This is a genomic window from Acetobacter senegalensis (assembly GCF_001580995.1).
In the GTDB taxonomy this organism is placed as follows: Bacteria; Pseudomonadota; Alphaproteobacteria; order Acetobacterales; family Acetobacteraceae; genus Acetobacter; species Acetobacter senegalensis.
Genome location: NZ_LHZU01000147.1, coordinates 1 through 57671, shown reverse-complemented (window position 1 = coordinate 57671; position 57671 = coordinate 1). Strand labels below are relative to the sequence as shown.

47 protein-coding genes (1 of these 47 running past the window's edge) are annotated in these 57671 nt (G+C 50.8%); 26 read left to right on the top strand and 21 right to left on the bottom strand.

The window, feature by feature from the left end; all coding sequences use genetic code 11:
* The 5 genes from AD948_RS16030 to pxpB all read right to left on the bottom strand — a co-directional run.
* Positions 1-914: the 5' portion of an MFS transporter gene (locus tag AD948_RS16030; RefSeq protein ID WP_061472669.1), read on the bottom strand. 307 nt of this gene lie to the left of the window's left edge; 914 of the gene's 1221 nt are visible here — the first part of the coding sequence; its start codon is at positions 912-914; the stop codon falls past the left edge of the window.
* A 124-nt stretch (positions 915-1038) separates the two neighbouring features.
* Positions 1039-1959, bottom strand: a complete 921-nt coding sequence (locus AD948_RS16025; protein ID WP_408736074.1) for a DMT family transporter — start codon at positions 1957-1959, stop codon at positions 1039-1041.
* Positions 1960-2021: 62 nt separating this feature from the next.
* A complete protein-coding gene (locus tag AD948_RS16020; protein ID WP_061472668.1) occupies positions 2022-2783 on the bottom strand; it encodes a LamB/YcsF family protein in 762 nt (253 codons plus the stop codon).
* A complete protein-coding gene (locus AD948_RS16015; RefSeq protein WP_061472667.1) occupies positions 2780-3787 on the bottom strand; it encodes a 5-oxoprolinase subunit C family protein in 1008 nt (335 codons plus the stop codon). Before AD948_RS16015 ends, AD948_RS16020 begins: the two co-directional genes overlap by 4 nt.
* Positions 3784-4485 carry a 5-oxoprolinase subunit PxpB gene (pxpB, locus tag AD948_RS16010; protein WP_061472666.1) on the bottom strand — a complete coding sequence of 234 codons (702 nt, stop codon included), beginning with the start codon at positions 4483-4485 and terminating at the stop codon, positions 3784-3786. Before pxpB ends, AD948_RS16015 begins: the two co-directional genes overlap by 4 nt.
* A 295-nt stretch (positions 4486-4780) precedes the next feature.
* Between pxpB and AD948_RS16005 the strand changes: the two genes are divergently transcribed.
* The 4 genes from AD948_RS16005 to AD948_RS15990 are packed head-to-tail and all read left to right on the top strand — an operon-like array spanning position 4781 to position 7840.
* Positions 4781-5533, top strand: a complete 753-nt coding sequence (locus AD948_RS16005; RefSeq protein ID WP_006557295.1) for an SDR family oxidoreductase — start codon at positions 4781-4783, stop codon at positions 5531-5533.
* A 5-nt stretch (positions 5534-5538) separates the two neighbouring features.
* Positions 5539-6006: an acetyl-CoA carboxylase biotin carboxyl carrier protein gene (locus AD948_RS16000; protein ID WP_061472665.1), complete on the top strand. Its 468-nt coding sequence runs from the start codon at positions 5539-5541 to the stop codon at positions 6004-6006.
* Positions 6003-7370 carry an acetyl-CoA carboxylase biotin carboxylase subunit gene (accC, locus tag AD948_RS15995; RefSeq protein WP_061472664.1) on the top strand — a complete coding sequence of 456 codons (1368 nt, stop codon included), beginning with the start codon at positions 6003-6005 and terminating at the stop codon, positions 7368-7370. Before AD948_RS16000 ends, accC begins: the two co-directional genes overlap by 4 nt.
* Positions 7370-7840 carry an acetyl-CoA carboxylase biotin carboxyl carrier protein gene (locus AD948_RS15990; RefSeq protein WP_006557292.1) on the top strand — a complete coding sequence of 157 codons (471 nt, stop codon included), beginning with the start codon at positions 7370-7372 and terminating at the stop codon, positions 7838-7840. Before accC ends, AD948_RS15990 begins: the two co-directional genes overlap by 1 nt.
* A 111-nt stretch (positions 7841-7951) precedes the next feature.
* On the opposite strand, the gene AD948_RS15985 is transcribed toward AD948_RS15990, so the two are convergent.
* Positions 7952-9154, bottom strand: coding sequence for a pyridoxal phosphate-dependent aminotransferase (locus AD948_RS15985; RefSeq protein WP_061472663.1), 1203 nt, complete (start codon positions 9152-9154; stop codon positions 7952-7954).
* Between the two features lie 371 nt (positions 9155-9525).
* On the opposite strand from AD948_RS15985, the gene nac reads away from it, so the two are divergent.
* On the top strand, positions 9526-10467 hold the full coding sequence (nac, locus tag AD948_RS15980) for a nitrogen assimilation transcriptional regulator NAC (RefSeq protein ID WP_006557290.1): 942 nt from the start codon (positions 9526-9528) through the stop codon (positions 10465-10467).
* Positions 10468-10496: 29 nt separating this feature from the next.
* Here the strand turns inward: nac and AD948_RS18890 are convergent, their stop codons facing one another.
* Positions 10497-10622 (bottom strand): hypothetical protein, encoded by a 126-nt coding sequence (locus AD948_RS18890; RefSeq protein WP_276325362.1) that lies wholly within the window; start codon positions 10620-10622, stop codon positions 10497-10499.
* Positions 10623-11165: 543 nt separating this feature from the next.
* Here AD948_RS18890 and AD948_RS15975 point away from each other — a divergent pair.
* The 3 genes from AD948_RS15975 to AD948_RS15965 all read left to right on the top strand — a co-directional run bounded on the left by AD948_RS15975 (position 11166) and on the right by AD948_RS15965 (position 15231).
* On the top strand, positions 11166-12725 hold the full coding sequence (locus AD948_RS15975) for a carbohydrate porin (protein WP_082782486.1): 1560 nt from the start codon (positions 11166-11168) through the stop codon (positions 12723-12725).
* Between the two features lie 87 nt (positions 12726-12812).
* Complete coding sequence (locus tag AD948_RS15970; RefSeq protein WP_248846069.1) at positions 12813-14225, top strand: MFS transporter; 1413 nt, start codon at positions 12813-12815, stop codon at positions 14223-14225.
* A gap of 223 nt (positions 14226-14448) precedes the next feature.
* A complete protein-coding gene (locus tag AD948_RS15965) occupies positions 14449-15231 on the top strand; it encodes an enoyl-CoA hydratase/isomerase family protein (protein ID WP_061472660.1) in 783 nt (260 codons plus the stop codon).
* A 206-nt stretch (positions 15232-15437) separates the two neighbouring features.
* On the opposite strand, the gene AD948_RS15960 is transcribed toward AD948_RS15965, so the two are convergent.
* The 5 genes from AD948_RS15960 to AD948_RS15940 form a co-directional block, all read right to left on the bottom strand.
* Complete coding sequence (locus AD948_RS15960) at positions 15438-17876, bottom strand: TonB-dependent siderophore receptor (protein ID WP_248846068.1); 2439 nt, start codon at positions 17874-17876, stop codon at positions 15438-15440.
* A gap of 103 nt (positions 17877-17979) precedes the next feature.
* Positions 17980-18957, bottom strand: coding sequence for a FecR family protein (locus AD948_RS15955; RefSeq protein WP_061472659.1), 978 nt, complete (start codon positions 18955-18957; stop codon positions 17980-17982).
* 69 nt (positions 18958-19026) lie between these two features.
* Positions 19027-19548, bottom strand: coding sequence for an RNA polymerase sigma factor (locus tag AD948_RS15950; protein WP_039905333.1), 522 nt, complete (start codon positions 19546-19548; stop codon positions 19027-19029).
* Between the two features lie 257 nt (positions 19549-19805).
* Positions 19806-20921 carry a metallophosphoesterase gene (locus tag AD948_RS15945; RefSeq protein WP_006559799.1) on the bottom strand — a complete coding sequence of 372 codons (1116 nt, stop codon included), beginning with the start codon at positions 20919-20921 and terminating at the stop codon, positions 19806-19808.
* A gap of 159 nt (positions 20922-21080) precedes the next feature.
* On the bottom strand, positions 21081-22061 hold the full coding sequence (locus AD948_RS15940; RefSeq protein ID WP_061472657.1) for an SDR family NAD(P)-dependent oxidoreductase: 981 nt from the start codon (positions 22059-22061) through the stop codon (positions 21081-21083).
* A 122-nt stretch (positions 22062-22183) separates the two neighbouring features.
* Here AD948_RS15940 and AD948_RS15935 point away from each other — a divergent pair, with 122 nt between their 5' ends.
* The 5 genes from AD948_RS15935 (at position 22184) to AD948_RS15910 (ending at position 28209) form a co-directional block, all read left to right on the top strand.
* Positions 22184-22765: a TetR/AcrR family transcriptional regulator gene (locus tag AD948_RS15935; protein WP_039905334.1), complete on the top strand. Its 582-nt coding sequence runs from the start codon at positions 22184-22186 to the stop codon at positions 22763-22765.
* An 821-nt stretch (positions 22766-23586) separates the two neighbouring features.
* On the top strand, positions 23587-24759 hold the full coding sequence (locus tag AD948_RS15930; RefSeq protein ID WP_061472656.1) for a low temperature requirement protein A: 1173 nt from the start codon (positions 23587-23589) through the stop codon (positions 24757-24759).
* Positions 24760-26412: 1653 nt separating this feature from the next.
* Positions 26413-26697: a hypothetical protein gene (locus tag AD948_RS15920; RefSeq protein ID WP_156479071.1), complete on the top strand. Its 285-nt coding sequence runs from the start codon at positions 26413-26415 to the stop codon at positions 26695-26697.
* Positions 26698-26853: 156 nt separating this feature from the next.
* Positions 26854-27573 (top strand): hypothetical protein, encoded by a 720-nt coding sequence (locus tag AD948_RS15915; RefSeq protein WP_061472653.1) that lies wholly within the window; start codon positions 26854-26856, stop codon positions 27571-27573.
* A 42-nt stretch (positions 27574-27615) separates the two neighbouring features.
* Entirely contained in the window at positions 27616-28209 is a 594-nt protein-coding gene (locus tag AD948_RS15910; protein ID WP_086897132.1) for a hypothetical protein, read from the top strand.
* Positions 28210-28832: 623 nt separating this feature from the next.
* On the opposite strand, the gene AD948_RS15905 is transcribed toward AD948_RS15910, so the two are convergent.
* From AD948_RS15905 to betC, 4 genes are all read right to left on the bottom strand, one after another.
* On the bottom strand, positions 28833-31622 hold the full coding sequence (locus AD948_RS15905) for a bifunctional aconitate hydratase 2/2-methylisocitrate dehydratase (RefSeq protein WP_061472652.1): 2790 nt from the start codon (positions 31620-31622) through the stop codon (positions 28833-28835).
* 756 nt (positions 31623-32378) lie between these two features.
* Complete coding sequence (locus AD948_RS15900; protein ID WP_156479070.1) at positions 32379-33236, bottom strand: MFS transporter; 858 nt, start codon at positions 33234-33236, stop codon at positions 32379-32381.
* A 287-nt stretch (positions 33237-33523) separates the two neighbouring features.
* The gene (locus AD948_RS15895; protein ID WP_169797422.1) at positions 33524-35917 is read right to left on the bottom strand and encodes a TonB-dependent receptor; all 2394 of its coding nucleotides are present in this window, start codon (positions 35915-35917) and stop codon (positions 33524-33526) included.
* A gap of 7 nt (positions 35918-35924) precedes the next feature.
* Entirely contained in the window at positions 35925-37454 is a 1530-nt protein-coding gene (gene betC, locus AD948_RS15890) for a choline-sulfatase (RefSeq protein ID WP_061472725.1), read from the bottom strand.
* Positions 37455-37573: 119 nt separating this feature from the next.
* On the opposite strand from betC, the gene AD948_RS15885 reads away from it, so the two are divergent.
* Positions 37574-38503 carry a LysR substrate-binding domain-containing protein gene (locus tag AD948_RS15885; RefSeq protein ID WP_061472650.1) on the top strand — a complete coding sequence of 310 codons (930 nt, stop codon included), beginning with the start codon at positions 37574-37576 and terminating at the stop codon, positions 38501-38503.
* On the opposite strand, the gene AD948_RS15880 is transcribed toward AD948_RS15885, so the two are convergent.
* Complete coding sequence (locus tag AD948_RS15880) at positions 38460-39104, bottom strand: TetR/AcrR family transcriptional regulator (RefSeq protein WP_061472649.1); 645 nt, start codon at positions 39102-39104, stop codon at positions 38460-38462. The two genes, AD948_RS15885 and AD948_RS15880, sit on opposite strands and share 44 nt — an antisense overlap.
* 113 nt (positions 39105-39217) lie before the next feature.
* Here AD948_RS15880 and AD948_RS15875 point away from each other — a divergent pair, with 113 nt between their 5' ends.
* The 6 genes from AD948_RS15875 (at position 39218) to AD948_RS15850 (ending at position 45196) form a co-directional block, all read left to right on the top strand.
* Positions 39218-39760 (top strand): OsmC family protein, encoded by a 543-nt coding sequence (locus AD948_RS15875; protein ID WP_061472724.1) that lies wholly within the window; start codon positions 39218-39220, stop codon positions 39758-39760.
* A gap of 9 nt (positions 39761-39769) precedes the next feature.
* On the top strand, positions 39770-40924 hold the full coding sequence (locus AD948_RS15870; protein WP_082782484.1) for an acyl-CoA dehydrogenase family protein: 1155 nt from the start codon (positions 39770-39772) through the stop codon (positions 40922-40924).
* Positions 40921-42264 (top strand): rubredoxin, encoded by a 1344-nt coding sequence (rd, locus tag AD948_RS15865; RefSeq protein WP_061472647.1) that lies wholly within the window; start codon positions 40921-40923, stop codon positions 42262-42264. Before AD948_RS15870 ends, rd begins: the two co-directional genes overlap by 4 nt.
* Positions 42265-42373: 109 nt before the next feature.
* Entirely contained in the window at positions 42374-43537 is a 1164-nt protein-coding gene (locus tag AD948_RS15860) for a CmpA/NrtA family ABC transporter substrate-binding protein (protein WP_061472646.1), read from the top strand.
* Positions 43534-44394 (top strand): nitrate ABC transporter permease, encoded by an 861-nt coding sequence (ntrB, locus tag AD948_RS15855; RefSeq protein WP_156479069.1) that lies wholly within the window; start codon positions 43534-43536, stop codon positions 44392-44394. Before AD948_RS15860 ends, ntrB begins: the two co-directional genes overlap by 4 nt.
* Positions 44384-45196, top strand: a complete 813-nt coding sequence (locus AD948_RS15850; protein WP_061472645.1) for an ABC transporter ATP-binding protein — start codon at positions 44384-44386, stop codon at positions 45194-45196. Before ntrB ends, AD948_RS15850 begins: the two co-directional genes overlap by 11 nt.
* A 314-nt stretch (positions 45197-45510) precedes the next feature.
* Here AD948_RS15850 and AD948_RS15845 read toward each other — a convergent pair whose 3' ends face one another.
* Both AD948_RS15845 and AD948_RS15840 read right to left on the bottom strand, forming a co-directional pair.
* Entirely contained in the window at positions 45511-46518 is a 1008-nt protein-coding gene (locus AD948_RS15845) for a FecR family protein (protein ID WP_156479068.1), read from the bottom strand.
* A gap of 107 nt (positions 46519-46625) precedes the next feature.
* Positions 46626-47141 carry an RNA polymerase sigma factor gene (locus AD948_RS15840; RefSeq protein ID WP_058988649.1) on the bottom strand — a complete coding sequence of 172 codons (516 nt, stop codon included), beginning with the start codon at positions 47139-47141 and terminating at the stop codon, positions 46626-46628.
* Positions 47142-47440: 299 nt separating this feature from the next.
* Here AD948_RS15840 and AD948_RS15835 point away from each other — a divergent pair, with 299 nt between their 5' ends.
* From AD948_RS15835 to AD948_RS15810, 6 genes are read left to right on the top strand one after another with little or no spacing between them, the layout of a single operon-like run.
* A complete protein-coding gene (locus AD948_RS15835) occupies positions 47441-49960 on the top strand; it encodes a TonB-dependent siderophore receptor (RefSeq protein WP_082782483.1) in 2520 nt (839 codons plus the stop codon).
* Positions 49961-49965: 5 nt separating this feature from the next.
* Positions 49966-50772: an ABC transporter ATP-binding protein gene (locus AD948_RS15830; RefSeq protein WP_061472722.1), complete on the top strand. Its 807-nt coding sequence runs from the start codon at positions 49966-49968 to the stop codon at positions 50770-50772.
* Positions 50769-51704 carry an ABC transporter substrate-binding protein gene (locus tag AD948_RS15825; protein ID WP_050942407.1) on the top strand — a complete coding sequence of 312 codons (936 nt, stop codon included), beginning with the start codon at positions 50769-50771 and terminating at the stop codon, positions 51702-51704. Before AD948_RS15830 ends, AD948_RS15825 begins: the two co-directional genes overlap by 4 nt.
* On the top strand, positions 51701-53737 hold the full coding sequence (locus AD948_RS15820) for an iron ABC transporter permease (protein ID WP_061472642.1): 2037 nt from the start codon (positions 51701-51703) through the stop codon (positions 53735-53737). Before AD948_RS15825 ends, AD948_RS15820 begins: the two co-directional genes overlap by 4 nt.
* Before the next feature lie 3 nt (positions 53738-53740).
* A complete protein-coding gene (locus AD948_RS15815) occupies positions 53741-54958 on the top strand; it encodes an NtaA/DmoA family FMN-dependent monooxygenase (RefSeq protein WP_061472641.1) in 1218 nt (405 codons plus the stop codon).
* A 20-nt stretch (positions 54959-54978) separates the two neighbouring features.
* The gene (locus AD948_RS15810) at positions 54979-55998 is read left to right on the top strand and encodes an LLM class flavin-dependent oxidoreductase (protein WP_061472640.1); all 1020 of its coding nucleotides are present in this window, start codon (positions 54979-54981) and stop codon (positions 55996-55998) included.
* A 341-nt stretch (positions 55999-56339) separates the two neighbouring features.
* Here the strand turns inward: AD948_RS15810 and AD948_RS15805 are convergent, their stop codons facing one another.
* On the bottom strand, positions 56340-56933 hold the full coding sequence (locus tag AD948_RS15805; protein ID WP_156479067.1) for a hypothetical protein: 594 nt from the start codon (positions 56931-56933) through the stop codon (positions 56340-56342).
* Positions 56930-57379 (bottom strand): GNAT family N-acetyltransferase, encoded by a 450-nt coding sequence (locus tag AD948_RS15800; protein ID WP_061472721.1) that lies wholly within the window; start codon positions 57377-57379, stop codon positions 56930-56932. The genes AD948_RS15805 and AD948_RS15800 overlap by 4 nt, the downstream gene beginning before the upstream one ends.
* Positions 57380-57671 lie beyond the last annotated feature (292 nt).

Sequence of the window (57671 nt, the reverse complement as noted above, 5' to 3'; positions counted from 1 at the left end):
GGAAGAAACCCGATCATGGCACTGCCGATAATACAAAAGGCCACAATAAATCGGCGGCGGCTCGCATCCGGGTTGTTTCGGAACACAATATGCTCAGCTATACGCCCCAGAATAACCGCCCCAACAGCCCCCAGAACGTAACACCCAGCTGTACCACTGCCAGACCCAAGAACATTCAAGTGCAATTCATGAATGAGATAGAAAGGAACCCAGGACATAAGCAGAAAGTTCAGAAAATTCTGTGTACACTGGACAACGAGAATCCCACAAAATGTCGAAGACCGAAACAAAGACAGCACTTCTGACACGCGAATGGAGCGAACCCGCGTTGAAGCATCAGATTTATTCGGATTTCTATAAAGTAGCCACCATGCAAGCGCCCAAATCAGCCCCACAACACCGAGCGCCATGAACTCAAATCGCCAGCCAACTTTTGCAATCAGGTAGGCTCCTGCAATTGTACCGCCAGCAAGGCCTATCTGCATGCCAGTCAGCAGGACTGTCATAACGGTACCGCGTTCCTGTGGTCTTGCCCAGTTGCGAACAATCGTCGCGCCCACCCCAAAAGTTGGCGCTTCCCCTACGCCCAGAAGCATGCGTGTTAAGATAAACTGCGTCACATTCCGTGTCATGCCTCCAAGGATCATGGCGCAGGACCATACGGAAACAGCCAGCGTTCCCACCAGACGAGCGCCAACACTATCCAGAAGAATGGTTGAGGGAAGATTCAGGACAAAATAAGACCAGAGAAAACTGGAGGAAACCCACCCCATCTGGACAGAAGAAAGTGAAAATTCGCGGCCAAGATCAGGTAGTGATATGGAAAGGGCTGCACGATCCCCATAACTGATGACGTACATCAGAAAAATCATGCCAAAAAAGACATATCTTGATGAGCCTGCGTTCTTGTTCATCGCTTTTTCACCTTTAAACTCTCGGCCTTAAAAGGCAGCCTTGCATCACACAGATCATCAATATTTTTACGATAACGGAACATTATGAATACAACACACCTGTGCGCATGTATGGAAAGGCTTTTTATTGTGCTCCGGAGGAAGATTCTGATTCTAAAACCACTTTTTGTCGGGACGGCCTTTCATGCCGCAACATCCACAGGCCAGAGCCGATAATCAGAAGACCACCCACAAACATGGTGACGCCTGGAATTTCGCCAAATCCCAACCAGCCGATCAAGGCAGCCCAGACCAGACCACAATAGGCAAAGGGACCAATGGCTGAAACCTGAGCCGAGGCAAATGCTTCTGTCTGCAGAACCTGTGCTATTCCGGCAAAAGCCCCAACAGCAACAAGACATAATAAATCCGCGCGTGTGGGCATATTCCACACGAACGGAAGCGCTGCGGCCGTCGCCGCAGTCATCAAAATGGCCTGCCACATTGCAATAGTCGTGCTTTTTTCCGTAGCCGAAAGCTGACGGATCTGCATGGTTGTCAAAGCCCCTACTGCCCCTTGACCAAGAGCGACAGCGTAAGCCCATGCTGGAACGGTTCCGTGACCATCTCCCAAAAGCCCCTTCCCGCTCGCAACCACAACAACGCCGACAAAACCGATGACTACGGCCACCCAACGCTGAATGGACGGACGCTCATGCATCAGCGGAATAGACAGAAGAATAAGAAACAGTGGTTGCGTGTAAGATAAAACCTGCTGCTCTGCCAAAGGAAGATGTGTTACGGCAATAACCGTCATGATCATACTGATCAGCCCCACAACAGAGCGGATGACATGGCCGCTGAAATGGTGCGTCTTCAGCACAAGGCCACCGCGTAACGCGATAACAACCACAAACGGCAAAGAAAACAGATTCCTGAAAAAAACGATTTCAACAACAGATAATGTTGAACCCGTAATTTTCTGCAATGCGTTGAGAAGTGCCGTAAACAATGTGGCCAATGCAAGCAGATACGCCCCGCGCGCGAGGTTATGTTGCATAGCCATTACCGTTCTGCTCCGGACAGAAACAGAGCACGCCTCTTCTGCCCTTTTCTTTTCAAGACCTGTTATCCTTCAGCACACGCCGAGACTTCTCCGCCCATTGCGTCTATCTGGGATGCGATGGCCTGGGCCAGCTTGTCGGAACCTGGTGTGTCGCTGTGCACAAGGATCGAGCGGGATCTGATAGCCAGATCCTTGCCTTCAATAGTTATCACTTTTCCTGTTTCAAGGAAGGTTTTTACACGCTCTTTCACTTTATCCAGATCATGGATAACGGCACCTTCCAGCCCCCGAGGCACCAGCGCGCCATTTACCTGATAAGCTCTGTCTGCCAGAAACAGGGACCGCACACGCAAACCGGCCTTTCTGGCGGCAAGATCAATAGGCTGCCCCTCCATTGCCAGCATTACGAGAGAAGGATCAATCTGCGCAATCACGCGCGCAAGACGATCAGCCAACTCCTGATCGGCATTCGCCATAGTCCCAAATGCGGCATGATAACTGACATGGCCTACCCTTAACCCATGGCGGGCCGCGATGCCCCTGAGAGCCCCAATCTGGTACGCCAACATGGCTTCCATTTCTTCCGCGCTGACAACCATGGTTCTACGCCCAAACCCCATCCGGTCTGGCAAACCAGGATGCGCCCCAATAGCAACGCCACGCTCTTTTGCAGCCCGAACCACACGGTCCATAATCAGATGATCACCCGCGTGGAAGCCACAGGCGATATTTGCCGACGAAATCACATTCATCAGAGCGGCATCATCCGCTATCGTCCAACGACCAAAGCCCTCGCCAATATCGGCATTCAAATCAATCTTCATGATTTTTTACCGGTCTGGCCGGCATCCCTCCGAATGAATGATTTTCTGTAGAGCGCAGAATTTTCCTGAATACTCTTCAGATACTTTTCTACATCTGCCATGGCCTCAAGGCCCGCGGCGTGGTCACACCGCTGTAACCGCACGAAACTACCGATACGCGCCTGAGCAAGACGCCACAAATCAGCTTCGATCACAGTCGCAATCCGAGGATAGCCGCCCGCGGTGTTTGCATCCGCCATTTGCACAATAGGCTCTCCTGCCGGAGGCACCTGAATAAGGCCGGGAATAACCCCGTAAGATCGCAACTCTATGGGGTGTTTCAGCATCAAAGCCCCCCCTTTAAGCCGGTAGCCCAGCCGGTTGCTTTGCGCTGTAATCTGCCAGGATGTAGACCAGAAACGGGCTTGTGCTTCTTCCGTAAACAAGGCGTAGTCTGTTGCGGGAATAGCGCGCAATGTCACTGTTTTTTCTTTTCCTTCAGCGCATGCGCCAACCAGCCCCTCCGACGGCGGAATAGCGCCGAAACCATCTGGCAAGCATCCACCGGTTCCGACAATCTCATCGTCAACCTCTAGCGGACGCCCCAGATACCCCCCAAAGCCACCACGCAATTGCGTACTCCGAGAACCGAGGACGACTGGAACATTAATACCCCCGCAGACGCACAGATACATCCGCGCGCCTATGACAGGCCGCTCAAGCGTTAGAACATCTCCCATGCGCGCAGTGACAACAGTCCAAGGCAGAATTTTTCTGCCCCCCAGCGTTAAAACGCCTTGGCCGCCCGTCACAACCAGACTGACATCTTTGTCGAAGCGAACTTTGAAAGGAAATGTCTGCACTTCAATGCAGGCAGCATCCGCTACATTCCCAAGAAGGGCATTACCGCATCGCAGTGCCACAGGGTCCATCACGCCAGATGTGCTTACGCCCAAATGGCGATACCCAAACCGACCAGCGTCCTGCACGCTATTCAGCACGCCGGTTTCAAGAACTGTAATCACAACTCAATACTTTCGGCGTAAAAACGGATCTGGTCACCTACGTCAAACAACGCTGGCGGATCACGTTCCGGATCAAACATCACCAAATCCGTAAAGCCGATGGAATTCCAGCCATTCGGGCCCGTCAATGCGGATATTCCAGCCTGCGGGCCACCAATTGTAACCGTTCCCGCCAGCATTTTCAGAGAAGGCACAGATTTGCGCGGTGTTTCCAAACGGGGGTCTAGCCCGTGCAGATACCCAAAGCCCGGCACGCTTCCGAGTGCGCACACTGTATAAAGGGGAGCCTGATGAAGCGCGATAACTTCATGCGGAGACATACCACAATGTTCTGCAACACGCTGCAGGTCAGATCCCAGTTCACCGCCATACCGAACCCCCACTTCAAACAGCCGTCCTTTGATGTGTTTCTCTGGCAAGGCATTCCATGCCTTACGCAGCCAAGCCGCCATATCCTCGGGATTTTCCGGTGGCGTAGAAAAAATCAGCATCAGGTTGGTGACACCCGGCATGACTTCAGCAATATCCGGCCGATCGGCGCAGGCGTCCATTAGGGCCCAGATACGCCGCTGGCAACCAAGCGTGAACTCTCCGGGCGCTTCAAACAGCATGGCCCGTGTTCCGATCATACTGATGGTAGGAACCGCTGCTGAACCAGCAGACTGCTCTGCCCTGAGAGCGGGGATGGTTTCAGTCATGAGCGTCCAGGCAAAGATCTAAGAAGGCTGCCACCAAAAACATTCCGTACGGTGTTACATATTGCGTCCGTAACGATACGGTGAGAGAGCGAATGCTCGCCAACATTATCTTGCTGTGGTGACATACAATAATCTTATGACCAGCACCGGGCCGGAAACATTGGATAATCTTATGACGCAAGACTGAACTGATCTTGGTCAACACAAAATTCCGTCTCTAAGGTGGAATGACTTGTTAAATTCTGGCCTTTTACATAGGGCAGAGCGGCCCACATACATCAGGATATTTTATATCATGACAATACAGCCCTACAGCACAGCACTTGTTACCGGCGCATCATCCGGCATTGGAGCCGCAACTGTCCGCCGCCTGCGGGAACTGGGGCTGGAAGTGCATGCCGTTGCCCGGGACAAAGAACGCCTGACCAAGCTGGCTGAAGAAACCGGCTGTATTGTGCAGGCTGCCAGTGTCGCGGACCTTGATGCCATGGGGGCGATTTTCAAGAACCATGAGATTGATATTCTCATCAATAACGCCGGTCAGTCTCGCACCGGGAACATCACCAACACGACAGAGGAAGACATTGACGGCCTGGTGGACATCAACCTGCGTGCCGTTCTGCAACTGACACGTCTGGCCCTGCCGGGGATGATTGCGCGGGACCGCGGGCACATTGTCAACATTACCTCCATTGCCGGTCATTATGCTTTTGCCGGTGGCAACACGGTCTATCACGCCACTAAGGCCGGCGTGCATTCTCTCTCCCAGCAGCTACGGTGTGACCTGTTCGGCAAGAATATCCGGGTCACTGAAGTTTCTCCCGCCCGTGTTCAGACTGAGGTTTTTGGCCGCCTGATTGGCAACATGGAAGAGGCTCAGCGTCGCTTCTTTGATGAATATGACTCTCTGCTTCCTGAAGACCTGGCAAACTCCATTGCTTTCGCCATTTCTGCGCCGCAGCGCATGAATGTCAGCTTCATGGAAGTTCTGCCCACCATGCAGGTTGTTGGTGGCCTGAACTTTGCGAAGAAAACAGCTAAGTCCTGATAACCATGGATACTCAAGCTCTCAAAGCGCTGATAGACCTGTTTGGCCGTGCTCCGCTCCGTGAGCTTGAGATTGAAGAAGGCGGTCAAACTCTTAAAATCACGCGCTCAGAACAGGCTTCGGCCCCGGCCAGTCCTGCTTCTCCGCTTTCTTCTCCACAGTCAGCTCTGGCAGGATCTCCGTCTGTCGAAACGGGGGCTTCCACATCAGCAACGCAGCCTGAAGCGCCCCCTGAGGCCACGCGCGTTGTAACTGCCCCAATGTATGGTACCCTCCATTTGTCTCCCTCCCCTGATGCACCACCTTTTGTCAGCGTGGGAGACACTCTGAGCGTCGGACAGCAGATAGGTCTGATAGAAGCCATGAAAGTTTTCACCCCGGTCAAATCCGAGGTTACTGGCCGTATAGAAGCCATTTTGGTAACCGATGGCAGTGAAGTTGAGGCTGATCAGCCTCTGATGCGTCTATCATGAGCGACCCGCAGCGCTTCGGGCGCGTTCTGATTGCCAATCGTGGCGAAATCGCCCTGCGTATTCAACGGGCCTGCCGCCAACTTGGGCTGGAAACTGTCGCTGTCTATTCGGAAGCGGATGCCCAGAGCCGCCATGTTCTGGAAGCTGACATCGCATTGTGTATTGGCCCGGCGTCTGCCGCTCGCAGCTATTTGGATGCTGATGCCATTATTCTGGCGGCAAAAGTAACAGGCGCGTCTGCCATCCATCCCGGCTATGGCTTTCTGTCCGAAAATGCCGATTTTGCGGAAGCAGTTGAAGATGCCGGGATTATCTTCATAGGCCCAACGCCAGCTTCCATCCGCCTGATGGGCGACAAGATTACCGCCAAACAGACCATGCAGGCATCAGGGGTGCCCTGCGTGCCCGGCTCAGACGGCCCTTTGCCGGAGAGTGAGCAGGCCATTCTGGCGTTGGCAAATGCAGTTGGCTTTCCGGTTATTGTCAAAGCCTCTGGCGGCGGCGGCGGTCGCGGCATGCGGGTTGTGTGGTCCGCTGATGATCTGATCAAGGCGGTCACCCTCACCCGCAAGGAAGCCCAACAGGCCTTTGGGAACCCGACCCTGTATCTGGAACGCTTCATGCAGAAGCCCAGACACATCGAAATACAGGTTCTGTGCGATACGCATGGTAACGCGCTGTGGCTGGGAGCCCGTGACTGCTCTTTGCAGCGCAGGCACCAAAAAGTGCTGGAAGAAGCACCACCGCCGGGAATTTCACCCGAACTGATTGCAGAAATTGGCGCCAGTTGCGTGCAGGCGTGCCGCAATATTGGCTACCGCGGCGCAGGCACGTTTGAGTTTCTGTATGAAGAGGGTATTTTTGCCTTCATTGAAATGAACACGCGCTTGCAGGTTGAACACCCGATTACGGAAGAAACAACCGGCATTGATATTGTGTGTGCACAGATTGAGATTGCACAAGCCAAACATCTGGCCATCGAGCAAAGTGCCATTCATACCGTGGGCCATGCCATTGAATGCCGGATCAATGCAGAAGATCCTTTCTCATTCGCACCATCTCCAGGCTGTGTGAGCCGTTGGGATGTTCCCGGCGGGGCTGGTATTCGTCTGGACACGCATATTGTGGCCGGAAGCGTTGTGCAGCCATATTATGACTCGCTCATTGCCAAAGTCATTGCACGAGGCGCCACACGGAGCGAAGCCATCCAGCGGCTGAAAGTTGCTCTTGCTGAAATGCAGGTTGAGGCAATCTCGACCAATATCCCGCTCCATCAGGCGCTTTTGTGCGACCCTGCTTTTGAGAAAGGTGGCGTTGACATCCACCATCTGGAACACTGGCTGGAAAAAAGGGAACACTCCTGATGAACACGCCATTATCAATTCCGGCTTTTGACAGCCTTCCGAATTCAGAAGAAGTGATCCAGATCAGCCAATGGCTGAGCGAAGCTGGTCTCAGCAGCCTTGAACTGTCCAATGTGCAGGGAGTACGCCTTCGCATCACTGTGGGAGAGAGCGCCCCCCCTACTCCCGACGCGACAAGCCACACGTTCCCCACACACGGGCAGCCTGAGGCTGCTGTCTCTACCTCTACGGACATTTCTGTTACAGCCCCGTATTTTGGGAATTTGTTACGAAAAAATCCGCTTACAAAGGAAGAATTTGCACCGTCAGGCAGTTCTGTCTGTGCGGGAGAGGTGGTCTCCATGCTGCAAATCGGAGAACTGACTGTCCCTATTACAGCGCCACAAAATGGAACCGTGGTACAGTTCATGGCTGAGGAAGGCGATCTGATCAGCTATGGACAAACCATTCTGACCCTTCATCCTCTTTGATGACAGAAAACTTCTGTCTGGAAATCCGTTAAAAGAAAACCCCGCCTCGTCTCAAAGCGGGGTTTTCTCTGTCCGGCACGTCCCTTTGGATGTGCCTGATATCTTTTTTGCTTATTTCAAACCTGCGACAAACTTTGCAATCCGGTCACATCCTTCACGGAGTGTCTCGACATCGGTCGCATAGGACACGCGAAAAAACGGGCTCATACCGTAGGCTGTGCCCTGCACCGTTGCCACCTGCTGTTCCTCCAAAAGACCCATGACGAAATCTGTATCTGTTGCAATGGTTTTTCCAGCAGCAGAAACCTTATTCATGCATGCACTTATATCCGCATAGACATAAAACGCGCCTTGAGGCTTATGGCACTGAATTCCCGGAATGGCGTTCAGCAGACCGACCACCAGGTCCCGACGGGTTTGATATTCCCGCGCGCGATCTTTCAGGAAATCCTGCGGGCCTTCCAGGGCAGCAACGGCAGCCGCCTGCGCCAGAGTGTTGATACCGCTGGTTGACTGTCCCTGCATGTTGTTCATGGCGGCGATCAGCTTTTTGGAACCACCACAATACCCAACGCGCCAGCCTGTCATGGCGTAAGCTTTAGACACGCCATTAACTGTAAGAACACGTTCTTTCAGACGGGGCTCCACCTGCGCGATCGTACAAAACTCAAACCCGTCATACACCAGATGTTCATAAATATCGTCTGTCATGACCCAGACGTTGGGATATTTGAGCAGGACAGCGGCTATTGCTTCCATATCCTCACGCGGACAGCATGTGCCTGATGGATTGTTCGGGAAATTCAGAATGACCCATTTTGTCCGCTCTGTAATGGCTGCTTCCAGATCATCCGCCGCAAGCCTGAAGCCGTTTTCAACTTTGCAAGGAACCTGAACAACACTGGCCCCGGCCAAACGCGCCTGATCCGCGTAGCTGATCCAGTACGGGGTAGGCAGCACAACCTCATCGCCCGGATTGCAGGTCGCCATGATGGCATCAAAAATGATTTGCTTTCCGCCATTGGCAATCAGGATTTCATCCTGCGCATAATCCAGATTATTTTCGCGCAGAAATTTATTACGGACTGCCTTTTTAAGCGCCGGTTTACCAGCCTGAGGCGGATATTTTGTATCACCCGCCCGTGCTGCCGTCACAGCAGCTTCCACCACATGCGGAGGCGTCGGAAAATCCGGCTCACCCGAGGAAAGACTGATAACCTGAATACCTTCGGCCTTCAACGCCGTAGCTTTATCCGTCATTGCAGCAGAAGCTGATATGGAAATTCCGTTAAGTCGATCCGCTAAACCAGGCATCACACATTCACTCCGAAACTTCTTTGATGCATGCGCACCCTAGAAGGCAAAAAATTATCAATATGAAATGAATTTATGCCTAAGGCCCATGCAGGAGATAGCATTGAAAAGCATCTACCCCCATACAAGAATTCTATGACAAGAAATGGCACGTATATCTTCGCAAACTAGCCATCAAAACTCGGAGAAAACAATCTTCAAAACAAATATTATTTTATATTTTGAGGTTAATTTTCTTTATATAGAAGAAATAACCGATTAAAATTTACAGATATATGAATATATATTCAACGAGAAATTTTTCGCATTTATTGACCATTTACAGAAATTCCATTAAAATCCAACCAAATACGGCGCATGGAGAGGGCAAAATGGATATTCGTCGGTTGCAAGCGTTCGTAAAAATTATTGATATTGGAAGTATTTCTCGTGCTGCCGATATTCTGAATATTGCACAGCCAGCTCTCAGCCAGCAGTTGGCATCGCTAGAAACCGCGTTCAAACAGAAACTGCTGATCCGCAGCAAAATGGGTGTCACCCCAACGGCCGCTGGTCTCGAATTGTATCGCCACTCACAAACCATCATCAAACAGCTTGACCGCGCCATGACTGAGATCAGTAACGGTGCGGGGCCGTTGGTGGGCAAGGTTTCGGTCGGGCTTTCGCCTTACTCTTCAGGTTCCACGCTGTCTCTGGCACTCCTCAAGGAAGTGCGTGAGAAATTGCCGGGCATCACGCTCCACCTGACTGAAAGTTTTGACGATATTTATAGCGAAATGGTCATGACAGGCCGTTTGGATATGGCGGTCATTCATGGGGCTGGACCTATTAAGGGGGTACATTTCACTCCTCTCATGAAAGAAGATTTCTTTCTGGTTGCTCCGGAAAACTCTTCTTTTACAGAGAGCCTCTCTTCTCCTGTCAGGCTCTCTGATCTGACGGAAGTTCCCTTGCTCCTTCCCCCAGACTACAACTTTGTCCGCAAGCGCATTAACATGGCTTTTGCACGCAAACAGATTACGCCAAACATTGTTGCTGAAGTTGAAGCACTGCTGACGCTTCAGGATGCTGTTGCCGCAGGCGTTGGCTGTACAATTCTACCCTGGTCTGTCGCCAGCAAAATTATCGTTCCAGGCAAATCCCGTGTGTATGAACTATGCAGTCCCGTGATTCAGGAGGATGTGTCCCTCTGTGTACCGGAAAGCATTCCAGAAACGGAAGCTGGTCTAGCCGTACGCGAAATTCTCATAGATCTCGCGAAAAACATGGTCGCCTCTCAGAACTGGCCCGGCACTAAAATTATGGATAGCTGACACACTGAGAAGCTGAAACCTCTCCCTTTTCAGGCACAGCAATGCAGCATATGGTCGAAAAAGAATTTAGCCTTTGCATGTTCTGGATAGCCGAAGACATCACGCGACAGGACATCAGTTTGATTGCGCCATTTACGCACCTGCAATCCAACCATCAGTCCTTCAGCCGCATATGTGGATCGAAAGATCACAACAAGGCGCCTCCACAATAACGTTACAGGCAACTCTCCCTAAACAGATCTGACCGCACAATCCCGGTATCGCAGCTATCTTGAGTGGAGAGAAAACCCTTCATCCACGCCTCCTCCCCTCTCCTCAAAATAACTCCCATTGACTTTTTTCATAACAAACTATTTAGTTACATAGACTCGAAGCGAACGTAAAGTATGGAATTCCACATTACGGACGCTTTCTGCATCTCTGGCGTGCTCATCGGGAATCCAAGAATAATCTTGGGAACTCGCTGAGAAATAATTTTTTGGTCTATAACAAAAAGAAAGATGACCAAATGACAAGTCAAACAACATCGCACGAAATATTGTGCATTCACTGTCTGATTTCTTCTCGTATTTTTTACTTTAAGACTCGTTTCTACAATACCCTATAATATGTGACCGATACGATACCGTCACGCATGCATTTACGTTTGATATGCAATATTAAACGTTCGGTTCCGAATTTTGGAACGGGTTACCTCAATGAAAAATCCAAAATCGATAGCAATTATATTTTTGGCTATTATTGTTCTATTGATTCCTTTTGCTCATTCGTTCGCCGCAGATGTACTTTTTACCCCTCGACCGGCAACTGTTTCTACTCAGCGAGAGAAGAACGTCAGCAAAAGGCAAGAGCAAAATCATAAAGAAACAACAGAACACCACCACAACGGATTTTGGGATAACGGAAGTATCGTTCTGTTTATGGAAAAAGATAATGCTGCCGCCTCATCGCAACAACGGCAACGCACAGGGATGGCTGCCAGCGCGTTAGGCTCCGCATGGCCTGAAATACGGATAGTTCCGAAGGATGACCGTATTTTTGGAACGTTAGGGGGTTTGCGCACAAAGCTGGAAAGCCATGGCTTTGCTTTTACACTGACATACCTCAACGAAAGTTTGGGAGATGTGGCGGGAGGAAGAAAGCGTGGTTTTGCGTATTCTCATCAGGTTGTCATGGGGACCGATCTGGACTTTGAAAAAATGATCGGCGTCAAAGGCCTCTCATTCCATATGCTGGGAATACAGCGTGCAGGCCGAAATGTTGCGACTGATTATATGGGCGTCACCAGCCTTATCCAGCCACAGGAAGATTATGGTGCAGGCGGAAACGTGCTTTACAAGCTTGTTTATATGTATTTTGAGCAATCTCTTTTCAATAAAAAGCTGGTTATCGATTTTGGCAGGATGCCTGCGAACATGAAGTTCGGTACATCCTATCTTGGATGTTACGCGTTAAACATGATCACATGTGCTCACCCCTCTGGTCTGTCCAACGTTACAAAATGGCGCTCCTGGCATTTCTCTCAGTGGGGTATCATGGCACGGGTTAATCCAGGCGCACATCTTTATGCCCAGGCCGGACTTTATGAAGTCTCCCCCACGGAAGGAGGCAGAGCCGGATTCAATTTTTCATTTGCACAGGATGGGTTTGTTATCCCTATGGAAATTGGGTGGCAGCCGGAATTTGGCAAAGACAAAATGACAGGCCATTACAAGCTAGGGGGATATGTAGATACATCCAACCATCCCGATCCTTTTACCTCCGTTGATGGCCGACCTAAGCCGATCTCCCAACTACCGGGAAAAACAGAAAGACAGCGTGGTGCCTGGTACGTAGGGGCGGACCAAATGGTTTTCCGTTACGGGAAGGCGGCAAACCAAGGCATTATCCTGTATGGTTTGGCAGGTTGGAATATGGGGGCCTCTCTGCCCAACCAAAGCCAATATACACTTGGCATTATTTCTCAAGGCATGTTTCCTGCCCGTATTACAGACGCAATTTCGTTTTTCTGGACACGACAGGTTGTTAATCGCAAAATTACAAGAATGCAGGAAATGCAGTCTGATATGGGATTACCATTGTTGGGAGGAGTTTCAAAACCGCAAAGCAGTTTTCAGGTTCTGGAACTGACTTACACCGCATTCGTTAGTCCTGGAGTGAAATTTTTTCCTGATCTTCAATATATTATTCACCCCGACGCAAACAGAGTTTACCCCAATGCACTCCTTGCTGGATTCCGTCTTTTGGCTCAGTTCTAAATCACCTTCATATTTCTAAAAATAAAGAATGAGGAATAATTTTTATAAATATCGAATTTTACGTTTTCCTTTTTTGTATAATTCCGTATGAAATTTGTCATACATATTTTTACCTATTGTTGCCTCTCTACAAAACAAGAAAAATCGGAGGACGTTATGGTTGGAAAATATCGATGGCTTATTTGCAGCCTTCTTTTTGCTGCAACAACAATCAACTATGTTGACAGGCAGGTTCTCAGCCTTCTCAAACCTCTTTTGGAAAGCACCTTCAACTGGTCTGAAAAAGATTACAGCTATTTGGTCATTATTTTTCAGGCTTGCTACGCTGTTGGTTTTATTTCATTCGGCAAGTTGATTGACAGGGTAGGAACGCGTCTCGGCTACGCATTATGCATGATGGTTTGGAGCCTTGCTTCCATCGGCCATGCTTTTGTAAGTGGTACAGCCAGTTTCGGGTTCGTGCGTGGTTTACTCGGTTTTGGTGAATCAGGAAACTTTCCTTCCGCTTTAAAGGCTGTTTCTGAATGGTTTCCTGCACATGAACGAACACTGGCTGTTGGTATTGTCACGGCTGGAACAAGCATTGGCGCCATCATGGCCCCGGCGACGGTACCGTGGTTAGCTGTGACCTATGGGTGGAAGGCGACATTTATCATTACTGGCCTGTCGGGTTTTGTCTGGCTTGCCGTATGGCTTTACACGTATCAGGTTCCTGAAACGAGCCCGCGTCTGTCTGCGGAAGAACTGCACTATATACGGCAGAATGCCAGCAACACGGAACTGCCTGAGTTCAAAGGGCGCTGGATTGATCTGCTCAAAATGCGAGCAACATGGGCTTTTGCTGTTGGAAAGTTCATGACAGACCCCATCTGGTTTTTCATTCTCTTTTGGCTTCCCTCATATTTTTCTGACCGTTACCATCTTAACCTTCAGCACCTTGGACTGCCACTGATGGTTGTTTATTGTTCTACCTCTGTCGGCAGTGTTGGTGGTGGTTGGCTTTCTTCTTTTATGGTTAAGCATGGATGGAATGTTGCCAATGCGCGCCGCACGACAATGCTCATCATGGCCCTTCTTGTTGTGCCATTGGCCTTCTCTGCCAAAGTTGACGCAATGTGGCTGATGATCGTGTTACTGAGCCTGGCAGCCGCCGCACATCAAGGATGGTCTGCCAACATTTATTCTCTTCCAGCTGATCACTTTCCTAAGGAAATGATTGCATCTGTTCAAGGAATAGGAGGAATGGCCGGATCAATTGGAGGCATGCTTTTTCCGCTGGGAATTGGCATCTTGCTGGACCACTATCGTCACCTGAACAGTATTACAACCGGCTATTACATTCTATTCACCGTATGCGGGAGCGCTTACCTTACGGCCTGGTGCATCATGCAGTTTCTGATACCCAAACCACCAGTCGCGCAGACGGAATTTAAAAGTGAAAAAAGTAATGCGTCCCCCAAAACAGGCGTAAGACCGACAATGCGCAGGGTAACAATTTGATGTCCTATTGAGAATACAGCAAAAATAGCCTCACTTTTTCAGCTCATGAGCATTCCGTTCTTCCAGCTGCAAACCTGAAAGAGCGGGATCACTGATGCAGGTTTCTTTAATAGTAAGAACTCTTGTCACATAACTCCAAAGAAACAAGCAACTCAGAGGCCTCTTCACGAGAGAGGTTCAAGAAAACTTCCTGATACATTGCAGGCAAAAGGCGACTTACATCATGTTCTCTCAAGCTCATATTCGTGTAACGTTTGACAAGCATATTGCCTTTCTTGTGATCGATCGGCCGGAAAAACATAACGCGCTTGATAATGATGACATCGACGCTTTATTGGCAGCATGTGCCCTTATTGAAACGACATCTCAAATCCGGGTCGTTGTACTCAGTGGATCTGGAGGCAAGGTCTTTTGCTCTGGGGGCGACATCATGGTCTGGAGCGCACTTTCGCCCCTGGATTTCGGGCGGCACTGGTTGCGGCGGGGCCATATGGCTTTTGATGCACTTGCCCGCTTGCGCCAACCTCTTATTGCCGTATTGAACGGACATGCCTTTGGCGGAGGCCTGGAACTTGCGGCGGCGGCTGATTTCCGCCTCATGGAAAGCCATGCACGCATAGGTTTGCCCGAACCCGGGTTGGGTGTGATCCCCGGTTGGTCAGGTACTCAGCGAGCTGTTCGTCGCTTTGGCGCTGCAAATGTGAAGCGGATGGCTCTTTTTGGTGAGATGATGGATGCACCCACTGCTCTCGCGGCCGGCGTAGTTGACGAAATTGTTCCACAGGAGAGCGGATTGAAACGTGCGCGTGAGCTCGCAATAAAGGTCTCTGAGAGAGCTCCCGTTGCAATCGAAGCCGTGAAAATGCTGATTAACACGGCAGAAGGCGAAGAAGGAGGCCGCGCTGCTGAAGCACTGGCTGGTATTTGCGTTGGTTACACAGATGACCTGCAAGAGGGCGTTCAGGCTTTTCGCGAGAAACGCTCTCCTGTGTTTCAGGGAAGGTAGAAATTTTTACGTCCCCTGCCCTTTTTAGAGAAAACGGAGTGTAACCTCCTCATTAGATACTCAACAACGCCTCACGCATGGTTAATGAAACCGTTCCTTGCGTGGTTATCCGCTGGCGTTAGTCTCGCCGGCTCTTACAGCTATGCGCGCAAATAAAAGGTAAATGAACCGACGTCGGAAAACGAAATATTTCAAAGTTAAAAATTCTACCAGTTGTATCGAATACTACCAATCACGGAACGATGCATATTCTGGTAACAGAAATCAGACTGGCACGTAATAATCTGTCGATTGGCGAGGTTGTTCAGGTTCACAGCAAACTGCAATCCCTTCAATTGTGATGAGATCGCTTCGAACCGATAGCGCAGGGCAGCATCCATCAGGAACTGGGATTTGTTTTTGCCTGTTGCATTGCTATCCCCTCGATAGCTGGACCCGATATAGCGGATGCCGAAACCCGTTCCCAACCCTCGGAGTGGTCCACTCTGGAATGTATGGTCGATCCATCCGTTAGCCACATTGCGAGGGATACCCGAGGGTATTTTCCCCACGACAGATGCATCCCCTGACTGCTCAACCATATCCAGATAGGTATAGGAGGCATTGAAGCTGAAACCTGCCCCCAGATCTCCTGTTGCCGAGACCTCAAACCCGCGGGAGCGTATTTTGCCGCGCTGGATCTGATAGGTGCCAGTGGCATCACTTGGGTCCGTTGTCAGCCCGTGATTCTGATGAACGTCAAACGCCGCCCCCGTGAGCAAAACCTTTTTGTCAGGCGTCTGATATTTCATGCCAACTTCATACTGGTTTCCCGTAATTGGGCGAAACGGTGTCCCTTCCTTTGTCTGACCAATAGTCGGGTTGAATACGGTGGAGTAGGATGCATAGGGTGCGAGACCAATGGCTGACATATATGTCAGTCCGACCCTGCCGCTGAACGCCTGATCGTTCTGTTTCTGGCTCGTATGGCTGTAATAGTTGCCGCTATTGGTGGACACCCAGTCATGGCGGCCACTCAACGTAAGAAGCCAACGGTTATACCGGATCTGATCCTGCAGATAGACACCCGCCTGCGTCTGGCCTGAATGGGCAATGGAATAAACCGATGGCTGCGATATGGCCTGCTTACCGTAATTCTGGCTTACCAGATCAAGGGATGGTGCGGCGCCATCGGCATAGCTGGTACGGTAATCGGTAAAAAGGTAATCCACGCCAAATAGAATCTTATGCGCCACTGGCCCCGAACGGACATCGAATTTTGCCTGATTATCCAGTCCGACGGAATTCAGTTGTTCACGCACTTGTCCCGCACGCCGCGTCGCACTTGTACCGTCATCCGAAAGTCCGGTCAGATAGAGGTATTTGGCATTCCCGTCTCCATGCGCGTAGCGAAAATTCTGCTGCACGGCAAAAAAGTCCGTAAACCGGTGTTCTAATTCATACCCCAGCCGATAAGTCGTGGAATCAAAGGTGTTCCATTTTGAGTCGGCATAACGAATATTGGTCAAAACCCCTTCATTTGTCTGGTAATTGAACATCGTGCCGCCTGTTCGGTCCTTCTGGAACGCGGTCAGCACGGTCAGGCGCGTTTTATCATCCGGACGAAAGGTAAAGGCGGGAGCAACATAGATCCTGTTGTCTCGCACTGCGGGCATCTGGGTATTACTGTCACGAAACACGCCAGTCAGACGGTAGGTAAAACGTTTATCAGAAGGCAGCGTACCGCCGAAATCAAAATCACCTTGATACCGACCATAATTACCTACCTGAAACTGCACTTCGTTAATGCGCTGGCTGGTTGGCCGTTTGGACACCATATCCACCAGTCCGCCAATGCCCGACGTGCCATAAGTTGCCGAAGCCGGACCATTGATAACGCTAAGTGCATCCAACCCATAGGGTTCGGTCCGGAAACTCAGTAGAGAACCTGCAACTGGCTGGCGCAACCCGTCGCGGAACTCACCATAGGAGGTCACGTCAAACCCACGAATAATGAACTGGTCCTGACGCGGCGAAAACCCATACACATTGGTCCTGACACCGGGACTGTAGCTGACCGCATCAGACAAGGTCTGCACATTGCGGGCATCAAGTTGCCCCCGTGTAACAACAGAAACGGTCTGGGGTATTTCAATCAGCGGAGTGTCCGTTTTCGTGCCCGCGTGAGAGGCATAGGCTAGAAAACGTGGTGGGGTACCAATAACCGTTATCTGTTCGGCATGGGGCACTTCATCAACCGGTTGGCGCATCATGGCCCCTCCTACCCGCACGGGCCGCAACGTGATCGGGGCAGTGGCGGGCGCAAGCGTGATACTGTTCGCGCCTGTCAGTCGAAATGCCACGCCAGTACCAGAAAGAAGATGCCCAAGCGCGATTGTGGCCTCATACTCCCCCCTGACACCGGGCGAGACAACGCCAGTTTCAATCTGCGTGGTATAGACGACCTGCATGCCAGTTCGGCGCGAAAAAGCCTGTAATGCTGCCCCCAGCGGCTGCTGCGCAATGTCAAAATGCATAACACGTGCCTTGCCTGCCGCTGACTGCTGTGCCAACGCCGAGCGCCCGCCAACGGGCGAAAGCACAATACCCAACGTTAATGCCATGGATAGTGTAATGCGACGTCCCGCCGGAGCGATATGCGACAAGTGAAGGCCCTTCATAAAAACGCCAGACATGACTGCAAATGCGAGTTGTTATTATCGCTTGCATTCCTAAGACGTCTCTCGTGACCGTCTGCCTAACCCCTTCCTACGTTTTTTTTCCGCCACTCCGCCGTACCAGCACAGTATTACCGGGCAAATGATACAACCTGAGATGCGCTCCGGCTGCGAGAGCGTTCAACGCATCGTCAGGTTTCCGCAGATCCACCATGGCCGTAACGGGGGAAAGATCATCAAGATGATCCACAACCAACGTCAGACCCGATCGATAACGGGCGATGGCTGCAATCACCACCTTCACGGGCACCGCAGTCAGCACAAGCTGCCCGTCCCTCCATGACGCCACTCTCTCTGCCGCCACATCCGCCTGCCGTGTGATCTGGCCTGTGTGTTGCCACAAGGCACGTTGTCCTGCCGTCAGGATAATGGATTGCCCCCCAGCGCGCCCGGAAACACGCACCACGCCGCTTTCCACGGTCGTCTCAACCCCTCCGGTCGCGCGGTAATCCACTTCAAACGCTGTGCCAATATCTTCCGTGACGCTGCCTGCGGCTTTGACCCTGAAAGGATGCTCCGGATCATGCCGCACATCGAACCAGACACGACCGCGCAGTAGCTCAACGGTGCGTGTACGCGCCCCATAATGCACCGCAATTGCGGCATCAGCATCCAAAACGGCCTGTGTGCCGTCTGCCAGCGTGAAGGCGCGAATGTCAGAGCCAGTCCGGTGATCGGCATGTAGTCTCATCCACACATCGGGACCGATCAGAAAAGCCGCCAGACAGGCAGCCGCAGCCAGTCCCGTTGCAGCAAAAAGGCCTTGCCTGCGCCTCCTTGCGGCTCGCTGTCCCACAGGTTCGCGCGGGGCAAGATGCTCTCCGATAACGCTCAGGCTGCGCCATAATTTTAATTCGTGTTGAAAAACAGCATCATGATGCGCATCCGCCACCCAGTGCCGGTAGGCAGCCATTTCTGGCTCCGTGATGTCACCAGACGCTAGCCGCGCAATCCAGTACCGGGCTTCCTGCGTCGCAGCGCGATCAGATGTTGCATTGAAACCAGTCATATCTGCTTTCGGAACGGTTTATAGCCTACCCAGCGGGACAGGGACATTCCGAAGCCCCCGCATCCCTATTTATCCGTGACGGGAACAATCGTGGCTGTTGCGAGCATCCCCCAGCAAGGTAATTGCACGCCTTATATGCTTTTCAACAGTGGTGCGCGAAACCCCAAGCATAACAGCAACATCACGCAACGGCACGTCTTTCATACGGTTCAGCCAGAATACCGTGCGGGTTGGCTCGGGCAAGCGTTCGGCTGCGGCCATGACACGTTCCAGTTCCTCACGCGCCAGAAATGCCTGCTCAACATCGGGCGTACTTTCATCCCCATACAGGATTGACCGCGCCTCGGCCTGCAAGCGCTCCATACGCGCTTCGGCACGCCCCTGATCGACCGCCAGATTGGACGCCAAGCGGTATAGATACGCTTTTCCGTTATGGATTGGCGGATTGTCACCCACGCGCTGGATACGAAGCCAGAGCATTTGCAGCAGATCATCTGCCGCCATGGTCCGGTTCACTTTCTGGAAAAGGCGGCTCAACGCGTTACGTTCGGCAGTAAAGGCCTTATTCAGTATGGTAAGGTTGCTCGACATAACGCCCATATTCCTTTGGTCAGATGGACACGTTTCTGACCAATTCGCCCTTTTGCTGTTCCTTCATACTCCCCCTGGCGAGGAGGAGTTGCGAACAATTATTATCTCCCTAACGTAGCCTCTCCTTTCGGGCAAGAGAGCAAGGCCACTGATTATGTCCCGTCTATTTTTGGCTCACCGGCCATTCATATCTTGCTCGGGAGGAAGACGGTTATGACTTCCCCCTTCCCGAGAAATGAATCAACAAGCTTCGCACGTTATCCTGCGCGCAGATGGAAACACGTGATTTCAGGAGGTCTGCCGAGCCGAAGCGCGAAGCCCGGCCATAGCCCGGTGCCATTACTGACATAGAGCGTCATGCCGTCCACATCGTAGCGCCCGGAGACAAATCCATTATTCCCACGCGCCACGAGACGATCGAGCCCCAGAATCATCCCCCCATGTGTATGTCCCGACAACTGAAGGGCGACACCTTGTGCCGCAGCAGTACGCGCGTCCCCCGGCTGATGGTCAAGCAACACAACCGGAGCCTCGGCGGGACGACCATCAAGGGCCACAGCCAGATCCGGCCCGGTGTGCCCATGTTGCGGTGCCGAGCGATCAGTTACGCCAGCAAACACCAACTGGGCCGTTCCCCTCGTGATCACCACGTGGCTGTTCAATAGCAAATGAAAGCCCAAGCTCGACAGATGGCGCAGCCAGTCAGCGTAATCGAAGTAATATTCATGGTTGCCCGGAATTGCCAGAACACCATCTGGCGCATGCAACTGCGCAAGCGGCGCTACGTCAGCACGGCGCATAGCCACCGAACCATCAATGAAATCGCCTGTAACGACGATCATATCGGCTCCGACCGCGTTGGTGCGCTCCACGACCGACGCAGCCCATCTGGCCGGAAAAAGGCGACTGATATGCATGTCACTCAACTGGACCAATCGATACCCGTCGAATACTGGCGACAACCCCCGAATAGTGACGGTTACATCCCTGACCGGAGGCACCTTTAGCGCGTTGGCCACGCCAATAGCGGCGAGGACCCCGGCAATACCCCCTATGGTCTCCCGCGCTCCAACCGAGATGTAAACCGGCTGCCACGTGGCCAACGCCATCATTAGCGCGCCAAGATCAAGCCCGATCTGGAGGAGTGTGAGAAACAGAATTGCCCCAAACGCCCAGTTGAACAAAATGATAAAAGGCCGAGGAAATTCCGGTGCGAAGACTGACCCCGAGGACAACCGGGACCAGTAATGATAGAGCGCAGCAACAACCACCAAAGCCGCCGCAATGACCTTCACACCCAAAGGCAGTGGCAGCGGCCAGAGCCAGTTCAGGATCACGACAAGCAGGGGCAAGCCAAAAACAACAAGACGCAAAGCAGTCAATATCCTCTTAAAAAAGCAGCAGTGAAGCGTCTCTCACCGCTCCCCGCGTTCTGATCATGCAGCATGGCCGTAAATTGATGGTATCTCTATTTGTGAGGCAGAATCACTCGTTCCTCTTCAAGAACGTGAATTCCGCCACCGATCAAAGCTTCAGGAGAAACGCTCTCCGACCATATCCTCACTTTTCGCCCAAAGCGCTTCTGCATGGGCCGGATCAAGAGCGTAGGCACGCACACCGTCACTGACCAGACTGATCGGCTGGTCATTCGGCACCACCTTGCTCACATGGCAGTCTTCGCAATACTGACCGCCTACTGCCTCGGCTTCCGCCACCACACCCGCCCAGACCGACGTGGCTGCGCCTTGAGGAATGGTCTTGAACTGGAATGGCGGTTTTCCTTCCGCAGCAGCCTGTTCATTGATGCCTGCCAGCATGGCCTCGATTGCGCCATCCTGCATATGACGCACCAGTTCGGTCATAATCCCGCCAGGATGAATTGCGGTGGCTCTCACCCCGCGTGCCCGATGCCGCACATCAAAGGCAACGGCGAAAAGGATATTGGCTGTCTTGGAGCGTCCATAAGCGACAAAAGGGTCATACGGGGTCTGTTCAAAATTTGGGTCTTCCAAATCAACGTCTGCAAAACGATGACCGGCTGAAGACACATTCACCAGACGAGCGCCGTCGCGCATCAGCCCCGCAATCCGATTGATGAGGACAAAATGCCCCAGATGATTGGTGCCGAACTGCGTCTCGAACCCATCCTTCGTATGCCCGAACGGCGTAGCCATAACGCCCGCATTAGCGATAACCAGATCAAAGGGCAGCCCGCTTGCGTTCAATTGATCAGCACAAGCGCGGACGCTCGCCAAATCTGCTAGGTCCAGACCTATCAGTTCGAACGTTCCACCGCCATGGTCAGCGTCTGCGCGCACCTGTGCTGTAGCACCTTCTGCTTTTGCCAGATTGCGCGCCACACCCACCACGTGGGCCCCATGCGCGGCAAGGGCACGTGCGGTTTCAATCCCCAGCCCTGCGGAAACGCCCGTCACGAGGATACGTTTGCCCTTCAGGGATACACCGGAGAGAACTTCTTCTGTTGTTGAGCTTGCGCCAAAAATCTGTGTCATTGGGAGAACTCCTTGAGAAGGATGCATCCGTTTTTTGCCGAAACGGCATTCAGGATGTTATGTGGAGCATCACTCCGGTTTGTATATACGGAGGGCTGCTCCGTTTAACAAGAGAGAAACAGGTGACAGACGTAAATAAGCCACGCCGCCGACCGCGCAGCGACGGACAACGCAACAGAGAGCACCTGCTGCACGTGGCCAAGGCTGCGTTCACAGCGGGAGAAGTTGACATTCCTCTGGATGAAGTCGCTCGCCGTGCGGGGGTGGGCATCGGGACCCTTTATCGTCATTTCCCCAATCGGGATGCTCTTATTGAAGCAGTCTATCGTGCTGAACTCGATCGCCTTGCCGAAGCCGCACCGGTGCTTGCCGCGCAGCATCCGCCAGTAGAAGCGCTTCGCGCGTGGATGCTACTGTTCGTGGATTACATTGCGGCCAAACAGGTCATAGCCCCCGCCCTTAAAGGACTGGTCGGCGGGACGAGCACGCTTTACGCGCAATCAGGCACAGTGCTCCAGACTGCAATCGACACTCTTGTCGCGGCTGCCGTCAAGAGTGGGGACATCAGCACGAATATTGAACCAGTTGACCTGCTTCGTGCCTTGGCTGGCGTCTCAAATTTTGCCGCAGGCCCCGGCTGGGAGAATAGTGCGAAGCGCCTTGTCGATATTCTCATCGCGGGATCACGAACGCCAGCATCGTAATGCTGGGGCATTATGCCTCATCCGCTATACCCCTCCGACCTTACCAGAAAATATCATAGATAAAGACGAAAGCGGCGCCGCTGCTTCCGCCTTTATCTGACTGTTCCACTACCAACCTGCACTTTCCAAAAGCTGACACGCCTTCCCGGAAAGAGGCTGCCTATTCCAATCCTTGAGTTCGTTCTCTATAAAGCCCCGCGCCCCCTCAAGCCCGCTATATTCCAAGACGCACGTCGGGTCATGCACACTGCAAATACGTCACTTGGGGACATTGAGAAAAACCAACGTAGTTGATCAGCCTCCGCTCGCCACCAATGCGTCTGCATGCGCTCCGTGACCGGTCGGAGTGTCTTGAGAGAAAGCACTCCACGCTTCTGTCTTTCAGTTGCGCAGGCATAAGACATCTCTTCCAAAATACTGTTCATTTCTATTATTTTAAAGAAATCCTTTATCTTTATATGAAAACCAGAACCTCTCCGCCCTCCCGCTTTATATTTAGTAGCCCACACTACCCTTCGCGCACTGGTCCGCATACCTCGGCCAGATATTTTACTCATGCGACGTGCTGAAGCATTTCAGTCTCCATGACTCCAGAAAGTCCCAGTTCTTTCTCAGGCTGATGAAAAGGTGAAAGCAGGGGGTGGCACGGCACCTCTCCCCGTTTTCAGCAACAGTGATGGGAAAATTACAACCGAATGGTGAAATTTACGAATGCGTGATAACTGGAAAGAAAAAGTTTTGAGCTTTCAGAGCTTGTGATGAGCATAAAAAGCCATTGTGGCAGCAGTAATGACCTCATATGAGGCCGGGTGAGACGTTCAATGGGTTTCCAAAATCAAATAGGTCGTCCGTTTATTAGAAAATCAGAAAATGGCCACGTTGAAGTGACAACGGAAGAGCTGTTTTTTGATCTGATTTACGTTTTTCTTGTAACACAGATCAGTCATGGATTGCTCCATCAACTCGGCTGGACTGGTTTCCTGCAAACCCTCGTTCTCTGGTTTGCCGCATGGCTGGGGTGGCAATATACAGGATGGGTTACCAACTGGTTTGATCCGCGATCTGCCTCACTACGCTGCGTTCTGTTTGCGTCTATGGCGCTCGCTTTATTATGTGGTGCAGCAGCCCCCGAAGCATTTGGTGTCCGCGGGCTGGATTTTGCAATCTGCTATACAGTCATGCAAGTAGGACGCTCTGCATTTGTTGTCGCCAAGCTACCAGAAAATCATGCATTGCTTCCAAACTATAAGCGTATTCTGGGATGGAATGTCATCAGCGGAGTTTTTTGGATTGCAGGAGCATTCTGCTCCCCAGATGAGCGTCTTGTTTTATGGGGTGCGGCAGTTCTGTGTGAATACGTCTCCCCCATGTTTGGTTTCTGGTTGCCGTTTCTGGGCCGATCTCATACGTCAGACTGGACAATTTCAGGTAGCCATCTGGTAGAACGGTGTCAGCTTTTTGTAATGGTCGCATTAGGTGAAACCATCATGGCGTCAGGGCTGTCCATGGCGCGCAGCGAGTTATGGACCACACCTGTACTTTTGGGATTTTTTATAAGCTTTCTATGCACAATCGCTATGTGGTGGCTCTATTTTGGCACATCCACAAAGCAGGCAGAACATGCCATCACACATTCTTCAGATGCAGGCCGCTTAGGCGCTTATTTCCATTATATCCATGCCATTCTCATTGCTGGCATTATTGTAACAGCAGTTGGAATGGACATTCTGCTGGAAAATCCGTTGGAGGTTGTGTCTGGCCCGGCATTGCTTGCCATGGTTTTAGGCCCCGTCCTCTATCTTTCTGGAAGTGGCATTTATCATCGGATTGTAACCTCCAGTTGGCCCATTTTTCAACTTATCGGGCTTGCCTGCTTTTCCCTTTTATTTTTGCTCGGTCAATCGCTCTCAGCTTTGACACTTGCTGGAATTGGCACACTTTTATTGCTGGGTGTCGCTTGGGGCGTGGAAAGACAAAATAAAGCCGGGATATGAACATTCTTCAGGTGAACGGATAAAAGATGATTCCATTTTTACTGAATGCTGGCTTGAGAGGGTAAAATAAGACAGCCTGATGTGTTTGATGCCTGAAGGCTCTCTGGCTCCCCAAAGTAGATTGGGCCAGCATGGAGCACAGTCTGGTCGGTCGTTTACACAATGCGCGGGCAATCCGGCTGCTTCATGAAGAACAGAACGATTTGAAGCCTGCGCCTCTCCTTTTATCTACTTTTATATGAAACTGTGTGAGGCAGGATGTGCCTTTATATCCTGTCCTCCCGATTGATACGCAGCACACTTGCGAGCCACCCTCTCCCATCAGAACAACGCGTCAGCTTTTTCTACAGCGGCAAGACTGCTCTCCAATGACCGTAGGAGCCTTGTACTATCAGGGATAATGGAAACCGCGCCGCTCATACGCGCCAGTAACCTTGTTTGGCAACGCACTTCCAGTTTCTGGATCATCGTAAAAATCGTCGAGCGGTATAGTTCGAACATATCGGAAACAGACGAGAAACTCTCGGCCTCGACCGCACTTAATCAAAATGCCACAGAGAGCCATCTCCGCCCCCCCCCACCAGATACAAGATGCTATCGTAACCCGTTTGTTCGTATTTCTCGACATGTCTTGTCGAAAATGACGGATTTATCGCGATATCATAGATGATAATCATCCTGAACGGAAAGCATGACAGGCATCTTATGGAGTAACAGGGAAACCCATCTATGACGGACGACAGTCTTAAGGAGAAAACCGTCCTTGTTGCCGGCCCCCCGAAGAACCGGCGGGATCGACCGCGCGTACGTTAGGAGTTCCAGCATCATTGCAACCCACTACAATAGTGTCCCCCAAAAGCGCCCATTGAGCAGTTTACCCGCTCAACTTCGAAAGAATACGGCCCTCCCCTGTATTTCGATAAATGCAATTGAATTGGGACCAATGGATAACTGCTCTTTTATGGTCAGAAAGCTCCGGATACAGTGGCGTTCCATAAATCAGCAGTCGGCTTTTCTGCCTCCATTAGGGCAGGACTATGTTACACCGTAGGCCGTGCGCCTTTCGTTCGTTTTCCTATAGTCAACGGATGAAGGCTGACCGGTCAGACCATTCTGGTCAACAGTAGCGACACCATGAATTACTCTATTCAATGCCCAGCGCTATCCCTTTGGAAAACTAATTTCCACTTCTTCATCATGTCAAAATGACAATGGCTGAGTGTGAACGTTGAACAAGCACCGATCAAACGAGGAAAAATTTAATGATGCAAATCTGGAAAAAAGCGTGCTTTAGCGGCCTGTTCTTATGTTTGAGTGGATGTGCTGACATCAGTTCGGCATTAAACACCGTGGAGGTCACGCCACATATGCTGGATGATCACACAGTGGCCATCTCGGGCTCAGGAAGCGGCACTGACTCTATGAGCAGCGTGCAACAGGCCGTGTTTCGCTCTGCTGCCACAACGGCAAAGAGTTCCGGATATCAGTATTTTTTGGTCCTGAATGAACAGAAGACGCAGGTTCCCGGCCCGTCTTCATCATATGGATCAAAAAAATCCCGGCATACATATCAGCTTATGCAGCCCAGAGAGGAGTTAACCGCCCGCTTCTACCGAACGGGCGAAGTTGATCCCAACCAAGCCGGTGTGTTCAATGCAGATACTGTCCTTGCTGAGAGCACCAAATAATGAACAGCGGGGCGGCCTATTCATCGTCTTTTATGCTGTCATGATGGGCATCATCGGGTGCAAGTTCCGCGGCGGTGATCTGGTATCTGTGTATTCAGTCATGTCCATCGCCTCGGGCGTCGGATCATTTATCGGCCCCGGTGCGACCGGAGTGGCCATGGATATCACGAAGCACGGCCTGCCCTATTTTGCAGCTTTCGCCTGCCCCCTGTTCGTCATGCTACCAACCCTGCGAACGAAAGGAGCATAAAAATGCACGCCTTTTGGACTGGCTCGATGGACGTCAGTGTTTAGCCATAAGGACAAAATCACTAAAGCTTTGGCGCATTTTTCCTCCTTTTAATGAAAGAACACTGAACCCATGATATTTAAAATCCGTACAATGCGCAGAACTCTATCAGGACTTATGACAGTTTTCCTCATTGGGTTTTCCACGCACATATCCTGCCAGGCGCATGCTGAAGATTTACGTGCGTTCACTGATTATGCCGGTGCAATAGGTGAAATACCGATCGGTATGACGGTGTTCGTGTCTGGCAATAAGATTGCTGACGGAAGTCATTATTATTACAGAAAATATCTGAAAGACATTCCTCTTACCGGAACTGCAGGAACAGAACTGCATCTTACCGAACCCGGTGGAGGTGTATTCGTGCTACATTATGTGGATAACAATTCGTCTCCTGTCACAGCAGAAAACAGCACCGGCCTAGCAGGAACATGGAGCGGTAACGGTCATACTCTTCCTGTTAAACTAGATCTCCAAAGTGGAGGCTCTTACATCCTCGGACGTCGATATGCCGACATAACCAATAAGAGTGACGCTCAATTTGAGGAACCTATCAAGGGGTTTTATTACGCTACCATTGGAGGGCGACCGGCAGATGCGGCACGGTTCGTAGCATTTCCTTTGCGGGTCAATACGGGTTCCCCCAAGCCTCTGATGATCCACAATGCTTCCGAATTGCAGCAGAAATGGAAAAGCATCTTTTCACCCGCTTGGCTGAAGGCGCTTGCTGCAGCTTCACCGCACGATCTATCCACCACCAAAGGTCAGGCCATGATTGGTGCCGGGCTCGCTTTTTTTGGAGACGATGGACTGGAAGTTGTCAATGCCATTCCCTGAGAACGAAATGGTCTGAGAAAGCTGACAAGGAGCAACTTGATCGTGGTGCCGCATCCATTGACCTCTCCCGATATTTTCCAGCATGTCCGCATCATCATGGGAATGGTGGTCGGTCTGAGCGTCACACGTCTCCTTACCGGGCTTGTGCGCATCATCCAACACCCGACGCAGACACGCATTTATCCGGTTCACATTGGGTGGGTGTTGACGCTGCTTCTGATGCTGATGCATTTCTGGTGGTGGGAGTTGTGGCTGATCGAACTTCCAGTCTGGACGTTTGAAACCTATCTGTTTCTGATCCTCTATGCGATCATCCTGTTCTTTCTGAGCGCTTTTCTTTTTCCTGATTCTATCAGCGATTATACAGGATATGAGGATTTCTTCATTTCCAGACGAAAATGGTTTTTCTCCTTTTTTGCGCTGACCGTTGTGTTTGATCTTATTGATACACTCATCAAAGGCCCGGCGCACTACGCCCTGTTTTCGATCGAATATTGGTTTCGTGTGCCCGTCTATCTTATCCTATGTGGCATAGCGATTATCTCAACTGATCGCCGGTTCCATATTGGGTTCGTTAGCCTTGGCTTGCTCTATGAGATGTCATGGATCATCCGACATTTCGAAACGTTATCGTAAAGGAAAGACCATATCAGATCTGAACATATTCTCTCTGAAATCCCGTGATCCGGTTACGAAACTTATGGGATTACCTTTTCATACTTTCATTGAAAAGCATCATGCAGGAGCAGCACATCAAAACTGAAACGCTGACATTTGCATTCCGGTTCGTGCGCAAAATCCTTCTATATCGGCTATAAACCTACCTGCCCCGTCATTTTATAGAAAAGTCTCATTACTTATCGACAGCATCTCCGCGACGAAGCTCTTCTGTTACTTTGTCAAAATCGTATCAACTGCCAACCACTCGCGCGTTCTGCGAGGGAGCAGCAATTTAGGGGTATATAACCCCTAGTTTCTTATCAATCATTTCGGGTTCTGGCATGAACCGCCGACGGCCTATGGGCGGCAGCGGACATAGAAGAGACGGCATTTATAACACTATCATCGCCGCCAGACGCCTCGGCAGCCCGTTCCTCTTGATCGAGGATGCAAAGATGAGCAACGTCCCTACTGATTAACACCATAGACCGGACATCCACTCACCGGCAAATTCAACCGATTAGCAGCATGTCCGGGCAAGGTGTCAAACGGAACGCTTCCTTCCTACTTCCGAATAATCAAGCCTTAGAAGGAAACCCTTAATAATGGACAGACAAGGAATCCATTGGAACAGCTTTGGGCGGAGCGAACTTGGTTAGCTCAATCCCTTCGACAGCGACCTTATATTCTTCTTTGGTCGGCATCCGCCCCAGGATCGCTGACAACACCACGACCGGGGTCGAGGCCAGAAGAGATTCACCCTTCTTCTCGCCGGAATCCTCAACGACACGTCCCTGGAACAGACGGGTAGACGTCGCCAGAACAGTATCGCCCTTTTCTGCCTTCTCCTGGTTGCCCATGCACAAATTGCAGCCCGGACGTTCCAGATAGAGGATGTTTTCGTATTCGGTCCGCGCGTTAGCCTTCGGCAGCAGATCATCGAATTCAAAACCGGAATAGCGCTCAAGGATTTCCCAATCGCCCTCGGCCTTCAGTTCATCAATGATATTATAGGTGGGCGCAGCGACAACCAGCGGTGCCTTGAACTCCACTTTTCCTTCGGCTTTCTCGAGGTTCTTGAGCATCTGTGCCACGATTTTCACATCGCCCTTGTGCACCATGCAGGAACCCACGAAACCCAGATCCACTTTCTTGCTGCCACCATAGTAAGAAACCGGACGAATGGTGTCATGGGTGTAGCGCTTGGACACATCGGGGTTGTTTACATCAGGATCGGCGATCATCGGCTCGTCGATCACATCGAGATCAACTACAACCTCGGCAAAATATTTCGCATTGTTATCCGGGGCCAGTGCTGGCTTTTCGCCCGAGCGTATTTCGGCAATACGTTTATCAGCTTTGGCAATCAGGCCCTTCAGCGTGCCTGCTGCATTTTCCATGCCCTTGTCGATCATGATCTGGATGCGCGATTTGGCGATTTCCAGCGATTTAATCAGCGGCTCATCCTGCGAGACACAGATAGAGGCCTTTGCCTTCATCTCGGCTGTCCAGTCGGTGAAGGTGAAAGCCTGATCGGCAAGCAGTGTACCGAGATGCACCTCAATGACGCGCCCCTGAAAGACGTTCTCGCCGCACTGTTTGAGCATCTGCGCCTGGGTTGCATGCACCACGTCACGGAAATCCATGTGTGGCTGCATCGTGCCTTTGAACGTCACCTTGACCGATTGCGGGATCGGCATCGTCGCCTCGCCCGTAGCAAGTGCCAGCGCCACGGTGCCCGAATCGGCACCGAAGGCCACGCCCTTGGACATGCGGGTATGGCTGTCACCACCGATGATGATCGCCCAGTCATCAACAGTAATGTCATTCAACACTTTATGAATGACGTCCGTCATCGCGTGATAGACACCCTTGGGGTCGCGCGCGGTGATCAGGCCGAAGTTGTTCATGAACTTCATGAGCTTCGGGATGTTCGCCTGCGCCTTCTTGTCCCACACGGATGCCGTATGGCAGCCTGACTGGTATGCGCCGTCCACCAAAGGAGAGATGACGGTCGCCGCCATCGCTTCAAGTTCCTGCGCGGTCATCAGGCCGGTTGTGTCCTGAGAGCCGACGATATTCACCTTCACGCGAACATCCGACCCCGCATGCAGGACCTTGCCCGGCGTTACACCAACGGCGTTACGGTTGAATATCTTCTCGACTGCGGTCAGGCCCTGACCTTCGACCGTAAGTTCCTTATTCGGAGCAAAGACCCGAGGAGCCTCGATCCCCAGCGTCTGAGCAGCAAATGTCTGGAGCTTCTTGCCGAAAACGATAGCATAAGAGCTACCCGCCTTCATGAACTCCATCTTCTGGGGTGTGAATGAAGCAGCAATATCAACCAGTTCCTTGCCGTTTTCGTCGCGGAGCTGCTTGTTCTTCACATCGATCTTCAGAACGGTACCAGTCGCAACCGAATATTTCTGCTCAAGGATAGGATTGCCATCCTTGTCCAGAACTGGTTTGCCGTCTTCACCTGTCTTCCGGACCCAGTTTTTCAGGTTCAGGCCAATGCCGCCGGTCACGTCAACTGTTGTCGCAAAAATTGGCGAGATACCGTTAGTACCTGCGACGATGGGAGCAAAGTTGACGAAGGGAACATAGGGGCTGGCCCGCTTGCCGGTCCAGAGCGCCACGTTGTTCACGCCCGACATACGCGACGAGCCGACGCCCATCGTGCCCTTTTCAGCGATCATCATCACTCGTGCATCAGGATGCTGCTTCTGCAGCGCAACGATTTCTTTCTGTGCCTCGGGCGAAATCATGCATTGACCGTGCAACTCGCGGTCTGAACGCGAATGTGCCTGATTACCGGGCGACAGAAGATCGGTCGAGATATCCCCTTCTGCTGCGACAAAGGTCACAACCTTGATCTCGTCTTCAACATCCGGAAGCTTGGTGAAGAACTCGGCCTTGGCATAGCTCTCGAGCACGTCCTTCGCGACGGCATTGCCAGCCTTGAAGGCATCGCGCAGCCGGGACATATCGGCGTCATAGAGGAATACCTGGGTCTTCAGCACTTCGCCCGCCTGTTCGGCGATCGGGCCGTTGTCTCCGAGAGCGATGTCCAGAAGCGCCTTGACCGATGGGCCGCCTTTCATGTGCGAAAGCAGTTCGAGGGCAAAGTTCGGCGTGATCTCCGGAACGACTGTTTCGCCCAGAACGATCTTCTTCAGGAAGTCCGCCTTGACACCTGCGGCGCTGGTTGTGCCGGGCAACGTGTTGTAAATGAAGAACTTGAGAGCATCTGCCCGGTGTTCGTTACCAGTATCCTCAATCAATGTAATAATATCGCGGACTAGTCCACCATCGTCGATCGGTTTGGGAGCGAGCCCCTGGTTTGCTCTGTCCTTGATTTCGGCCAGGTAATCTGAATAGGCGTTCATCGCAATCCCAACGTCATAGAGGTGTATCGATCTGAAGCGTAGCCACACAAACCAGCTATCGCTCGCTTCACTTTAAGGCCTGACTGATCCCAGCTACGCTAGCATTTGTCATTTCAATTTTCCGGTACTGAGAGAGACGAAAGAGCCTAAGACACCCGCTTCGTTCAGCCCTTGGATGAAGACCTATTACTTAATGAAGCGATATCCAATCAAGAGCAGTCTGTCGAAAGGCTCCATCCGCGTTTTCATATTACAACACGTCTCGGCCACCTGCCCTATAGGGCTCTCCCCTCCCTTTTCGCTCCCAGATAGCGGCTAAACTCCTGACTATCCCTATCGGCAGAAAAGCCAGAATTAAGGCTTTTTGCCCCCTCCAACTGGTGATCGTCACCATTGGAAGGTGTTTTGTCACGATCGCAAAAGCTACCTACCGAATAGGCCGATCTTCGTCGGGCTCGCCGCCACCGACCCGAACACAATGATCAGTCGAATAGAACTGATTGAAAAAATGACGCCTGAGGCAATCGTCCTCCAGTCGCCGTGGAGAGCCGGATCATGCTCTGAAAACCACTTTGGCCCGGATTTATCGCTACGGCTCTCATAGTCATCGCGGAAGGAACGCCTCCATCGACACAGGGCACCAAGGTGGCCTTATTTTGTGCTCCTCTGACGCCATAGTCAGACAGTTACTCTATAATCAGAACACAAAATATGTTCGTCACGGCCTCCCGACCAAAAACACATCGAACATAACAGCTATGGAGCCACCATCTTGTGTGGCTTAATAAAAACGACACAGACGGCTGATATAAGACACAACAAAAAGCTCAGAAAGCCGACCCACATATAATGTCCGCTATTACCTGCACAGCCAGCAAGCAATGTAGTACCCGCCTGAGAAAGCATCCAGGCACCGCCGGAACGAGCAGCCAACTTCCCCGATGGGTCAACCAGACAAGTCAGACCGACCAAACCCGGATAGATAAAGAACCACAAACCATAGTTTAACGAAAATGCTGTTTTGAAAAGTACCCCAGACGGAGGCCATGCCTGAAGAATACAGATCACTCCTGTCAGAATAATTGCAGGACTCAGCAAGCGCATGCTTGCCCTATTCTGGCTCAACCGGACACCCACAAGGCAGATACATAAACCAAATATGTTGGCAAAAGCCGATAACGAGCCAAATGACATAGGCGTCAGCCCGACTGATACTGCAATTCGTTCGGTAAATGGCCAGACCGCAAGGCTGCCGCCAGTGTAACACAGAACGGCAAGCAAGGCGGCAAAAGCCTGCCCGGACATCGGATGATGATCTTGCAATCGTTTCTGAGGTTCGCTCGCCGTATCTGGCAGTAACCTCATAAGAGGCACCAGAGCAAAAACAATAAGTGCCAATGTTAAGAAAATACCCTGCTGCCCTGTGGCATCGCCAATATAAGGCAGAAAAAGGCTGGATGCAGAAAAAACAATGGTCTGTACAACCATAACAAAGGAGAGCACAAAAACAGGCTGGCCCAGCCGGCTGGCACCAATATTGACGACTGCATTCAGCGCACCAAGCCCACACCCTGACAAAATACGTAAACCCAGCAGCCCCCAGAGCACATGCACGTAAGCAGAGCCAGCTTGTGCTGCAATAACACAGCACGCAGCGATAAGGGCGAGCAAGCGCAAACGCACACGATGCACGTGGGACGCAATGCCTGTCATGGCAGCAGCATATGAAAGCATTTCTACGCTGCTCCACAAACCAGCCTGTGCCGTAGTCAGTTGGCCACTTTTTATCAACTCCCCTACCGCGAATGGACCTAATGAGTTCATACTATGCGCGGCACAGTCTGCCGCACTGATAGCAGCCAAGGTTATGAAGCCAATTTTACGTGTTTCCCCCAAAGCCATTACAGGGACCGCATGACTTCAAAGCCAAAGGAGCGCAAATCACCCGGGTAGCGGCTGATATTACGGTTGAAGAACTCACCAAACGCGTTTGTATAAGTCATCTGGTTTGTAATATTGTGCAGCCAGACGGCGACTTCTGTTTTTTCATCAACGGAATGCCAGGCAAATCTTACATTCCCGGTAATAACAGGCTTTTGGGAAAAGGCTTTCCGCACTAACGCCAGTGTTTGAGGTGAAGCAAGAAAAGCGGCTGGTGTTGAGGGATGCACATCAGACCAGGCCTGGAAACGATAACGGCTTGTATAACGCCAGTCAGTCTGGATTGTGAAATCACCAAAGGATACGGGAATTTTATAACTCAACAAGAAATTGGTCGTGACATGAGGCGCACGTTCCAACGGCTGCCCGGACAGATTGACAGGGTTCCCACCATTGAAAGGTGTCGGCGCGCTCGCATTCCGGAAATTGGTATAATGCGCATCCTGGTAGGACACACCGAAAGAGCCAAACAGGTTTTCAACCGGGCGCACCTGCCCTTCAAATTCAAAACCATTGGAAACAGCGCGCGCAGCGTTTGTTGTGTGCGTACCGGTATTCTGCAGAATTGTAACCTGCATGTTGTTGTAATCATAATGAAAACCGGAAAGATTAAGCTGAGCCTTGCCCTGCCATAGCCGGGCCTTTATCCCCCCTTCGTAATCAGTCAGCACTTCGGGGTTATACAGACTGAAGTCTGATGCCGTTGCAACATATGTATTGTAATTACCCGTACGAAAACCACGCGCATAACGTAGATAGCCAATAACACCATGCGCAAAACGATATTTCAGGCTTGCATCTTCGCTGTCTCGGTTAAACGTTTTCTTCAGGGGTGGACCGCTAAGACTCTGGCCTGTAGCTGGGTCAATAAATGTGCCTGTGTTGGTATTAATATAGGTAAGTGCCCGATTTCCCGTATAATAGGGGTTTGAGCTCAACGTATTGTAAGCCCACGCTTCACCATTGGCAGTGCGGGTTTCAGACGTAAAGCGGCCCCCAATATCAAGCGTGAGGCGACGTGTCAGATCAAAGGACAAAGCCGAAAAAACCGCGGCATCCTGCGTATTGATATTAAAGCTGGATGCGTTGCCATTCACACCAAAGTCAATCGGGCTATAAAGAGGCTGCTGGCTGGAAGATTGCGTCATATTCCGCAGATAATAAACACCTCCAATATAGCGTATTTTCCTGTTTTGTGGAGACGCGACACGAATTTCATTACTCAAAACACGCGCTACACCACCAATATTTTCCTGATAATCAACGGAAGCCGGGCTGGCATCATCATCTGAGAAAACGTTGAAATGGTTCCATTCCAGCGCGAAAATATTGCTCAGGCTCCAACCGCTTTCAAACTCATAACGCGCATTGACAGAAAGCCCTGCCCGCCGGGTTGTCGCATCCGTACGCCCATTATTTTGGATATTTCGTCGGGAGGCTTGAGCGTACCCTTGCGCATCTGTTCCCCCCTCCAGCAGCCCGACATGATCAATAGGCACTTCCGTTCTGTTCCGCCCAAGATGGGCCTTGATCAGAATGGAGAAATTATCAACTGGCTTTGCAAGGATCTGCCCACGCATATCATAATATTGATAACCACCCGTCGGGTTTTTATGCGTACCATTATAATACTGACCATCCATACGTCTATTCACTATGGCGAAACGGGCCATCAGTTTATCTTTTATAATTGGGCCGCCAATGGCCCCCTCTTCGCCCCACAGACCATAATTGCCGGCAGTACCACGTACATAACCATCCAAAGCATTGGTTGGTTTTTTGGTATAATAAGAAACCATTCCAGCAGTTGTGTTCTTGCCCTGCAAGGTTCCTTGCGGACCACGAAAAACCTCTACATGGTCAAGGTCATAAATTGGCGTTCCTTGAGATGCACCGCTATCTAGAAACACTTCATCTTCAGAAACACCAACGGCTGTTGTCATGTTGGCTGAAAAATCATTTGTACCAATACCACGCAGGCGATAACGCGGGTTTGTCGAACCAGATGTGCTTTCTGCCATCAACCCAGGAATATCACGCGCCAACGAAAGTGCATCCCGCACACCTGTTGTCTGAAGTGTCTTGCCTGTCAGGGCCACAACAGAGGCTGGTGTATTGGCAACCTGTTGCGTTCTTCTGTTGGAACGTACTGTAACTTCCTCCAAAGTTGACGATTTCTTTCGTTGGGCCGCAACACGAGTATCATCTTTCTGACTACTCTTCTTTTGCACATTCCCGCTGGAAGCGACAAAAATCGGATGAGGCTCTGTTTCTGCGCCATACGCAGCGCATGTTGCTCCCAAAGAGATGACAAACGCGAAGGAGGCGCGATAAGGAAGGCGATAGAATATCATGGTGATATTACCCAATACCCTGTGGTAACAGCCGGGCTTCTGCTTCAAGCTGTTCCAAAGGTTTATGATGGCGGATATAGGCACGATGTGCGTTAGCCGGGGGCTGATAATCCCACGCCGTACAGCGGCCTGTCGCCAAGGCACGTTTTACAAGCGCCCGCCTTTGCTGACTTAGCACTACAGTTTGACGAAGCTGATCAAAATTCCACCGTTGAAGAGCTTCGGCCTGAAAAGCCTTTACCTTGTCCTGATAAGCAGGAAGATGTGCAAGATTGCTTACTTCATCTGGATCATCCACCAGATCATATAATTGATCAGGGTCGTGCGGCGTATAGAGAAATTTCCATTTGCCACGACGGATCATGACAGTTGGCTCAAATGTCCCTTCTCCAAGATATTCACCGAACACTTCATCCGCCCAAGCCTTCTCGCCTTTAAGAAGGGGCGTTAAATCTCTGCCTGTTACTCCTGGGGCTGACGGCGCACCGGCCAGCCCGCAGACTGTCTCGCCCACATCAGCCAGACAAACAGCCTGATCGACATGCCGTGACGTCCCTTCCGGGAGAACGACAAGAAGCGGGATGCGGCTGGCCCCTTCTCGAAAGGACATTTTATACCACTGCCCATGCTCACCAAGCATTTCACCATGATCACTGGTGAAAATGATGGCGGTGGTTTTGTCCAAGCCTGTTTGGCGCAATACATCGACCAGTTGCCCCAGCTGATGATCAATGTAAGAAATAGCGCCATAGTAAGCACGCTTTGCACGCAGAATATCGGCGTCGGAAGGACGTTGTACATCAATTCCGCATGCCGCACGAATACGCTCTTCGGCGGGATGTTTTTCTACTGAATCTGGAACCCGAGGCAGAGGGATATCGCTTTCTGCATACAAATCCCACCATTCCGGTGTAATATTGAATGGGTCGTGCGGATGAGTAAAAGACACAACCATGCAAAACGGTCGTTTGTCGTCTCTCTGCCGAGCCAGGTCGAACAACTTCCGCCGCGACGCAAAAGCAACTTCTTCATCAAAATCAATCTGGTTGCTCCGCAGCACTGGTCCGGCATTCAGAACGGAATCCATGGAATGGTACCAGTCTGGCCGGTCTTCTTTGTTCTGCCAGTCTGGCACCCAGGTAAAATCTGACGGGTAAATATCCGTTGTCAGCCGTTCTTCAAAACCATGAAGTTGATCCGCGCCGACAAAATGCATCTTTCCTGCAAGAATGGTTTGATATCCGGCATTTCGCAGCCTGTGGCCGAACGTTGGAATGTCTGAATGCCATTCACTGCCATTATCCATAATACCGCTTTTAGAGGGCATAAGGCCGGTCATGAACGCACCACGAGAAGGCCCGCACAAAGGGCTAACCGTATACGCATTGGTAAAAACGGTACCACGTTCTGCCAAACGGTTCAGGTTTGGCACGTTTGCAGGTGAAGGGTCGCGTCCGCCAAGGTAGGCAGGCAACGCAAGGGCCGTGAGCTGGTCTGCCACCACAACCAGAAAATTCAGCGGAACGCTTTGTGTCACTGTCTCTCTTTCCGTTATCATTTTTCACTATTTAAAATAGTTTTAATTGATAAAAATAAACCATTAATTGCGTTATTTTTGATGTATCTACGTTTATATATGTTGTATAAGCACGCCTTATGACACCGAATCAAGCAGACTATCTGTTACGCTCACTCCGCCTGATTGAGACTGTCGGTCGATGTGGCAGCTTCAGCACGGCGGCACTTGAGCTTGGCATGACCCAACCCGCAGTCAGCCAGCAGGTTGCGCAACTGGAAAAGCTTTTAGGAGTTGTCTTGTTTGAGCGGCGCCATAGGGGCGTTTCAGCCACCCGCTATGGCCAAATGTTACATACAACGACAACTGATGTGCTGACTCAGTTATATGGCACCATGGAAATAATTCACGGCAGCAGTTCTCGTGAAACACTAACAATTCTGACCGATTACGGATTTGCAGCAAACTGGCTTTTGCCCCGTTTGTCAGACTTTGAAGAAAAACATCCAGAAATTGATGTCAGCCTCCTGACAACACAAGCTAGACGAGATGCCAGGATAGACCATCGAAACACCCAGCATGATGTTTCCATTCTTTTCGGGGAAAAGCCGCAAACACACGATATATCGACTATCTGCCTATTTCAGGAAGAAATTGTTCCTATCTGCAGTGCGGTATATTTGAAGGTAGCCGGCCCCTTTAACCATCCACACGATCTGCTTGAGGCAAAGCTTTTACATTTAAGCGGCCCTGACCACCAGTGGTTTACCTGGGCAGACTGGTTTCAAGCGGTCGATGCATCATGCTCTTTAAAGTCATATTCAAAGAATGGCCTTTTCTTTGGAAATTACCCACTCTTACTTCAAGCAGTTTTACAGAACCAAGGCATTGCGCTGGGCTGGAGGCCTCTGATTGATGATTTAGTAAAAACAGATCAGGTTATTGTTTTGAATAATAAGCCAATAAAAAGCAGACGAGGTTATTTTCTTTCTTCCTCCCTGAACAAGAAAAGACATATTGACAGTTTCATTCAGTGGATATTGGCGCAATCAAAAATGAATCAAGTATGATTTTTGCCATTGCTCCTGCCTCCAAACCGAACCTCGGATCTTTTGCAAGAAGAGACTTAATAATGCTTCCATCTATGAGGGTCATTAACATAGATGCAAGGACATTACTTTCTCTTAAACCTACATCCTCACATAAATCGACCAGAAACCCATTCATTGCTGTTTTATGCGCATTAAATATCCGCGTGATTTCTGGGGACTCTCCTTCAAATTCAATGGCTGCTTTCATGATCAGGCAACCGAAATAGTCCTTCCGTGAAAACCACTCGAACAAAGCCGTAAAAACCAACGGTATCCGCCCATAGTGCGGATCAGCCTCTCCGCCATTTACATATGAAAAAAGCCAATCTCTCCACTGTTGAGCTTCCTTCTCCACGGCGGCTGCAACCAATCCTTCTTTGGTCGAAAAGCGGTTGTAAAGCGTCATCTTTGAGACACCTGCGCGAGAAATGATTTTTTCGACGCCAGTGTTTTTTATGCCGTTCCTGCAGAACAGCCAGATAGCTGCCGTGACGAGTGCATCCCCGGCATCCCGATTTGAAGCGGAACCTTCTGTTTCAGGCGCGTAGGTCGGCAGGAGAAGAGAAAGAGTGTGATCCATGGTCTTTTCCTACCACGCAATTTGGTTGTTGACGACATAGACTGACCGGTATACCCATAAATAACGATATTGAATGATAATAACGTTTTTAATCGTTATTTATGGAGTGGGAAATGCCTGAAACATCAACTGTAACCACATATCTTCGTCCGATTGACCGGGATGGTCTTCTTAAATTTGCTGAAAAAGGCAAAGCGAACCCTGATAATTTTGGGACTAATAAGGTTCATACAGTGACCGAAGGACAATACCGGACACTCAGTTATGTGGGAGACCACGCGCCGGTTGTAGTTGATGAACCCCTGCATCTCTTCGGCCAGAACACCGCGCCAGCCCCGGGTGAAATCGTACTTTCGGCCCTCGGCGGGTGTCTGGCAGTCGGCATTACTGCCGTTGCAACATACCGCCAGGTCAAGCTGAGCAAACTTGAACTCTGGCTGGAAGGTGACATTGGAAATACAGCCGCCTGGGGCGCGGGTGGCGCAGACCGTAAACCTGAGGAAATGGGATTCAAGCAGGTTCGCGTCCGCGTTAACGTAGAAGGAGATGCACCACGCGATGTTCTCGACGAGATTGTCGCACATGCCAATACATTCTCACCGGTCGCCAACACACTCCGCAACCCGGTCCCGCTGACCGTCAGCTTGACCGACTGAACCATAATCATGACCCAGCACCTCTCCAAGTCATCACCTGATATGCGCCCCTCATTACCGCACTTTGCTGGCAAAGAAGGGAACGATGTGCTGGGCAGAGTTAACCAGATTGCTACTGATCGCCTGACAGAACTTGCGGTCAAAATTGATCTGGAAGGTTATTATCCGCTTGATATTCTAAAAGACCTTGCAGATGCAGGGCTGTTCTCTCCTTTCTCCAACAGGGCAAACCCGGATCTCGCCCAAGCTATCCAGGGAGTAGCTTCAGTATCGCGTGTATGCGGCTCAACTGGCTTTCTTGTGTGGTGCCACATGGCCTGTGCACTTTATCTTGCTGCAGCGCCTGAAGCAGCATTGCACGACACATTGCTCAGGCAACATCTTGCGGCTGAACAGTTTGGCGGAACAGCTCTTTCCAACCCCATCAAGGCGCAGGCGGGAATTGAAAAAATTGCCCTACACGCCACCCCTGTTTCAGGTGGATATACCGTAAGTGGCACACTCCCTTGGGTTAGTCATATTGCACCTGGACAGTATTGCGGAGCCGTTGCAAGCCTGAATGCTCATGAAACTGAGAGAGTGCTTTTTCTCCTTCGGTTTGATAAACCGGATATGCTTTTCAAATGTCCTCATTTTTCAGGCATGGAAGGAACCAGCACCTGGGGTATTCGGCTGGAAAACCATTTTATTCCTGATCGGGACGTTATCGCTGCCCCGGCGGGAGCCCTGCTGCAACATATTAGAATTCCGTTTCTCCTGCTTCAGTGCGGCATGGCTGTCGGGATCATTCAGGGGGCTATCGACAGTATGCGTGCTGTTGAGGGGCCGCTGGGCCATGTAAATCAGTATCTGGAAGATCGTCCCGATTCCGTTCAAGCAGAAGTGAATGATTTGCTAGAGCGCGTTCTGAAACTGGCGCAAATTCCAAAAAATCCGGGGAAAGACTATTTTCTGAATATTCTTGATGCCCGTGAGCAGGGATCTGAACTTGCCTTGCGTGCGGCGCAATCAGCGATGTTGCATCAGGGGGCACGTGGGTATCTAAGCAGTGCAGCACCGCAAAGGAGAATGCGGGAAGCCCAGTTCGTCGCAATCGTGACACCTGCCATCAAGCATTTGCGGTCAGAAATGGCGCAACTCGCCAAAGAAGAGTTGCCATCGTGACACCTTCATCCCCGAGGCTTCCAGAAGATCTTTCTGTCAGAACATATATCTGCACAATTTGCGGATGGATTTATGACGAAGCAAAAGGGGATCCGGATAGTGGCATAGCGCCCGGCACGCGCTTTGAAGATATTCCTGATGACTGGTATTGCCCGTTATGCGGCGTCACAAAAGCAGATTTCGAGCTTTACAGTCCAAGCTCACCCTCTGCGCAGCAACCTATCCTGGCACCGGTGATTACACGATCGCGAACTGATTCCATTGTTATTCTTGGGGGCGGCACAGCAGGGTGGAGTGTAGCCCGAAAACTGCGTGAACTGGATGCAACGGTACCCATCACGCTGGTGACCGCCTGTTCCGGCGATATTTATACAAAGCCTGAACTTTCAGTCGCTCTCTCCCGCAACCTGACACACGAAAAACTCCGCAAAGAAACAGGCCTGCAGGCTGCGGCCCGTTTGAATATTCGCCTGATGGCCGAGACAGTAGCAGTCGGGCTGGATGCTTCACGGAGGAGCTTACGTACTACACGCGGTACGCTCCGTTACAAAAGCTTGGTGCTGGCGCAAGGTGCCAGACCTATTTCCCTGCCCTCCCTTCCCGCCAACATGGTTTGGCGTATCAACACGCTTGATGCTTGGCTAGGGCTCCGCGCGCAAATCGGCTCACAGTCGCGTCGTATTGTCATTGTTGGCGCAGGACTGGTTGGCTGTGAACTCGCAGAAGATGCGGCAACGGCTGGGCATGATGTTACGCTCATCACTCAAGGCCCCTACCCGCTTGAATCTCTGCTTCCATCCCAGGCAGGAATGCTGTTGCAGCAACGCTTGCGCCAACGTGGCGTCACAATCATAACCAATACAACAGTTGATATTGTTAAACCTTCCCCTGCTGGTAAAACTATTATTCTCTCATCAGGAAACAAGTGCGACGCTGAAATTGTTATTTCCACGATCGGCCTGGAAACTGATTTAAGGTTAGCCCATATGGCAGACCTTCAAACTAAACAGGGTATTATTGTTGACGAAGCAACACTTCGGACAAGTAACCCATCAATTTATGCTTTGGGAGATTGCATCAGCCTGAATGGGCAGACGTGCCGCTATATTGCACCAATCGCCGCTCAAGCCGATGCCATTGCGCACTCTCTTCTGGGCCTGCCACACGCTGGTTATCAGCATACCAGCCCTCCCATTCGCCTGAAAAGCCGGATTATGCCGTTGGAATTAAGGGGAACACCTGACCCAAGAGCCGAATGGGATGTTGTGGAGGCGACACCCTTCCGACTGCTTATGCAGCAGAAGCAAGGCGGCATCATTACGGCAACGCTGAAAGCCTGACTGCATGAAACCAAACTCAAATCGCTCTTTGCTGCAAACAGAGTCATCCAGCTTGGCGTGCACGACGACTGTTCCCGTTCTTCCATGCCCATGTGGTGGCTTACATGGCTTGTCTCGCCGAGGTTTCATAGCTGGCACGTTAGGCGCAGCACTCCTTGGAACAGCGACACCCTCACTTGCCGCGACAAAACGTCCGGTTGAAAAAAATACTCTGAAAATTGGTTTTGTGCCGATCAGTTGTGCAGCACCGCTTATTATGGCGCAGGCAAAAGGTTTTTTTCAGGATGAAGGGATTACAGTTGATCTGAAAAAAACCGCAGGTTGGGCTCTTATACGGGATAACCTCCTGAACGGTAATTTTGACGCATCGCATCTGCTTTCTCCCATGCCTCTTGCTCTTTCAACAGGGGCCGGACACGCCCCGCATCCTGTTCGTGCTGTCACGATGCAAAATATTAACGGGCAAGCCATCACACTGGCGCTAAAGCATAGAAACCGTCGCGATCCACAAAATTGGAAAGGAATGACTTTTGCTATTCCTTTTGAATTTTCAATGCATAACCTCATGCTCAGGGCTTACCTTTCCCACTACGGCCTGGACCCTGATCATGATGTGACACTTCGTGTAACTGCACCGCCAGAGATGGTCGCGAATCTCCGCGCCGGAAATATTGATGGCTTTCTAGGTCCGGAGCCGTTCAATCAACGTGCAGTAATAGAGGAAATCGGATTTTTACATATTCTGACCGCCGAAATATGGGATGGTCACCCTTGCTGCGCACTTGGCATGACAGAAGAATTTATTACGGAAAATCCCAACACTTATGCTGCGGTACAGCGTGCCATGATCCGCGCTGCCGCCTTCATGCATAACATGGAAAATCGCCTTGAAGCCGCGCAGATCCTTTCCAGACCAGAATACCTGAACCATTCTGAACTGGTCATTCGGCAAGGACTAACCGGGCACTATGCCGACGGTCTTGGAAAAGTTCAGGACAATCCACATCGTGCTGAGTTTAGCCCCTTTCCCTATTATTCTTCTGGATTGTGGATGATGGAACAAATGCAACGCTGGGGCTACATTCCTTCCACTGTTGATAGCCAAAAAATTGTGGAACAGATTTTTCTTCTGCCTGATGTCCGCCATCAAGCGTCCGCCCTCGCTTTAGCCGACCTTCCATTACCGGACGACAATAATTACCCGGTATTTAAGATTTTAGGAAAAACTTTTCCTCCGCAGTTACCTTCATCAGCAGTTGGTACCCAACCATGATGAGGAGAACTGATAAATTAAAAGGTTTTGCACTCAGCGTTCTCCTTACTTTAGCTTTATTGCTGACATGGCAATACCTGACACTCCCGTTTGAGACTCATGTTGGAAGTTCTTCGGCACAGAATGCAGAATATGAGATGTTGATGGGCCATACGCCTGCAACACAGCAGGCTAGCCACAACTTCCCTTCTCCAAGACAATTTGCCGTCGATGCGTGGCAAGAATTGAAATCACCCTTTCATAACACAAATGCCAATAACCGCGGAATTGGATGGCAGTTAGGCGCTTCACTGTACCGAGTTCTTATCGGATATGGACTTGCTGTGATTGTTGCCGTTCCTTTAGGCCTTTTGTTAGGTCAACTGCCCATTTTACGGGCCGGGCTAAATCCATTTATTCAGATTCTGCGACCCATCTCACCACTGGCATGGATGCCAATTGCTCTTTACACCATTAAAGATGCTGAAGAATGCGGTATTTTTGTAATCTTCATCTGTTCCATTTGGCCGATATTACTCAACACATCTTTTGGTGTCAGCAGATTGCGAAAGGAGTGGCTTGACGTCGCGCGCACACTGGAACTGAGTTGGGCTCGACGCTTATGGCTTATCATTCTTCCTGCAGCGGCCCCAACCATTGTCACCGGTATGCGTGTTGGGCTCGGTATTGCGTGGCTAGCGATTGTGGCAGCAGAAATGCTCGTCGGGAGTTCTGGCATTGGGTATTTTGTCTGGAACCAATGGAATAACCTTTCACTCTCCAATGTTATTCTCGCTGTGTTACTCATTGGTGTAACGGGAATGATTTTGGATACAGCGTTCGCGGCTCTTCAACGGAGCGTCAGTTATGCAGAATGAGCCGAATAAGCCCGACCATCTTGTCGTTGTTGATACCCTAGAGAAACGCTACACAAAAGGCGGTGTTCCAGTTTTCTCAGATATTTCATTCAGTATTGATCGTGGCGAAATTGTTTGCATGATCGGACATTCTGGGTGTGGAAAAAGTACAATCCTCAACATTCTGGCGGGCCTTGAAAGTGCCTCTTCGGGGCAAGTCTCAATAAATGGCCATACGATCAGAGGACCAGGACTTGATCGGGGCGTTGTGTTTCAAGGTCATGCCCTTATGCCATGGCTAACGGTTGAGCAAAATGTTGCCATGGCTATACGGTCCCGCCATCCTGGCATGCAGCGCGGTGACGTGAAAAACATGACGGAACATTATCTGGGTCTGGTCAGTCTGAAAGAAGCCATGCATAAACGCCCATCAGAACTTTCTGGCGGTATGCGACAACGTGTGGGTATAGCGCGTGCTTTTTCGACAACGCCGGAACTGCTGCTGATGGATGAACCCTTCGGTGCGCTTGACGCTCTAACACGTGGCGTAATTCAAGATGAACTCCTGAATATTTGCGCACAAACACACCAAACCGTGTTCATGATTACTCACGATATCGACGAAGCCATTCTTTTAGCTGATCGCCTTTTGTTAATGAGCTCAGGGCCAAACGCACATATAGCAGAAGTTGTTCAGAACCCTCTCCCCAAGGAGAGGTCACGGGCAGAAATACATCACCAGAAAGGCTATTCGGATCTTCGTAATCATATAATGGATTTTCTTGTTCAAAAACTGAACTTGAAAGAACCAAAGAACAATTAATGAAATTCTGTCGGGATGTTTTCTATTTCGAGATACGCAGACCGATGATCCGTTTTAGTGTTGCCCTCTCTGCATTTTAACCAAAGTGGGGCGTTTTACCACCAGCCAAGATCTCTACACAGTGCCATGGGCCCTTGCAGCGACGTGTCGTCAAATTACAGGATTTCGCGCAAATGGTGCCATATTAGCCGTTTCAAAGCGCTTGGAGGCCTCCTCACGTAGCCGATCCCCGAGCATATGGTAATCAAAAGGCCCCCAATTACAGAATTTATGTAGGAGAGTTTTTGATTTTTATCATATAATAAAGATCAAAATTAACGGAAAAGAATTGTACCGCCTGGTAAATATGTAATTGTGACCCCACAGGACTCGGAAAGAGTGCGAAACGCGCTTTCTATATCATCTAATCTAAAATTTCCGCTAACCAGACTTTTTTCAAGCCCACTCTTTATGATGAAAACTCTCCCAGCGTAGTAGCGGGATAACTCATGCACAACGTCCGTAAATGGCTGAGCGTCGAAAACAAGACGACCATTACGCCAAGCCAAAGCTATAGATGGATCGGACTTCGTTACTCCTGAAAGTTGCTGATAAGATGCTGTCACCATTTCCCCAGGATCAAGCTGCGTGTGTCCCCCACCTCCACTACGCAACCGCACATCAACATGCCCCCGTTCCAGAATAACGCGATCTTGCTGCCTATCAATCCTAACGGAAAAAGCGGTTCCTGTAACTTTTGTAATACCAAATGGTCCAGTTACCAGAAATGGATGCATGGCATCATGCCGGACATCAAAAAAGGCTTCTCCTTGCAAAAGAGTTACCTTCCGGTGCCCATCATGGAAATTGATCGCTACAGCAGAGTCCGTATTCATCGTCATTTTTGAGCCATCTGGGAGAACAACACCAGTTTGCTGTCCGGCGACCGTAACATAATCCGCGCGCCAGTGAAGAATAACCTCAGGAAGCGTCCATACACATACCATTACAGCCGCGAACCCAGCAGCGGCCAGACAGACGTACTGTTTTAATGGCCTGCCACGCCTGGATTTTTGCTTGTGAATCCTCTCTATACCTGCAACCTCGGAAAACTCACCTACAGCATTCTCGAAAGCTCTGGATTGCCACATTGCCTCAATAACTAAATATGCTTGAGCATGACGGGAACTACGGCCATGCCAGCGCTCAAAAGCATGGAGCGTTGGCTGATCTACTTCTTGACCGAGTAACCTTACAAACCATTCCAATGCTTCGTCCTGCAGCTTGGCATTATCCATGCTTTCGCTATCAAGCCTGTCCTTGGATGAATTGTCCTGTTCCACTTAAACCTATCCAATGCCCGTAATTCGTGCTGCGTGCAGGAAGTATTATACCTTAGACGCTTCCCACTTCACAAACAGGCAAAGAAAATAAAATCTGAAACGACAGATCAATCACCATCAAATCCGCCCATCTGCTCAACACAATGCGCCAGCGCCATTTTCAGATCGTTAAATACGGTACGTTCAGAGACCCCTAGATGGGCGGCAATCCTGCGATTAGTCCACCCTTCTATACGGCTCAGATGCATTACAATTTGTGTTCTACGTGGCAACCGGGATACCGTTTGCCGGAGCAGTTTCAACCGTTGCCGGTCTTGCAATATCCGCTCAACGGACGGTGTATCATCTGCAATAATGTCCACCATTTGATCATCAAGCGAAACTGCTTCTATTTTTCTACGCGCCTTGCATCGCCTCTGATGATCAAACGCGATATTACGGGCTGTCTGATGCAGGAATGGCTCCACACGCTCCACACCTCCAGCCTCTAGCGCTCGGCATACGCGAATATAGGCTTCCTGCGCCAGATCTTCAGCCGTATGTGGATCTCTTACAATCCTTAACAACGACAGAATAAGAGACTGGCGGCGCAATCTGAAGATAACGTTCAGCGCCGGAGACATCCGCTCATACTCCCACCCTGCAAACTACCCTGAGAAATAACAGGTGCACTTTCCCGAATACCCTGCACCCATTATTGATTGTGATTATTAATTGCAATCAAAAAAAATAGGGGGCGACACGTTGATGTCATGTGGTGTTGCCAACCTCGCAACGCCTACTCAAAAATATCGCTATTTTTTTTCCGACTTAGTGCAGCTGAAACGTCAAGGAGATGAAAGAACGAAACTTGCGTGCCGGACAACGCAGGAAAATCGCCAGAAAAAAGGTGTAAATAGTGATAAAAAGCTCCGGAAACGTAATGGGCGTAGCAACTTACGGGCAGACAGGTCACCACAGATACTTAATACACGCTTTGCTCACCCCTTCTCTCTTAAGCTGCGCCTTTGTTACCTTGCAACCACAACTGGCTTGCGCACAGGCAACAGCGCAAGGAGCGCCACTGTCGACGGTAAATCTAGAAAAAAGCGAAAAATTTTCGCTTCCTGCCCAACCTCTTCCAGAAGCAATAAATGCGTTTCTAAGCCAAACTGGGTGGCAGATCAGTTACCCGTCTTCTTTGGCGCAAGGCAAAATGGCCTCCCCCGTTTCCGGGGTAATGCCTCCATCGCAAGCACTTAGAACATTGCTTTCCGGTACCGGCCTCCGTGCCCGTATTATCTCGACAAATGCCGCCGCCCTTATGGCGGATCCCACAAATACTGCAGCTTACACGCCCGATGGCGCCATTGCGCTTGGTCCTGTCTCCGTGAGGGGAGCGAGTGAGTCTGCGTGGGGCCCCGTGCAAGGTTTTGTTGCCAAACGTAGTGCCACAGCGACCAAGACGGACACCTCTCTGGTAGAAACGCCTCAGACTATCAACGTTATCACTGCCGAGGAAATGGAGCGCCTCAAGCCCAAGAGATTAGCAGACGCTCTACGCTACACTCCTGGCGTGGTGAGCGGTGTTCAGCCTAGCACGACCTATTTTGATCGCATCCGTATTCGTGGCTTTTACAGTATCAACAATATTTATCAGGATGGCCTACAGTTAACTCCCTCGGGTACGCTTGCTGTTGCCCAAGTGGATCCTTACTTCCTTGAACGTGTGGAAGTGCTGAAAGGTCCTGCGTCTGTTTTATATGGCCAGAATGGCTCAGGCGGCCTAATTAATATGGTCACCAAGCGTCCCACAGGAGAAACTTTCCAGAGTGGCCGCATCAATATCGGTGCCTACAATCTTTACGAAGGCAATGTGGATGTTGGAGGCACGCTGAGGGATAGGCATTTTGCCTACCGTATTGAGGCGATTGCCCGCAAGGCGGGCCTTAAAGGTGACTACGGCACACCAGAACGTTTTGCGCTGGCACCATCGTTAAAATGGACACCAACCCAAAAAACATCGCTGACCGTCATGGTCAATTTGCAGATCGACCCCCAAGGTAACTCAAGCGGTTATCTACCGTCTGTAGGGACCATCCTGCCCAACGTAAATGGACGCTTCCGTCGCTATATTTATACGTGTGATCGCTCCTACTGCGACTACAACAGGAAACAGGCCTCCTTTGGCTATGATTTTCATCAAAAAATTATCGAAAATTTGGAATTTCGTCAGAATACACGGTTGATGTACGTGGATACGAACACCCACACCCTCTCGCCCGGCAGCCTGCTTGCCGACCAGAAGACCATTTCCCGCACAGCCATGTATCAAACTGCCACAACAGAGGGGATCGAAGTTGATAGTAACCTGGCTTACAGGTACGCACTTGGCCCAATACATAATTCCATTGTTGCCGGTTTCGACTATCGTATTTTCAGCTCAGACAATATGACCAGTCAGGGTACCAGTGCGGCTCTTAATCTGGATCTAAACCATCCAACTTACGGTAATTTGACCATCCCCACCTTGATTAAGCGGTCTGATAACACGCTTATTCAGGAGCAGTACGGTGTCTACGCCCAGGATCAAATCGCATTCAGAAAATGGCGGCTTCTGGCTGGCTTGCGGCAGGACTGGGCAAGAACAAAAACTGATAACTACCTGACCAATAGCGACAGCACCCAAAAAGACCATGCTTTTACCGGCCGTGTTGGCCTCGTCTATCTATTCGATTTTGGTCTCTCACCGTATGTAAGTTATTCAACCTCATTCGAACCCACCAGCGGAACCGACTATTTTAATCAGGCATTCAAACCAAGTATGGGCAAGCAGATTGAGGTCGGTGCCAAATACCAGCCAAAAGGGCTGAACAGCCTTTTCACCGCATCTCTTTTCAATCTGGAACGCACAAATGTCACCACAGCGGATAATGCCCATACCTGCTCGGCAGCACCGCAGCTTTCTGATTGCGGAAACTTCTCGGTTCAAACAGGAAAAGTGCGTGTCAGAGGAGTGGAGTTAGAAGGTAAAATCAGCCTGACGAATGAACTGAATGCAACCATCGGCTACACTTATATGGATGCACGGGTTACACGTAGTAATGACGGCTATCAGGGAAATATTCCTACAGATACTCCCAACAATATGGTTACAAGTTGGCTCGACTACCGCTTTTCGTCCGGTGCCATGAAGGGGCTTTCCATTGGCGGAGGGGCCCGTTACATGGGCCGGATGTTTGCAGATGGCGCCAACGCCATGCGTATTCCAGATTATGTCCTGGTAGACGGCATGATCTCCTATGATTTTGCGACAGTTCCATCTCCGTGGAAACATCTAAAACTCACGCTCTCGGCCACGAATTTGGCAGACCGCAAAGCCATTGGCGGCTGCCTGAGCTCCAGTTATTGCGATTATGTTGGCCGACGGACAATTTCTGGTTCCATCGGTATGAAATTTTGATCTTCATGCCCATTATTCGCGCAGAAAAGATCGAAATCGCCTACCAGACGACCTCCGTCATACGGGAGCTCACACTCTCCATAGAGTGCGGGACTATGATTTCACTCGTCGGGCCCAACGGCTCCGGCAAATCAACTCTCCTTAAAGCTCTTGCCGGTCAAATCCGGCTAAAAGATGGAAAGGCGTTTCTTGACGAACAGGAAATCCGTCACACCGGTTCCCGTGCCACAGCCAGACGCCTTTCCTTTTTGCCACAGGCCCCTCTCGTCCCTGAGGGGCTCAGTGTCCGAGAGCTGGTTGCTTTAGGTCGTTTTCCGCATCTTGGTTTTACAGGTCTGCGCTCTCAGGAAGATGAACGAGCCATAGATCAGGCCATGGAGATGGCGTCCGTGAAGGAACTGTCCGCACGCCCTGCCGAGCAGCTTTCAGGCGGTCAGCGTCAGCGGGTCTGGATTGCCATGACCTTGGCCCAGCAATCCGATATTCTGTTTCTGGACGAACCCACCACATATCTTGATATCAGCCATCAGATTGAGGTGCTCGACCTCCTTCAGCACATGAACCGGGATTACCGACGCACTGTTGTCATGGTGCTCCACGATCTGAATCTTGCAGCACGTTATTCTGATCGTATCATTGCACTACGTGACGGTACAATTCACGCAGATGACACACCCTCCAGAGTGGTGACACCGAAGATACTGGAACAGGTGTTCGGCATACAGGCTGAAATTCACATAGATTCAGCCACAGGTCGTCCGTGGTTCATTCCCGGTCGTCTCCTTCCCCTGCGAACGGACAAGACATCATGACGTATTACAGACGACATATTCTGGGGAGCATGGTCCTCAGTCTTCTCCCCTTCTGCAATGCCAAAGCAGAAGATCACTGCATACATGATGATCTTGGCGAGACGTGTGTGGACAAAACCGCCAGCCGTGTCGTGGCATTAGACCAGCAGAGTATCGAATTTTTGTTAGCCCTCGGCGTACAGCCTGTTGGCGTTACCAGCCCGGAAAATTATCGTAAATTTACAGGAAACTCAGCGCCTGAACTCTCATATTCCGTGCAGGACCTCGGTTTGTCTTCCAGCCCCAATATCGAGTTGATCATGGCGCTGCAGCCAGATCTTATTCTGGGCAATATAACCAATGTTCAAAAAAATCTCTCATTGCTAAAAGAGATTGCGCCCGTCTCTGCTTTCGCATCTTATCCGTCAGGACATTCTGACCAGTTCACCACCATGCTGTCCAATCTGCGCACCATTGCGCGACTTGTGGGGCGGGCAACGGAAGCAGACCATTTCTGCAAAATGCTCGATACTGCGCTGGACACGGGATACCGAAGGCTCGCGACCCTTGGACTAACATCAAAACCTGTCGTGTTAGGCAACATCAATGCCGGAGCCCGTGGTGCGGAAATTATGCTGTTCAACCAGAACGCCCTACCCGCCCAAATATTGAAAAGACTTGGCTTTTCCTATGCCTGCAATGATGAACGCTACCGTGAGAAAGGATTTACCGTCACCAGCGTTGAAACGCTTATGGAGTTTGAAAATGCCGACTTCCTTTACATGCCCTTCAACGAAAAAGGAATGGAGCGGCTTATTCAAACTCCCATCTGGCGTAATCTGCGCTTTGTCCGTGAAAAACGTCTACATTCCATTCCTTACCGCCTTATCCATAATGCTCCCCTGAGCACACGTTTATTTCAGGCAGATGTTGTTTCTGCGTTCCAATCATGATGACCAAACAGCGGCAAAGCGAATACATCGTACTCTTATGTGGGGCGCTGGCGCTCGTCTTTACATTTGCTCTCAATATCACCCAAGGCGAAGCTTCCATCAATTTTGCAGCCATACTTAACGCCTTTTTTGACACCCAGAAAAATCTGACGACAGACATCATTCTGGGGTTCAGGTTACCTCGAGCTATTATGGGGTGTATCGCAGGAGGCGCTCTTGCTGTCTCAGGCGCGCTGACGCAAAGCATTCTACGAAATCCGATTGTCTCTCCTAGTCTCTTGGGCATTCACGCAGGCAGTTTTCTATTTATCGTCTTGGCTGTTATTTTTGCCCCCCTCCTTATGGCCGACCACCCATTCCTTGTATCTATAAGCGGCGGACTTTGTGCTGTTCTTCTTGTGGGGTTGATTGCAGGGGGGAGAAGTGCCCCCCCATTACGTATGCTGCTAAGTGGCCTGCTCGTCGGCATGTCTCTTAACGGTCTAACGGAGGCCCTTCTTATTCTGCACGAAGAGCAGTCTCGTCAGATTATCGGCTGGAACGCGGGTTCACTTCGACAAAATGGATGGGACAATCTGCAACTTGTCTGGCCGTGGATTACCGTAAGCCTCTTGCTTGCATTGCTCATGGCCCACCAGCTTGATGTCGCACGGCTAGGCAGTGATGCAGCCCGTGGACTGGGCCAAAAAACGCGTCTGGTTAGCGGTATAGTCTTTGCTCTTATCTTGATCTTGAGCGGCATAACCATTGCGGTGACTGGACCAATCGGCTTTGTCGGCCTTGTCGTGCCGCATCTGGTAAAACAGGCAGGGATCAGAAGGCACGCGATCATACTGCCAGCCTGCATCTTATGGGGAGGATCGCTCCTTCTTGCAGCCGATACGTTGACCTATCAACTTGGCAGCTTGACTGATACGCCTCCAGTGGGCGCGGTTACTGCCATGATTGGAGCTCCTTTCCTGCTTTGGCTGGTTCTGCACCAATCGCACGGGGACCGTGGAGTTATTCTGAGTGAGGGACAGACATCTCGCTTTTTTCTCCCCCGTATTACGTACGCTCCCTTGTGGCTTATCGCAGTATTCATATTGTCTCTGATTATCCTGTTGCTGATAGCCGGACTTGCATGGGTCGGCGGTTATTCGCTGTCAGTCTCTCAATTACTGCAAGCACTTCATGGTGCAAAAGGGAGTATAGCAGAGCGTATTGTATGGAATATTCGTCTGCCACGCTTATGTAATGCCTTTTTGGTGGGGGCTGGTTTTGCACTGGCAGGCACGCTTTTTCAAGCCGTATTGCGTAATCCTTTGGCGGATAGCGGCGTTGTCGGTGTCAGTGGTGGAGCGGCGGCGGCTTCTCTCCTCCTGCTGGCTCTTGTTCCTGCAGCTCCGCCTTACGCAATCGGTCTTTCCGCCCTGTCTGGTGGGCTATGTTCGGGCGGTGCTGTCTATGCAATGGCGTGGCACCTGGGTCTTTCTCCCGGACGGCTTAGTATTATCGGCATTTCAGTGGCTGCCTTGTGTGGTGCGTTCACCCAGATCTTACTCATTCAGTCCCGCTTTACAGGAAATCCACTCATTTGGCTGATCGGCAGCCCTTATGGAACATCGTGGTCAACCACCTCTCTTCTCGCTGTCACACTGGTAGTGGCTTTCCCCTGCGTATGGCTGATAGCAGAGCTTATCGGATTACTGTGCCTAAACGATCAAAGTGCCCACGGCCTCGGGCTTGATGTTAACACAACGCGCCTTCTGGCTGGCGGTATCGGCATTGCTGTTGCATCCCTTTGCGTGTCATGCACGGGCCCGATTGGCTATGTCGGACTCATCGCCCCCCATATGGCCAGATTACTTGTGGGCCATCTTACACGACCCAATCTTCTTCTCGCTCCCCTTATCGGCGCAGTTCTGGTTGGTGCGGCAGATTGCCTGGCCCGCGTCATAATCGCACCTGCTGAACTCCCTACCGGCGCTGTTATCGCAATGATCGGCGCCCCTTATCTGCTTTATCTGACAAGAAGAAGCCTGAAAGCATGAATCATGCGCGATAGAAAAATTCACTTCAATTCATGCATCGACTGGCTGGATTTAGCGTGGCGCCTGCCAGGAGAAAGTCCCTGTCGGTTATTTGATATCAGGCAACTGGAAGAACGTGCCCAGCTTGCGGAACGCGGCTTGATGGATGCCTTGTTCATGGCTGATTTTTATATCTATCGAGCCGGTTTTTCCATGGAACCACTCACGGTGCTCTCTGCGCTCGCCACCATGACCCGCCATATCGGACTCATCGCGTCCGTCTCCACCACCTACAACGAGCCCTATGATCTGGCGCGTCTGTTTGCATCGCTCGATCACATCAGTAATGGACGAGCTGGCTGGAACATGGTGACAACCGCTGTCGACAAAGTTTCTCAAAATTACAGTAAAAAAGAGCATCTTGAACATGATACTCGCTACGCACGGGCCCATGAGGTGGTTCAGATTGTCACCCGTTTATGGGCTGGCTCACACACGAACAGAATAGATACGCTTGATCATCAGGGGGACTGGTTTACAGTCAAGGGAGATATAAACATGCCCCCGTCTCCTCAAGGTCAGCCAGTAAGAATGCAAGCGGGCTCGTCACAAGCAGGACGAGATTTTGGAGCGCACTGGGCAGAAATTATTTTCACTGCACAGCCTATTCTCGCGGTCGCACAAGATTTTTACTCAGATATACACCAGCGGATGGCCACGCTGGGACGTGCGCCACACGAAGCCAACATCCTGCCCGGCCTTATGCCAATTGTTTGCCACACGCGTTCAGAAGCTGAAGATCTTCTGGCCGCGCGCGCAGGCCCAGATCAGGGAAACGCCAGCCGCATGCGGGAAATGGTAGGGTTTGACCTCACCACACTTCCCCAGGATGAGCCTGTCCCCCTTGAACTTTTACCTCCCAAGGGAAGCACCAATGGCATGAGGGGGCGCTCAGACCTTTATCTCGACCTTATCCGCAAGCATAGGCTCACGCCCCGGCAAGTTCTTGGGCAAGGTGCTCATCTCGCTTACGCAGGAACTCCTATGGATATGGCGGACCTTATAAGCGAATGGTTTACCGGAAAAGGCTGTGACGGCTTCACGCTCATGTGGCCCTCCCTAGAGGCCAACATCCTGTTTGTGGATGAAGTCATCCCGATCCTGCAAAAACGCGGCCTATATCGAACAGCCTATACAGGTACCACCTTGCGTGAGCATTTCAATTTGAAAGCTTTTACATAAGCGATGTCAGGATCAATACAATGAACCCTCTTTATCTGAAATGTGTTCTCGCAAATGATCTTCAATCAGATACCGTCCGTCCATGGCCCGGAAATTTCTCCAACGTGGCAAGACAGGCCCGCCTTATTGAAGCGGCTGGCTTTGATGCCCTGGTCTGCGCTGATCCTGAATCTTTTTCACAAAAATTATCTAAACAGAATGGGTTTTCTTACGAGAACTACACGTTGTCAGCCGCTCTTACCGCCATAACCAAGACACTCAAGCTGATTATCCCTGTGCCAACAAGCTGCAGTGAACCATATAACGTTGCCCGTCGGCTGGCAGCCATTGACCATATTAGCAATGGCCGCACAGCTTGGATTGCAACTCCCGTAGCCGATTATGACACACTTGCGCATTATAATTCTATTGTGACAGACAATGATCCTTACGAACGGGCAGGTGAATTCATAGACGTGACAAATAAACTCTGGAATAGCTGGTCTGCCGAAGCCATTATCATACGCGATAATGGACGATCTGGTGTTGACGCTCGCCATAACAAACCGATCCAGCATGTCGGTAAACATTTTTCAGTCATGGGCCCCTTGGACGTCCCCCGACCGCCGTACGGTCCTATCCCGATAGCTTGGACCGACATCAGTGAGGCAGGAAAAAAACTCGCTGTACGCCACGCCTCATGTATATTTACTGACCAACCTACTATGACACATGCAAGCCACTTCAAAGATGAAATACATCAGTGCCTATTAATGCAAGGTCGTAAAAAGGAGGACATAAAAATCATCACAAACCTGACCGTCACATTAACATCTGCGACCGAAACAGGAGGTTCTACTCATCCTGCAATGATGCAAGAGACGCATCAGCCCGAAAGACCAACATATATCGGTCACGCAGAAGGCCTACTCAATTTTATGAAACGTTGGCATGATCATAAAGCCACCGATGGTTTCAATCTTATTTGGTCTCAAGGAGAAAGCGGTCTTATCGCGTTTGCCAAAACGCGAGGCGCTGGAGTTGTTAATCTTCTGCAATGAACCATCCTATGTGTTTCATCGGCTTGCCGATGGAACTGAAGCTGTAAGGGGTTGTTTGAAAAGTCAGTAGCTGAAATCTAGCAAGGGGTTTGGAGGGCTGAAAGCACAACGCGGGGCCATTGGGATAAAAGTTTAGTGCTTTCAGTTTCGAAAAGACCTGCGAGACCGATCTGGCAGGCTTCTCAAACAACCTCTCAGTGACGTGTTTTTACTTTCTGAACGCCAGACGGAGGTGATCAAGCCATATTTCCCTGAAGCATTGATAGCCCGGCTTTTAGTTTCAGTAGCGTGCAGGCAGGTCGCACCAGTGGGGCCGGATCGCAATCCCCACAAACATCCATTCACGAACAGACAGTTATCCGATCCTGCGCGTCTCTCCTGCCAGCAGCACCGTGATCGTCTTCCTGTTCACTGCGCTCAATTCTTACCTTCTGATCACCATTGCTTGCGCCGCATCTCGATACGGAACTCTGTAAAGCGGCAAGCAGGCTATGTGGGGGCTCTGAACGTAGATTGAGCCTAATTTTCTTTTGGTGACACACATGCGCTGTTCTTCGGTCAGGCTTTGTCGTCTGGACATGATATGATGGAAACAAAGTGCCGGAAAAGACATATGTCGGTTTGGCAAGCCCGACGCCCTGAACATGGTTCTGATCGCGCTCCGCAGCCGGAACATATCCCGCGGTCGGATCGCATGGCTCTGGCACCATGATGTGCCGGTAGGCGGGAAGATCGACATTGTCTAGCGCCTCACACAATATGACAGGCGTTAGCACCGGCAGGGTGGCGATATCCGCGGTTCGTGCTGAAGGTGAGAATAAACTCATCCCTCCACTCACAAACGCAAACAGGACAGTCAACTGCAGGTTAAATGATCTCGAGAGCGGACTATCTATCGCCTGCTGGACGTCTATGGTGAGAAGGGCTGTCGTCATGGCCTGTCGATCCATATGGCCATTCCTCTCGCATCCGGAAAAACATTTGAGAAACCAAATCGTTCGTAAAGCCGCCAGGCCTCGCCATTAGCCATCAGGCTTACATATATTTCCGCAGGAATGGTGGAGCATATATGACGCATGATAGCGTCCACGATTGCAGACCCGATTCCATGCCCCTGATGGGCAGGATCAACAGCGATGTCCACAACGTGGATAAAGAGCGCACCGTCGCCGATCATCCGTCCCATCCCTACGATGTCAGAGCCGTGCACGACATGCACCCCGTAGAGTGTATGAGGAAGGCCCGCCTGAACGGCGCATAAAGTGCGCGGGGTCAAACCACTTATTTTACGCAGACGACAATATGTCGCCGCGTCGGGAACGCCTGTGCGAAACGCGTATCCGTCAGGCAAAGGATAGTGTTCTTGGGGACCGAGAGACATGATGGTCGTTTCCTCTTCGGAAGCCTCCATCGTCAGCCTGACTAGTCGTTCTGGTAAAATGACTCAATACAAGCCGACTGATGCGACTTGAGTCATCAAAAGAGACCTCACGCCGCTCCAGAAACGGAGCGCCACCAAAAGCCAACAGCGGGATTGGTTGTGCGGATCATGATTTTTTTTGCCATATTCGAACTTTTTACGCAATGAAAGATGATGTCAGCATGTAGTGAGATGACGTCTCAAGGCCGACATTCCGCTTGCCTGAAGGGTTTCGGGCGCCGCGAGGCGTACG

Bases quoted from the DNA above. Each gene is read 5' to 3' on its own strand.
- AD948_RS16025 (WP_408736074.1), bottom strand. From the start codon at position 1,959: ATGGCTATGCAACATAACCTCGCGCGCGGGGCGTATCTGCTTGCATTG.
- AD948_RS16020 (WP_061472668.1), bottom strand. From the start codon at position 2,783: ATGAAGATTGATTTGAATGCCGATATTGGCGAGGGCTTTGGTCGTTGG.
- pxpB (WP_061472666.1), bottom strand. From the start codon at position 4,485: ATGACTGAAACCATCCCCGCTCTCAGGGCAGAGCAGTCTGCTGGTTCA.
- AD948_RS16005 (WP_006557295.1), top strand. From the start codon at position 4,781: ATGACAATACAGCCCTACAGCACAGCACTTGTTACCGGCGCATCATCC.
- AD948_RS16000 (WP_061472665.1), top strand. From the start codon at position 5,539: ATGGATACTCAAGCTCTCAAAGCGCTGATAGACCTGTTTGGCCGTGCT.
- accC (WP_061472664.1), top strand. From the start codon at position 6,003: ATGAGCGACCCGCAGCGCTTCGGGCGCGTTCTGATTGCCAATCGTGGC.
- AD948_RS15990 (WP_006557292.1), top strand. From the start codon at position 7,370: ATGAACACGCCATTATCAATTCCGGCTTTTGACAGCCTTCCGAATTCA.
- AD948_RS15985 (WP_061472663.1), bottom strand. From the start codon at position 9,154: ATGCCTGGTTTAGCGGATCGACTTAACGGAATTTCCATATCAGCTTCT.
- nac (WP_006557290.1), top strand. From the start codon at position 9,526: ATGGATATTCGTCGGTTGCAAGCGTTCGTAAAAATTATTGATATTGGA.
- AD948_RS18890 (WP_276325362.1), bottom strand. From the start codon at position 10,622: ATGGTTGGATTGCAGGTGCGTAAATGGCGCAATCAAACTGATGTCCTG.
- AD948_RS15975 (WP_082782486.1), top strand. From the start codon at position 11,166: ATGAAAAATCCAAAATCGATAGCAATTATATTTTTGGCTATTATTGTT.
- AD948_RS15970 (WP_248846069.1), top strand. From the start codon at position 12,813: ATGAAATTTGTCATACATATTTTTACCTATTGTTGCCTCTCTACAAAA.
- AD948_RS15965 (WP_061472660.1), top strand. From the start codon at position 14,449: ATGTTCTCTCAAGCTCATATTCGTGTAACGTTTGACAAGCATATTGCC.
- AD948_RS15955 (WP_061472659.1), bottom strand. From the start codon at position 18,957: ATGACTGGTTTCAATGCAACATCTGATCGCGCTGCGACGCAGGAAGCC.
- AD948_RS15950 (WP_039905333.1), bottom strand. From the start codon at position 19,548: ATGTCGAGCAACCTTACCATACTGAATAAGGCCTTTACTGCCGAACGT.
- AD948_RS15940 (WP_061472657.1), bottom strand. From the start codon at position 22,061: ATGACACAGATTTTTGGCGCAAGCTCAACAACAGAAGAAGTTCTCTCC.
- AD948_RS15930 (WP_061472656.1), top strand. From the start codon at position 23,587: ATGGGTTTCCAAAATCAAATAGGTCGTCCGTTTATTAGAAAATCAGAA.
- AD948_RS15920 (WP_156479071.1), top strand. From the start codon at position 26,413: ATGCAGATACTGTCCTTGCTGAGAGCACCAAATAATGAACAGCGGGGC.
- AD948_RS15915 (WP_061472653.1), top strand. From the start codon at position 26,854: ATGACAGTTTTCCTCATTGGGTTTTCCACGCACATATCCTGCCAGGCG.
- AD948_RS15905 (WP_061472652.1), bottom strand. From the start codon at position 31,622: ATGAACGCCTATTCAGATTACCTGGCCGAAATCAAGGACAGAGCAAAC.
- AD948_RS15895 (WP_169797422.1), bottom strand. From the start codon at position 35,917: ATGATATTCTATCGCCTTCCTTATCGCGCCTCCTTCGCGTTTGTCATC.
- AD948_RS15885 (WP_061472650.1), top strand. From the start codon at position 37,574: ATGACACCGAATCAAGCAGACTATCTGTTACGCTCACTCCGCCTGATT.
- AD948_RS15880 (WP_061472649.1), bottom strand. From the start codon at position 39,104: ATGGATCACACTCTTTCTCTTCTCCTGCCGACCTACGCGCCTGAAACA.
- AD948_RS15875 (WP_061472724.1), top strand. From the start codon at position 39,218: ATGCCTGAAACATCAACTGTAACCACATATCTTCGTCCGATTGACCGG.
- AD948_RS15870 (WP_082782484.1), top strand. From the start codon at position 39,770: ATGACCCAGCACCTCTCCAAGTCATCACCTGATATGCGCCCCTCATTA.
- ntrB (WP_156479069.1), top strand. From the start codon at position 43,534: ATGATGAGGAGAACTGATAAATTAAAAGGTTTTGCACTCAGCGTTCTC.
- AD948_RS15850 (WP_061472645.1), top strand. From the start codon at position 44,384: ATGCAGAATGAGCCGAATAAGCCCGACCATCTTGTCGTTGTTGATACC.
- AD948_RS15840 (WP_058988649.1), bottom strand. From the start codon at position 47,141: ATGTCTCCGGCGCTGAACGTTATCTTCAGATTGCGCCGCCAGTCTCTT.
- AD948_RS15835 (WP_082782483.1), top strand. From the start codon at position 47,441: ATGGGCGTAGCAACTTACGGGCAGACAGGTCACCACAGATACTTAATA.
- AD948_RS15830 (WP_061472722.1), top strand. From the start codon at position 49,966: ATGCCCATTATTCGCGCAGAAAAGATCGAAATCGCCTACCAGACGACC.
- AD948_RS15825 (WP_050942407.1), top strand. From the start codon at position 50,769: ATGACGTATTACAGACGACATATTCTGGGGAGCATGGTCCTCAGTCTT.
- AD948_RS15820 (WP_061472642.1), top strand. From the start codon at position 51,701: ATGATGACCAAACAGCGGCAAAGCGAATACATCGTACTCTTATGTGGG.
- AD948_RS15815 (WP_061472641.1), top strand. From the start codon at position 53,741: ATGCGCGATAGAAAAATTCACTTCAATTCATGCATCGACTGGCTGGAT.
- AD948_RS15810 (WP_061472640.1), top strand. From the start codon at position 54,979: ATGAACCCTCTTTATCTGAAATGTGTTCTCGCAAATGATCTTCAATCA.
- AD948_RS15805 (WP_156479067.1), bottom strand. From the start codon at position 56,933: ATGACGACAGCCCTTCTCACCATAGACGTCCAGCAGGCGATAGATAGT.
- AD948_RS15800 (WP_061472721.1), bottom strand. From the start codon at position 57,379: ATGTCTCTCGGTCCCCAAGAACACTATCCTTTGCCTGACGGATACGCG.